Here is a 56968-nt window from a genome sequence, read left to right as displayed (position 1 = left end):
CTGCAACGGATAGCGTCCATAGTCCCGCTCCTAAACCAGCACTCCCACCCAATAAGATCAACGTTGTTCTCCAATTGCGCTTAAACTGCTGATGCTGATTTTGTTGTGCTACTTTTTGAATTTTTTGTAATTTTGTTAACCGCATGGTTCAAACGACCTTTCTACAGGCTTAGCTAAGTTCATCGAAAAACCAAAGGTATACCAATACATAAAATTCAGCCAAAGATAGCTCAGCCCTTAATTTACCAATAGGTATACCATCGTCGAACAGACATCACAATTATCAGGCTTGTACACACCTAGTTTCATTAATTTACATTCGCAGCCCTAGTTAGTAAAGCTTCCTTAACAAAACTCATTGCATCAAAAAAGTAGCTTTCCGATGTTTCCAGAAAAGCTACTTTGATAACTACTAAGTCTTATTTTTTCAACGCTTCATCCAGTGCGTTGACCCCTTTAATCGGACCAACCACCGTTAAGACGTCGTCCGTGGCCATCATATCCGTCGGCTGCGGTGCCACGTTAATACTTTTACCATGTTTAATGGCAATGACCGTTAAACCAAACCGTTCGCGTAAGTTTAAATCAATCAAATTTTGATCAACAAAATTCGGATCCGTAATTTCAATGGCCGCAAGTGTGTATTCATCGCTGAGGTCGATAAAATTCAGGATATGATTGGACAACAGTTTCCGTACGATGCCGTGCCCCATATCACGCTCGGGGAAAACGACCTGATCCGCGCCGACCCGTTGTAATACCCGGCCCTGATCACTCGTTTCAGCCTTTGCAATCACCTTTTTAGCGCCCAGCTCTTTACTCAGCATTGTCGTTAAGATGCTGGCTTCCATATTGTTCCCAATCCCAATAATCACGTAATCAAAGGAATCCACGTTTAAATCACGTAAAACTTCTTCATCGCGGGTGTCAGCAATCATCGTTTGCGTCGCGATATCCATCAATTCGTTAACCGGTCCTTCATTAATATCGACCGCTAAAACGTCTTGATGTTCCTCAACTAGGGTGCGAACAACGCTCTCCCCGAATCGGCCCAGTCCAAAGACCGCAAAACTTTTTTTCATTATGGGACACTTCCTAACCTATCAAAATATTTTCTGCCGGATAACGAATCATGTTCACCTTGGCCTGGCGTTTAGACAATGCGTACAATGACGTAAAGATGCCAACCCTTCCAATAAACATCAACAACATGATCACGAGTTTACCAATGACCGTTAAGTGTGGCGTTAGTCCTAAACTTAGCCCCACCGTCCCAAACGCCGATAAAACTTCGAATAACACGTATTCCAAGCCAAACCCGTTGGGAATTTTTTCAGTCTGCGTCAAAATTAACGTTGCGACCGTAATCACAATACTGGCCAAAAAGATCAGCAACAAAGCCCGGCTGATGTTTTCCTGATTGAAGCGCCGGTGACTAAATTCAACGTCTTGCCGACCCCGGATCTGCGCAATACTTTGAAACATCAAGATTCCAAAGGTCGTTGTTTTGATCCCACCAGCGGTTGATCCAGGCGTCCCACCAATGAACATTAAAATCATGAGTACGAACAAGCTCCCGGCTTGTAATTGCGCCGTTGGCATCGTAACCAGTCCCGCCGTCCGCGGCGTCACGCTTAAAAATAACGTGTTAATCGTCCGCGTAAACCACGGTGTGCCCGCTGGTAATAACTTTAAATCACGTTCGGTCACAAATAACAGTAAAAAACCAATGACGAACAGGCTTAACGTTGTCAGTAAGGTCAGTTTCGAGTTTAACGTCAACCGTTTACGCTCATGGTAAAGCAGTAAGTCCCGCCAAACTAAGAAGCCGAGTCCCCCAGCGACAATTAAAATCATCGTCACGATCAAAACGTAATTATCACCACGGAACCCAATTAGACTATCGCCAAATACGTCAAAGCCGGCGTTACAAAATGACATGACCGCGTGGTATAAAGAAACGTATAGCCCGCGTCCCCAACCGTAACGGGGAATAAAGTCGACCGCTAGTAAGCCCATGCCACCCACTTGGAACAGTAGCGATAAGCCAACCACGTAGCGCATCACGCTCTTAGTGTCACTTAAATTTTCCAAATTCAACGACGCCTTGACCATCAGTTGAGTCGAAAGCCCAATTTGTCGGCGCATAATGTTAAACAGTAAGACAGCAAACGTCATGTAACCCAAGGCACCGACTTCGGATAAGCCTAAGATCACCAATTGGCCAAACGTTGTCCAGTGATCAGCGGTGCTGACGACGGTCAGTCCGGTGATACAAGTCGCCGAGGTCGCCGTAAACAACAAGTTGATGAAACTAGTCGTGTGTCCGCTTTGCGTTGCCCACGGTAAGCTCAGTAAAATACTCCCAATCGTGATCAAGACAATAAAGCCCGCGACCATTTTTTTAGATAATGTGTCAAAAAGTTTAATTCGTGTTAGTCGTTTCATTTCTATCCATCCTAATTGCTATGCTTCCCTTAGCTTAAGCAACCCGGCGCTGAAAAGCAAGGTTGAAATCTAGTTACCATTGTGGCCAGTAAAAAAAGAGCCGTTATCAGCGATTTCACGCTAATAGCGACTCTTTTCGGTTAACTTTCAATCTTTAGCAAATTGACGTTATTTCAATAAATCTTTCATTTCAACTTTTTCATTTTGCGGCATAATCTGAATAAACACATGAACCTGTTTATCCATTAGGCGTTGGAATGAAGCCTTTTCATCGTCACTAACTGAAATAGTATGATACAGACGTTCACGACCTTTTTTAGCTCCCATACCACCGAGATCAATTTGAGAAATATCGATGCCGTGGTCAACTAAATATTCCAAGGTTTGCGGTACCTTTACCAATACGATAGTTGGCGCTTCCAGAGGACTGGATAAGAAAGTGACTGCATCCTCTTTATTGAACACACCAATCGCCATTGTTTCTGGAATGGCATTCTCAAGGACGTTAATCATAAAATCATCTTTAGCAACACCATCATCAACTACCAAGACCTGTTCAGCATTTGTGACTTTACTCCAAGCTGTCATGACTTGACCATGAATTAAACGATCATCAATCCTTGTTAAGACTAAGTTTTGCATGTTTATGTCCTCCCTGATTAGACAGATTAATTAATTCAATGCCTTTGTTTTCATTCATCAATGCAGTATTTGTGAGTTCATCAACGGTTGAGCTTTCAGTTCTAGTCGTCACAACACTAATTAACATTGGTAAGTTCATCCCAGTAATTAAATCAAAATCAAATTTACTCTTCAAGAATCCAGCAGAGTTATACGGAGTACCACCCTTTATGTCACAGAAAACAAGACTCTTCTTCTTAAAAGTCTTCAGTTTGGCCTCAATCTGATCTCGATAATCATCTGGTGACTGACCCTCTTTTAATGATAACGCTTCTACATGTTCCTGTGGACCCGCAATCATTTGCAAACTGGCTAGTAACCCTTCACAGAACGGGCCGTGACTAATTAGTAAAATATCAACCATTAACTAATCCCCCTATTTTACAATACCTAAAACGTTTAAGTAGGATAATGCAATCCCAACTACAAAGATACCAATAATAATCCAAGTAGGATTTACTTTTTTAGCAACTAACCACCAAATTAAAACGGTAATCCCTAGTGGAATCAATCCAGGTGCCAACGTATTCAAGATTGCTTGTAACTTCATCGTACTCTTGCCGACTTCCCAAACCAACGGCGTCTTCACCGTTACTCGAGTCGCAGCCATAGCACCAACAACCATCAATCCAACAATACTAAAGGCATTAGTGACTTTGTCAATCACACCATTTTTCAAAATCTGGATAACAGAACTTTTACCTTGACGATACCCGAACATAAATAAGAAATAACCTAGTGAGTAGATAATTAGTTCAAAGACAACAGTAAACAAGATAGGGCCAAGATAATTTCCAGCCAATGCCATGGATGCCCCCACACTAGCTAAAATTGGGAAAAGGATACCTTGTTGAACCGTATCACCGATACCAGCTGCAGGACCCATTAAACCAGTCCGAACACCATTGATATCATCTTCAGAAACTGCTTGGCCATTGGCACGAGCCTCTTCCATTGATAAAGCAACACCATGGATGATTGGTCCAACCATGTGTGGTTCAGTGTTAAAGAACACCATATATTTCTTTAATTCTTCTGCTTGGCGTTTAGGGTCATCATACAATTTTCTAATTGGATGAATCATCATGTTCGTTAAGCCTAGAGCCTGTAATCGTTCATAATTATAAGCCGCTTCATCTGATTGTTCCCAAAGCCAAGTCTTAACTAAATCACGATGGGTTAATTTCCGCTTGTAATCATCCGCACTGATTGTTTCTGGTTCTGCACTGGCAGTAGCAACATCAGTCGCAACTGCTTCAGTTTGACCAGTCCGATTGTTTAAACTCAAACGACGAACCTGCTTCTTAGCAGTTTGATGCGCATTTTTCTTGCCACTAGTCTGACTAACAAAGATTAAGAATGCAATCGCTGCAGAGAAGATTGCAATCGCCATAATGTCTAACTTCAGATAAACTGCTAAGAAAAATCCAATAATGAAAAATGCATTTAAGCTACGTTTGCCAAGATAGTTTAACAGCATCGCAATCCCAAGTGCTGGCATTAAGCCACCAACAACTTCAAGTGCAGTCGTTAAATCTTTTGGAATCGCGTTAATAAGTGCAGTTGCCCAAGTTTTACCAAATAAGACTAAACAGAATGCTGGAATCCCATAAACGACAAATGATACGATAAACGATGGGACGTAATTCAACCAACGAATTGCACCAACGTTACCTTTATCCAACTCTTGATCGGCACGGTGTACCCAGAAAGAGTTAATTGTTTGGTAAATTTGTACCATCAACAAACCTAACAGACTAAATGGAATAGCAAAAGTAACGGCTAGTTTAGGATTAGCACCTGAAAGAATTGTTAAAGCAGTCCCATAGATACCTGCAACCATAGTGTTACTTGGCATTACCCCACCGGCATTGATCCAGCCAAGATAAACCAACTGGATATTAGCACCAGCTAACATCCCTAACATCGGATGTCCCATAAAGACCCCGACGATAATCCCGGTTGTTAAGGGATACGTCATACAACGTGTAATCGGTGCAAAGAACCACCATTGAGAAATTATTGCTAAAAATGCAACTAAAAGCGCTGATAATAACATGTTTTGCCCTCCTTAGCTCAATGTTAATTATTTAGTAACTAAAGAATTGAAAATCCTAAAGCTTCAACATCAGAATGAAATCCTTGAACTGTTTCTAGTGACAATTCTTTGGTGTCTTTACCTACCATTGATAATTTATTAAGAACTGCATTCGTAACCGTAATAATATCAACACCAATTGATTCGGCTTGGAAAATATTTAACACTTCACGGCAACTAGCCCATAATAACCAAGCTTGGTCATACTGGTTAGTTAGTTCTACGGCGGCCTTCATCAACGGCATTGGATCAACGCCAGTATCAGCAACTCGACCAGCAAATACAGAAACAATATTATGTGATCCCGCCTTTAGCACTGGTAAAACTTCCTTAACTTGATCTAGCGTTAAAATAGCGGTTACATTAACTTGAATACCTTGGGCTGATAACTTTTTAATTAACGGTACTGAAGATTCACCTTTAGTGTTGGTAATTGGAATTTTCACAAAAACATTCTTGCCCAAAGATGAAATCTTGATTGCTTCTTTTTCCATCGTATCAAAATCATCACCGAAAACTTCAAATGACACTGGCATACCACCAACAGCTTTTAACGCATCTTGTGCAAAATTAACATAGTCCTTTACACCGGCCTTTTTCATCAGAGATGGGTTCGTTGTAAATCCTGAAACTGGCCATTTATCTTTAGCTTCAACCATTCCATCAACCGAAGCACCATCAGCATAAATATCGATATTAAACTTTGACATATTGAAAACCTCCAAATTTTAATTTTGCGGTAACGTTAACGCAAATTGCCTATTTTTTGATAATGTCGCAAGGACATTATCAAGATAAGAATTGCTGTTTACTTTGTAAATAATTGAGCTAACTTGCGAAAACGTTTCCACAACTTTATAATCCTATTAAACAACGTATAATCAATACTGTCAAGATTATTTTTAGCAAGGGCGGAAAACACGTATGAATAAAAAAAATAATGTTTCAATCAAAGATGTCGCAAAGGCAAGCGGCGTCTCAATCACCACTGTATCTAGAATCATAAATAACACTGGACGCTTTTCAAAAGTTACTCAAAAGAAAGTTATCCAAACAATCGACGACTTAGGCTATGAGCAAAACAAATTGGCAGTTAGCTTAAGATCTAATAAGTCTAATACTGTTGGTATTATGCTCCCAGACATTACCAACGAATTCTACTCTGCCATTGTTAAAAAATGCGAACAATTACTCTTTTCAAATGGTTACTCCAGTATTATCTGCAACACCGAACGGAGTAGTGAACGTGAAGCAGCTTACTCACAAGTTTTAATGGAACATCGTGTTGACGGCTTAATTATCATTTCAAGTGCAATTGATGATTCAAAGGTTATTAAAACAACAACAATTCCGACAGTTTATATAGACCGTGACCCCCACTCTCACAATGAATTAATTGTTTCCTCGGACCATTATAATGGTGGCGAAATTGCAACCAAGTTTATTTTGAATCATCAATTAAATCCTTTCTTAATTATGACTAAAACAAAAACTTCCTCTACCATGGAACGGGTACGTGCTTTTAAAGATGTCCTAAAAGAGCATCAAATTACAGACATCGAGTCAAGAGTTTTCTCACTAGATTTAACGTCAGATAAGTTTTTGGAAACGGTTCCATCTTTAGATAACTATCTTCAAAAAATTGTTTCACTCAAAAAGCCTGCTGGAATTTTCGGCATAAATGATAATGTTGCTTACATGATTATCAGAGCTGCCCAGCGATTAAATATTAACGTTCCAAAAACCATTAGTGTCATTGGTTTTGATGGGAACTCCTTCTCTGAGATATCAGCACCGAAAATTACGACTATCGTCCAAAACACGACTAAGCTAGCACAAGAATCTTGTCGGCTACTACTACAACAGATGACCACTCAGGATAAAGATGTTTCCCCTGCTATCATCAAAGTACCAGTACAATTGGTGATTAAGGAAAGCACAGTCCACTAACAAAAATCGACCACTCGCCTTGATGCAAAATGTATGTGGCATCAAACATTAGTATCTTCAAATTTATTGAGCATTATCAAGTAGTCGGTCAGGCTGCGTGGTAATGTTTTTTATTCATCAAAAAAGGAAAATAAAACGTACTGCGGATGGTTACGGGAACTGTTAACGTTCTTATACATAAATCCGGATTGAACTTTCAATTCAAAATAAAAAAGGAAACCAATTCGAAAATGAATTGATTTCCTCATAGAGTCCCTCATCAACAATCGTTGCCAGAGAACCACTTTTGTTTAGCTTATTCTTTAGATGTACTGCAAGACACGCTCGTCATTGTAAGCCGCATCGATCATCCCAGAACCAAGGCATTCCTCGCCACGGTAAAAGACAACCGCTTGGCCAGGTGTAATTGCCCGGACCGGATCATCAAAGGTCACCGTAACGGCCGTATGATCGTCGTTAAAGTGAACCGTTACCCCGGAGTCCTTCTGACGGTAACGGAACTTAGCCGTTACGTGGAAGTCATTTCCAAGGTCCTCGTTCGTGACAAAGTGTAAGTCAGAAGCGTCCAAATGTGTCGCGTACAAGTACGGATTATGATAGCCCTTGCCAACGTACAAAATGTTCTTCTTCAAATCCTTACCAATAACGAACCACGGCTCGTTATCTTCACCGTCACCACCAATACCAAGGCCACGACGCTGACCGATGGTATAGTACATCAAGCCGGCATGCTCACCCTTGACTTCACCATCAAAAGTCATCATCTTACCAGGCGTTGCTGGTAAGTAGTGGCCCAAGAATTCCTTGAAGTTCTTCTCGCCAATGAAGCAGATCCCAACGGAATCCTTCTTCTTGGCCGTTGCTAAGCCAGCATTCAATGCTAACTTCCGAACGTCAGGCTTAACCATCTCACCAAGTGGGAACATGACCTTTTGTAACGTTGCGGAATCCAACTGGCTCAAGAAATAAGTCTGGTCCTTGTTGCTGTCCACACCGCGAAGAAGGTGCATCGTGCCGTCCTCATCGTGTGAGAGACGTGCGTAATGCCCAGTTGCAATGTAGTCTGCCCCGAGGTCCATAGCGTAATCCAAAAATGCCTTAAACTTAATTTCCTTGTTACAGATAACATCAGGATTAGGCGTGCGGCCCTTCTTGTATTCATCTAAGAAATACGTGAAGACCCGATCCCAATACTCCTTCTCAAAGTTAATTGAGTAGTACGGAATCCCAATCTTATCTGCCACTTTAGCCACGTCTTTATAATCCTCGGTTGCGGTACAGACACCATTTTCATCCGTATCGTCCCAGTTCTTCATAAAGACACCCACCACGTCGTAACCTTGCTGCTTAAGAAGCAACGCCACAACGGATGAATCAACACCACCACTCATGCCGACAACGACACGCGTGTTACTGTGATCAGTCATACTTTTCACCATCATTTCCAAAAGATTCTGGAGAATCCACGATTTGAAGGTCGTACAAGTCCAGTATTTACCATTATAACAAAGAAAACGCCGGCTGCAAGCCAGGCGTTTCATCAATTACTTTTCAACTAAGACATCACGGTCAATAAAGCTCTGTAAAATAAACCGTAATTGCTCAACGGCTTCCGGATGCGCGTCATTTTTAAAAATATTGGCGCGTTGCATCCCGTTCCCCGTTACCGTCGACATCTTAAAGCCAGTTAAGTCCGCGTTAACGGCCAGCTTAACTTTAAAAGCAGCCTGATACGGCGTGTTGGGGTCTAAAGAACGTTCAAAACTAAACGCGCCTGAACGCCCCTTAACAAACCCCAAATCCATTAATGTATATTTTTTGATATTGGTGCTCAATGCGTAGGTCTGCGTATCGCCATCAAGTTTGACTGTTGCGGTGTATGCCATACCCCCGCACCTCCCTTTAATTATTTTTTCAACAACCGGTTAACGGTCTTCGTTAAAACCGTGACAAATTGGTCGAGGTCTTCCTTCGTCGTGTACCGACCAAAGCTCAGACGAATTGATTCGCTGATCCGTGGTGAGTCCTCACCAAACATCGCAATTAAGACGTGTGAAGGTTCCAAACTCCCCGCGGTACATGCTGAGCCACCGGAAACTGCAACGCCACCCAAATCTAAGTTGGTTTGGAGCGTATACGTTGAAATTCCCTTGATCCATAAATTCAAAACGTGTTGGAGGTTATTTTCACTGAGTGAGCCGTTCACCTCAAAATCAACACCGTTTTGATGCAATTGGTCAACAATGTATTGCTTAAATTCGTGGTATTTCGCCTGACGATGGGCTTTTTCGGCCGACGTCAATTCAGATACCGCCTTAGCAAAACCAGCGATGGCTGGGACATTTTCGGTACCAGCCCGGCGCTTATCTTCTTGCTCGCCACCCTTAACAAAACTAGGAAAATTAATCCCATTGCGTTTGTAAAGGAAACCGAGGAACTTCGGCCCGTTGATTTTATGCGCTGAAGTTGACAACATGTCGATATGGTCCCGTTGTACGTCGATGTCCAACAAACCGTATGCTTGTACGGCATCCGTGTGGAACCAAGCCTGGTGATCCTTTAACAGCTCACCAATTTCATGAATTGGCATGTGCGCGCCAACTTCGTTATTCCCCATCATAATGGAGACTAGGATGGTATCTGGCCGTAGCGCGGCCTTTAAATCTGCCATACTGATATCGCCATTTTGATCAACTGGTAAGTAGGTGACTTCAAAACCCTGCTTTTCCAAAAAGGCGGCCGATTTTAAAATGGCCTGGTGCTCAACAGCCGTGGTGATAATGTGCTTACCGAGACTTTGACGCGCTAGCGCAGTCTGCATCACGGCCGTATTATCACCTTCAGTGCCCCCACTGGTAAAAATAATATCATCATCTGGGGCGTTAATACTTTGGGCGATGATGTGCCGACTATCGTCCAGAACTTCACGCGCCGCACGCCCAAACGCATGGGTGCTGGACGCGTTCCCAAAGTTATTGGTCATTTGATCGGTCATTGTCTGAATGACGGACGCTGCCATGGGCGTTGTCGCGGCATTATCTAGGTACACTTGCTTCATTACAATACTTCCTTCTAAAAAAACTTATTTCAAGTTCAAACGATAGCGCGTTTAGACTTTATTTACCTTGTGCTTTAAACAATGCGAGTAACATTGCGGCTGATTGTTTACCCGCTTCGAGGATAAACTCATCAAACGTGACACCAGCATCTTCGTCACCCACGTCAGACATGGCGCGAATGACAACGTACGGTGTATTGAATTGGTGGGCTGCTTGGCCAATGGCTGCCCCTTCCATTTCACTCGATAATGCGTCTGGGAAGTGTGCCAAGATCTTATCCGTAGCTGCTTTACCAGCAACGAATTGGTCCCCAGACACGATTAAACCAGTCTTCGCATTTAAGCCGGTCGCCTTAGCAGCGGCCATGATTGCTTTAACCCAGTGTTCATCGGTTTCATAATACAATGGTTGTTGTGGTAACTGACCATACTCATAATCAAACGCCGTTGCATTAACGTCATGGTACGCCGTCTTAGTGGCAACGACCACGTCACCAACGGACAAGCCGGCACCGATTCCGCCAGCAGAACCTGAGTTGATTACAACATCAACGTCAAAGTTCGTAATCATGAGTGCGGTCGTCATCCCCGCTTGAACTTTACCAATTCCGGATTGAACTAACACGACTTCTTGATCATCGATCGTTCCGTCGTAAAAGGTGATGTCTTTAATAGCAACGACCTTTTCACCTTGTAACGCCTCTCGTAACGTTTTTAGTTCTTCTTCCATCGCACAAATAATACCAAATTTCATGTCTACATCCTACTTTCCTATGGGGTTAAAAACAATATTAAAAAGACCGCGATAATTCCGATCACTAGGCCCAAAATGACCCAGTTTAGCTTGCGTGCAAGCCGTTTAGTCTTAGCTTCTTCAAGCGCCCGGTTATTTTCAGCGGCGTACGCTTGCCGTGAAGCCGACGTGCTTCCCGATTGGTCGGCATAATCCGAATCATCATCGTCCGGCTTGGTTTCAGTTTTGCGCCGCCGGTATTGCCGCCGGGTCATTCGATCATCATCTGCCACTAGCCTTCAACTCCTAACTCAGGATGGCTCTGCCAATACCAGATTGCCATAACCGTTTTCGCATCTTGAATCGTACCATCCGCAACTTGTTGCAACGCCGTTGGTAGGTCCAGGTACACCAATTGAATCTGTTCATCGGCATCCTGTGGCAAAGCCGTTTTAACCGCCGCTAAGCCCGTTGCCACGTAGAGTTTCATGAATTCATCCGTAAAACCAGGGGACGTGTAAAATTGCGCCACCGTTTGAATTGAAGTCGCTTTAAGGCGCGTCTCTTCATTTAATTCACGAACTGCGGCTGCGTCCATTGACTCACCAGCTTCAACTTTTCCCGCCGGAATCTCAAGCGTCACGCCGTTGGTCGCCGTTCGCCACTGCTTTTCAAGAATCATCTGGTGTGCACCGGTGACCATCAAAACGGCAATGGCTGGTTGATGGCGCACAATTTCGCGTGTCGCCGTCGTCTGATCTGGCAACGTGACTTCTTGCTTTTCGACCTGCACTAAGCCACCCTGAAAAACCGTCTGGCGGCTTTGGACTCGTTCTTCAAAATTCATGCCCAGAACCCTCTTCCTGTGGATTGCTTTCTCAATAAGGATACCGATTTTTAGCAACGAATGCAATTTTCAGTCCGATTCTAAACATAAATTACAGTAATTTTAACGAACCCGACCGTCAAAAAGGGATGGTGCCTAGAGCCCCATCCCTCACTAACGATTACGTCCGCCGCAGCAATTACTTAGCTGTGCTTAATGACGCAACAAAGTCTTCATAAGCAGTTTGTTCGCCGGTTTCAGTCGCACTGGCTTCACTGTAGTCCGCAGCTAACGCTGATTCTACAGGTAGCGTCACGATTCGGACGAAGGTCGCATTGCCGATCAATTCCATCCAGTATTCTTCGTCAGCACCTTGGTGAACAACGGTTTTAACCATGCCACCAGGATTGGTTACCTTAATTTCTTGGTTAAAATCGGTGCTTTCTTGATGCAATAAGACGTACATCAATGAAGAAGCGGACATGGCCGTTCCACAAGCATTCGTGAACCCGACGCCCCGTTCGAACGTCCGAACAAAGATCGCATTTTTACCTAAAACTTCGACAAAACTAACGTTGACACCATCTGGGAAAATGGCGTTTTTGCCGTCATTCATCCATTTACCGATGCGTCCCAATTCAGGACCAACTAACGTGTCATGATCCACGAAAGCAATCAAATGTGGATTAGGCACAGCGACAGCGGAGAACTTCAAATCAGCAGACAACGCTGGAATTTTTTCGTTAATGATGGTTGCTGCTTCATTATTAGCGTGCATCCCAATTGTCTTGGCATCGAATGACACTGGCGAAATTTCAGCACTAAAAGCTGGGACGTTCTCAGCCAAATCAGCAACTGCTTGAACCTTTAAATCAGCGTACATCGTCTGCACTTTGAACGCTTCTTGACTGTTTTGGGTGCCTAAGTAACGCGCAACGGTTCGGATACCGTTACCACACATACTAGCTTCGGTCCCGTCGGCGTTGATGACACGCATCCGACCAAGTACTTGGGAATGTTCGGATTTATCAACGACTAAAACCCCATCGGCACCGTCATAAAGGCCAGCGCCATCCCGCTTACAAATGTTAATTGCAAGCTGTTTTAAATCCGCATCAGATAACGGTTCTGGAAATTGTGTTTGATCCAGTAAGTAGAAATCATTACCGGAACCGTGAACCTTGATCATTTTCACTGCCATCAGCATCCTATCTTTATATAAATTCACTAATTTACTACTTCATTATCATACTTATTTTTTCATGAAAATTCAATTACCAAGGACTAAAACAACGTTATAACATAGAAATAGTTTGTCATGAGCCCTTATTGACCGCTTTCAACCTTAAATTTTAAACTAAAAATCGAAAAGTCCAATCACTGACCTGGCACTATTAATTCCTTTTCGGCGCTTCGCCGACAGCGTCAGTGGTTTAAATAGCACCCTCATCAGTGCTAGCGGTCATCCATGATGGCTGTGGCGTTAATCGGCGGTCTCCAGTCAACGCTAACTGAATATCCGACGACCATCATAACAATCGTAGATCCATTTTTAGCGGAGTCGGACAGTGTTGGCGTGCTGTGTCGGCAAGATTAGCGGGCGTTTTTGCGCTAATCTTGCGGGGCACTTCAAAGACGTGGGTTATCGGCTTTGAAGCGAGGTCACAGACCGCAGTGTGGCTGTGACCGTCCCCCATAGCGCCCAAGGCTGTCCGCCGGAGCGACACATTCAATAATTTCAGATTTTTGAATTAAAAAAAGCCCCGCCATCAAACAACGTTTGACGCGGGACTTCATCATTCGAGTACAATCATCAATATTGCACCGTTAGTAATCAAAAATCAGCGATTAAGCTTCTAAGCCAGTTTCAACTGATTCAGGGTAATTTTCACGTACGATTTGAGCACAACGCGCACAGAGTTGTGGGTAGGCATTGTCACTGCCAACGTCGGTCTTGATCATCCGGCAACGGGAACAAACTTCGCCGTCCGCATGACTAACCTTGATAGCAACGTGATCGCCAAAGGTTTCGGCATCGCTTGGTGCATCACTCAAAGCGTGAACGTCCAAAGCAGAAACCATTAACATTTGCCGTACGTTGGTATTCAAGCTGTCCAAGAAGGTTTGCGTTGCATCATCGACATATAGGTCAAGGTGCGCTTCCAAGGACTTCCCAATCAACTTCGCATCCCGGGCTTCTTCTAAGGCCTTCAAGACATTGCTCCGTACGTCCATGAATTGCGTCCATTCTGCCATTAAATCATCGGCATTGGCGTAATTTTGAACGGTTGGCATGTCAGTCAATTGTGCAAATTCTTCTGGTTCCTTCAAGAATGGCCAGATTTCTTCGGTCGTATGTGGCAACATTGGCGTGAACAATTTCGTTAACGCAACCAAAGTGTCATAGAAGACCGTTTGCATTGAACGCCGTGAATGGCTGTCTTCAGCATCAATATACATGATATCCTTCGCAACATCCAAGTAGAAGTTCGATAAATCAACCGTTAAGAAGTTGATGAGTTCCTTGTAGATGTCGAGGAAGTCGTAGTGGTCGTAATGGGCCTTCGTCTTTGCAACGAATTGGTCCAAACGAACGGCCATATATTGGTCAACTGAAGCTAAGTCATCATAAGCGACCCGGTCAGTTTCTGGGTCAAAGTCGGCAACGTTTCCTAACATGAAGCGAACCGTATTCCGGAACTTCTTGTAAGAATCAGCAACCTGTTTGAAGCTTTCCATCGAGACCCGCACATCGGAGCTGGTATCAACGGAAGCAACCCATAGACGAACGATTTCAGCACCCATTTGTTTGATAACATCGATTGGCGCAATCGTGTTACCTAACGACTTGCTCATCTTACGGCCCTGGTTATCCAAAGTAAAGCCTTGTGATAAGACTTGCTTGTATGGTGCGTGTCCAGAAACAACAACACTGGTAATCAAACTAGAGTTGAACCAGCCACGGTATTGGTCTGAACCTTCCAAGTATAAGTCTGCTGGGTAGTCAAGGTATGGCCGTTCAGCCAAGACCCCTTGGTGTGATGAACCGGAATCGAACCACACGTCCATGATGTCATCTTCCTTGGTAAATTCACCATGAGGAGAATGTTCATTAGTATAGCCTTCTGGTAATAAGTCCTTGGCATCACGTTCAAACCAAACGTTCGAACCGTGTTGCTTAATCAAATCAGCAACGTGGTTGATCGTTTCTTGTTCCATAATGGCAGTCCCATCTTCAGCGTAGAAGATTGGTAGCGGCACGCCCCAGACCCGTTGCCGTGAAATGACCCAGTCACCACGGTCGCGAATCATGTTGTAGAGCCGTTTCTTACCCCATTCTGGGAAGAATTCGACGTCATCCATCGATTTCAAGATCTTATCACGCACATCCCCAACGGAAGCAAACCATTGTGGCGTTGCCCGGAAGATGATTGGCTTCTTAGTCCGCCAATCAAATGGGTAGCTGTGTTCGTAAGGCATGTAGTTTAAGAGTAACCCGGCGTCCTTTAACTTATCCAACGCAATTTGGTTGGCGTCATCGTAGAAGACACCAGCAAAGTCAGCACCGGCTTCAGCCGTTAAGTAACCCTTATTATCAACTGGCGCAAAGACTGGTAAGTCGTACTTCATACCGATCCGGTAGTCATCTTCCCCATAACCAGGCGCAGTATGCACTAACCCAGTCCCAGAGTCGAGGGTAACGAAATCGCCTAACATCGTGACTAATTTCCGGCTGGCATCAAATGGATGTTCACAGATGACCCGGTCTAAATCGGCCCCTTTAACGGTCTTCAAGACTTTAACGTCTTTCCAACCGAAGCGTTCAGCATTTTCATCAACTAATTCAGCCGCTAAAACAAACTTGCGACTCTCACCAGCAGGTTGAACAACCGCGTAGTCGAATTTAGCATCAATCGTAATCCCTTCAGAAGCAGGAATCGTCCATGGCGTCGTGGTCCAGACAACCATGTAAGTATCGTCGTCTAAGACACCCTTGCCGTCAGTAACCTTTTCAGCGAAAAACGCGGATGGTGACGTAACGTCGTGGTATTCAACTTCGGCTTCAGCCAAAGCAGATTCGGATGACCATGACCAGTACACTGGCTTCTTACCACGATAAATCAGGTTTTGTTTAGCAAATGCACCAAAGACACGAATCTGAGCGGCTTCAAATTCTGGCTTCAAAGTCAGATATGGGTTGTCCCATTCACCAGCAACACCTAAACGCTTAAATTCTTCACGTTGGCGATCCACTTGCTTCAAGGCGTATTCGCGACAAAGTTCGCGGAATTCGTTGGTGGTCATCTTTTTACGGTCGTAACCGGCCTGTTTTAATTTCTGTTCAATTGGCAAACCATGCGTATCCCAACCAGGAACGTATGGTGCGCGGAAACCGTTCATTGATTTATAACGAACGATAAAGTCCTTAGTGATTTTGTTCAGGGCATGGCCCATGTGAATATCACCGTTAGCGTAAGGAGGGCCATCGTGTAAAATAAAGCTCGGCTTACCTTCATTCAATTTTTGACGTTGTTCGTAAACTTTGTTTTCAGCCCAAACGTCTTGGCGTTCGACTTCTTTAACTGGTAAATTACCACGCATTTTAAACTTGGTTTTACCGAGGTTTAACGTATCTTTAACGCGCATTTGATCACTCCTTAAATATTTTTTACCAAATCAATTTTAAAATTAACGGCACAAAAAAAACTCCGCCCTGCAAGGGACGAAGTCATCGTGGTACCACCCAATTTTAGAATTGTTTAGATTCTCTCTTAGCATGGATTAACGGTCATGAACCGGCCACGCTTACTTGGTTCAGCGTGACATTCAGAGATGATCTGCAACCTAGTGAGGGACGATTGCCTTTCCATTATCGGCAACTCTCTGTGCGTTTCACTAAGTTGTTTGCTGTTCTCTTCAAAAATTTAACTCGATATGACTTAACTAGGCTTGGCCGTCGTTATCGTCATCTGGGAAAATAACCACCGTTTGTTGTTGAGCTTGGTCGCCCCCGTCAGCAACTGGCGTTTCACCACTAGTTGCTTCCGTAATTTCAACGGTTGCTTCTGAGTTTACACTCGCATTACTCTGATTGTCAAGACTATCTTCTTTTAAAACGTGTTGAATTTCAGCGTAATCAGCGGTATTCGTTTCGCTAAGTAATTGATCCCAATCCTTGCTCTTAACCACTTCTAACTGCGATTCTAGCATAACTTGGAGGCGTTGACGGAAGACCCGGGTCTGTTTCTTCAGATCGTCAGTTTCAACGGAAAGGCGCTTAGCCTTCTGTGAAGCTTCATCGATCATCTGGTTAGACTTGTCCGTGGCTTCACTAACAATATCTGAAGCTTGCTTCTGTGCTTCACGGGTAATGATGTCAGCTTCCTTCTTCGAATTCGTCTTAACTTTGTCGGCAGCTTCCTGCGCAACTAAGATCGACTGGTTCAAAGAATCCTTCAATTCATTGAAATATTTAAGTTTACCTTCACTAGCGTCTAAACGTTCCTGGAGGTCCTTATTTTGTTTTAAGGTAATTTGATAATCCTTGATAATCCGTTCAAGAAAATCGTTTACCTCGTCAATATTGTAACCACGAAGCTTCGTGGAAAACTCTTTGTTATGAATGTCATCAGGACTTAACACCATGCTAAATTTCCTCCAATATCTATTTGCTATGAATAATATTTAACGTTATCCGTAACCGATCCTTTTTTGTTTCGCCGCCAATTTCTGCCAACTGGACCCGCCCGTAGTGGGTCACACTCAGCATATCTAGCAACGCTAACTCGTAGTCGGCTTTTGGTAAATCCGCCCAGTTCAAGCGAACCTGCTTCCCTTCAATCAGCTCCTTGGCATGGTGTCGTGAAAGGTTAAAGGCCGCCTTGACCACACTATCCGCCCGCAATGAACTGACTGTCGTTGTGACACTCTCCCAGTCATTTTCAGGAACTAAGGCATTCGCTACCGGTATCGCGGTTAAGTGAACCTTCGTTTTGCCAAAATGGTCAATTTGATCATCAAAATACTGTGCCATTTCATTTTCGCAGAAGAACTGCCAGTCGTCACCATCCGAAACAATGTCGCCAAACACGTCGCGTTCGACCCCCGAATTTGCCAGGGTTCCTAAAATTTGACCGTGCTTTAACGTCGCAAACTTGAGCGGATAGACGATGTTATACAGGGTAATTTGAAAGTCGGCTTCCTCAGGCTGGTAGTAGCTTGGATAAAATAAAATCCGTTGCAACTCCGCACCCGGATAGCCGCCAAAGGCCCGCATTCGAACGTCGTCTAACTGGTTGACCATTGTCTGAGCAATGTACACTTGGCGCGGGTTTAAAAACGCAGTTAAAATTGGTCGGTACTGGTCGGCTGCTTGGCGCAACCACCCAGTGACCTGTTCAATAAATGGGGCTTCACTATCGCGAAAATGTTGTTTTAAATTTTCATTCACGATACTATCCTCGTTACTTTAATTAATAGATTCCGAACATTTGTAACAGGTAAAGCAAGCCGTTTTCAGCAAACTGTAAAACGACCAGGGCAATGATTGGGGAAAAGTCGATTCCCGCAATGGCAGGAATAAACCGCCGGAAAATGCTCAGAAATGGATCACAAATCCGTCCTAAAAATTGTCCAATTTTTGTGTTATAAGCGCCAGGAAACCATGACATTAAAATAAAAACGGCGATGGCTACCTGGTAGAGCTGAAATAACCTGCTAATGATGTTTAGTACCAGTACGCTCACTCCTTACAAACTGTTGGGATTAAACTGACTCGTTGTACTGCCAGAAACTTCATAATTTTCTGGGATACAAAGAAAAATTTCATCCCCGATGCGTTCAATTTCACCGTTAATGGCGTAAACCGTTCCGGTCAAAAAATCAACAATGCGGCGGGCCATTTGATCATCAACGTGATCAAAATTTACGATCACCGCTTGATTTTTAAGTAGCTGACTCGCAATTTCTTTAACGTCTGAATAAATTTTCGGTTCAAATAACGCAATCTTACTATTCACCGACTTACCACCTTGCATGGGTACGACTTTTGGCGCGGTCCGGGTATTGGCTGCTTGATTGGTTGACGCTTGCGGCGCAGCCTGACTAGGCTGTACCGGCTGGTCATCTAATTGATCATCACCGACGCCAAAAAAGTTACTAAAACTAAATCGTCCGGCCATCTATGATCGCTCCCTTCAGTGTTTTACTTGCGCCGCCGTTTGAAGAATGGCGGTGTATCTAATGAATCCCCATTATCATCGTTGTTGTTATTATCATCAGTCTGACCATTGTCGTTAAATACGTCAAAGTCAGCCTTCTCAACGTTTTTAAATTCAGAACCATTATTATTGTTATTCACTGGTCGTGAACTGCTTGGTTCGCGCCGAATGTCCCAGTTGCCAAACGGATCGTTGCTATTAGCTGGTGCTTGGCTTTGTGCCATGTTGACAGCTTCACTGGCTGGTTTTTGTTCACTAGTGCTAGAGAACATCCCGCCCCGTTGTTGACTCGTTTCAGTCCGGCTAGAAGTTGAACCCAATTGCATTTCTTTTTGCTTTTGGTCAATCCCAGTTGCAATCACTGTAACCCGAACTTCATCGCCTAAGCTTTCATCGATTGAAGTCCCGAAGATGATGTTAACATCAGTCGTTGCAGCTTGTGACACAATGTCTGAAGCAGCTTGTGCTTCGTAAAGTGACATGTCTGGGCCACCAGTGATGTTGAGCAAGACTTGTTCGGCTCCATCGATGGAAACTTCCAACAATGGTGAAGAAATGGCTTGCTTGGTTGCGTCGGCCGTCCGGTTTTCGCCGCTGGCAGAACCAATTCCCATTAAAGCAGAACCTTGGTTTTGCATCACGGTCTTCACGTCAGCAAAGTCCAAGTTAACGTAACCTGGTGACGTAATCAAATCAGAAATCCCTTGAACCCCTTGACGTAAAACGTTATCGGCTTCTTGGAAGGCTTCCATCATTGGTGTCTTCTTATCAACGATTTCCAATAAACGGTTGTTTGCAATGACGATCAACGTATCAACGTTGTCCTTCATTTGTGCAATCCCTTCAGCCGCATTTCGTGCACGTCGAGGTCCTTCAAAAGTAAATGGTCGGGTGACGACCCCCACCGTCAAAGCACCTGAATCCTTTGCGATTTTAGCAACCACGGGAGCAGCCCCGTTACCGGTACCGCCACCCATACCAGCGGTGACAAAGACCATGTCAGCGCCTTGTAAGGCTTCCGTTAAGGCTTCTTCGCTTTCTTGCGCGGCTTTTGAACCAACGTCCGGATTAGAACCGGCACCCAACCCACGGGTCAGTTTCGGTCCTAATTGAATTTTGGTCTCCGCATTAGAAGTTTGTAATGCTTGTACATCGGTATTGGCGACGATAAATTCGACACCCTTGACGTCTTCAGCAATCATCCGATTAACAGCGTTGCCACCACCGCCACCGACACCGATGACTTTAATATTTGCCCCTGAATTCTGGGTTGAATCTAAAGAAAATTCCATTATTTTTCCTCCGTCATTCCTATCCTAATTAATCAAAGAAGTGGTTGAAAAAGCCCTTAATGTGGTCAAGGGCACCCTTCCGATCTGGATTGTCCTGTTTTTGTTCAGGTTGTTGTTTGGTTGTTTGGGTCATTGTTTCAGTACTCGTCCGGGGTGCACTGGCAATTGGATCAACGACTTCTGAGAAGTCATGTGCAACGCTTGCCCGTGTATCACCCGTTAACGCACTCTTTACGAGTAACGCGACTTCGCTTAAGGCCGCTTGGTATTTGATGACTGCTAACGCCTCATCAAACGACGGATGTCTTAAGCCCATCTGGTTCGGTGTAAAGACCCGAACCCGGGTACCGAAGAGTTGACTAGCCAATTCTGTAATACCAGGAATTGCTGCAACGCCACCAGTTAAAACAATGCCGCCCGGCAATTCCAACGCTCGGATTTCATCCAAGTGCTGCTTAACCTTGCCAAAGACTTGGTCAAGTCGGGCTTCAATGATTTCTGCTAAGTATTGCTCGCTAATCTGAGTTGGGGTACTTTGACCGACAACGTCGACCGGGAACTCTTCATCATCAGCGGCCTGCTGAGCATCGGCATAGCCGTAATCCCGTTTTAGCTTCTCTGCATTTTCAATCGAAGTATTCAAAACGACCGAAATATCTTTAGTGATATACTGGCCGCCTTCTTGATCAACATAAGTATACTTTAACTGATGATCATGAATGACCGCCGCCGTAGTCTGGCCACCACCCATGTCAATAATAATCGACCCGAAGTCTTGTTCACCATCGTTTAACACGAGTGAGCTTAACGCCAGTGGTGCAATCACGATTTGTTCGATCTGCAAACCAGCTTTTTCAATCGCTTTGCGCGTATTGTGAATAATGGTCTTAGGTCCGGTAAAGAGCGTCCCATGCATCTCTAAACGGACACCGACCATCCCCCGGGGATCCTTAATTCCGTCAAAGCCATCCACGACAAACTCATCTGGAATCACGTCCAAAATTTCGCGCTCCGGTGGCAGGCTCTGTACTAGCGCCGCTGCGGCTACGTTTTGGACATCCTCATTATTGATTTCTTTTGATTCATCAGCCACGGCAATCATGCCGCGACAACGTTCAATTTTTACCAGGTTAGCGGGAACGCCCGCAATCACCTTTTTTATTTCGATACTTGCTTTTTCTTCAGCTTGGCGTACTGCCGATTGAATCGCACTGGCGGCCTTGTCAATATCAACAATGACACCGCGACTTAAACCATTAGAACGTTCGCTACCCACACCAATAACGTTCATTTGTCCCTTTACACGTTCAGCAACAATGACTTTTATTGAGGTGGTTCCTATATCAAGTCCGACATAAATTCCTGAATTATCCATAATAGAGGAACCTCCTAGTACTTTTTACATAAATATAAATTTTTATAGATTTTAGTTACATACCTAGTTAACCCCTAGTTTACCATATCCTAAGCGCTTTTAAAAAGAGCACATTCACCATTCTTGAAGAATATTCTACTTCTTGAATGAATACGAATACGCGCCGACTTCTAAGTTCACAATTCCCTTAGTTTTCATCTTTGCGACGATGCCCGGATAATACGTCATCTTGCTTGCAAACGTTGAGATTGTTGCATAAACTTCGTTACCGTCATTCATGTATAAATGGATGCGCTGCGGATTGGACGTTGTCGGTGCAAACTTAATTTCTGAGATTGCATGTTTAACTGCCGAAGGTAACTTCGCGTATTGAGCAATCATCTTCTCAAGCCGAGCCCCACTTTTAAAGTTCGCGTAAATGGGCGAACCACCGCCAGGTTGCGAATAACTCGTCTTTAAGATCAACCCATTTTCCAAGACCCGTTGATAATGATTCCCGTCCACCAAGTAACCGGCAACCCGAATTTCGTTAACTTTGACGTTAATCTGGTTTAAGCCAACCAACTTAGTCGTGACTTTGCCAATCTGCGGATTTTGCTGTTTCGCTTGGCGACTTGTCCGCTGGTCGTGACCAATCACAGCCCAAATTGAAACCCCTGGCTGAATTTTCGTCGCCCGCGTTACCTGGTTCGTCGTCAAACCATCCGTTCCTGAAACCTTGACTTGTTGGACGTGACTAAGTGGTGAAATAAAGTACCCTGCAATCACGATGCCCATTAAAAACAAACTAATTAACAGCGCCGCGCGTTTAACCACTAAGCGACGGCGTTGTGTTTTTAATTTTGGTAACTTATCACCGATTCGCAGTTGTTTACCCCACCTGCTAAAATGGCTTTTCTTTGCCTGGGCCTCATTTTGTTCAGCGTGTCGCTGATAGCGTTCCCAAGGGGTTAGTTGTTCCGGCCTTTTGTCCTTAGGTGCTCGCTTAAAAATGGCCATCACACCCACCCTTTCATCTTCATAAGGTTACGTTTTTTACTTGACCACGGATTCGAGGACTTTTAATAACTGATCAGCTGCATCGGGCATCCCGAGCTTCTTCGCATTATTAGCCATATCTTCACGATGGTCGGCGCTAAGCATCAGGCCATCGACCGCTTTGAGCAAACTCGTCGCCGTTAAGTCGGCTTCTTTAACTAGTTCAGCCGCCCCAGCGTTAACTAGGCTCTGTGCGTTCTTCGTTTGATGATCATTCGTCACGTAAGGACTAGGCACTAGGATTGACGGAATCCCCAAGGCCGTAATTTCAGCAATACTAGTGGCACCCGCCCGGCCTAAGATCACGGCGATTTCTGGCAGGATTGCTGGCATGTTTTTGATGTACGGTTCAATCTTAACATTGGGTGCTAACGTTGTCTTTGAGAGACTATCCATGATTTTGTCATAGTGCACCTGACCCGTCACAAAGAGGGTCTGATAGTCCCGCTTATTGAGCTCTGGTACCGCGGAAGCAGTGGCCGCGTTAATCCGGGCTGCCCCCCGACTTCCCCCAAAGATCAAGACCGTGGGAACGTCATCTTTAAGCCCGTATGCTTGCAAGGCCGCAGTCTTTTGGATATTAGCAACTTGCTGCGCACGGGGGTTCCCGGTCATGACGACCTTCTTTTCTGGGAACTGTGACCGCGCACTCTCAAACGAAATGGCGATCTTATTAACAAAGTGGCTCAAAAACTTGTTGGTCACACCCACAACGGAGTTCTGTTCATGAATCACCGTGGGAATGTGCATCTGACTGGCCGCAAATACGACCGCACCACTCACGTAGCCACCGGTCCCAACCACGACGTCCGGCTTGAATTCCTTGATGTACTTACGAGCCGTGACCACACTCTTTAAGAACAGGTAAACCGTCTTGAAGTTTTGTGGGGATAACGACCGCTTGAAGCCTTGAATCTTAATCGTCTTAAACGCGATTCCGCGTTCTGGGACGATTCGACTTTCAAGACCCCGGTGTGTCCCAACGTAGAGGACTTCGGCGTGCTTATCGTGTGCCTTTAGCGCTTCGATCAAGGCTAATGCCGGGTAAATGTGGCCCCCGGTACCGCCGCCAGAAATCATTAGTCGCATTAGTTTTCTTCCGCCTTTCCAGTTAACTTCTCAATTGCTTTAATAAACCGGTCGCCCCGCACTTCAAAGTTCGGGTACTGATCCCAGCTTGCACAAGCGGGTGACAACATAATAATGTCGCCTGAGTTACTCCGCTTCCAAGCTACTGGAACCGCCGTTTCACAGTTTTCAGTAAATTCAATGTCATCGATACCGGCAAGTTTTCCGGCATCCGCCATCTTTTGAGCCGTTTCACCAAACACGATGAGGGTCTTAACATGATCCTTCAATGCGGGGGCAAGCTTTTCAAACGTATTGCCCCGGTCCAGACCACCAGCCAACAAGACAACGGGCTGGTCAAAGCCCTTCAACGCCATTTCCGTTGAAACAATGTTTGTCGCCTTAGAGTCATTGTAGAACTGACGGCCTTCATAGGTTTCAACGTACTGGGTCCGGTGCCGAACCCCGGAGAACGTCTTCAAGACTTGGACAATGCCACTCGTTGCGACCCCTTGTAACTTAGCAACCGTAATGGCTGCTAAGGCGTTTTCAACGTTATGGTCTCCCGGGATCTTAATGGCCTTTGCATCCATAATGTATTCGTCCTTAAAGTACAATTTGCCGTCTTCTTCATAGGCGCCAGCTTTACTATTGCCCTGACGTGAAAATGGCACAACTTGTGCTTTAGACTGCTTACTGAGGTCACGCCATTCCTGGCTATCCCAGTTGATGACTAAATAATCATCTGCCGTTTGATTCATCGTAATGCGCATCTTCGCCTTAACGTAATTGTCACGGTTACCATGCCAGTCTAAATGAGTTGAATAAATATTCGTAATGACGGCAATGTGGGGATGCAACGTGGCAATCCCACAAAGCATAAAGCTTGAAAGCTCCGTCACCATCGTATCGGTAGCTTGCGCTTTTTGGGCAATGGTTGAGGCTGGAACCCCAATATTACCCGCTACGTAGGCTTTGCCGGCATTGTTTCGTTGGTTCAACATCATGGTAATTAACGTCGTTGTCGTGGTCTTACCGTTTGTCCCGGTGACCCCGATCAGTTCGCCTTCCAAGATTTGGGCTGCTAATTCAACTTCAGTGATGACGGGAATGTGCTTTTCAAGCGCCCCGCTCACAATCGGATTTGAATACGGAATGCCTGGATTTTTGACGACCACCTTAAAATCTTCATCCAATAAAGATAACGGGTGTCCCCCCGTGATAACCTTGATGCCTTCGCTTAATAGCTCCTGTGCATCTGGGTTGTCATCAAAATCCTTCTTGTCATTGACCGTGACAAATGCCCCTAGCTTGTGCAATAAGCGGGCAGCGTTGACCCCACTCTTTGCAAGTCCTAAAACCAAAACTTTTTGGTTGCGATACTGTTCAACCGACTTCATATACCAAGATCTCCCTAATTTATTGATAGACACAATATATTTATTTTAATATTCAGTGGACTAAATGCCAATAGGCGTATCACCGGTTTGTAAATCCGCCATTGATACGCCCAAAATTAGTCATTAAATAATTGTTGCCACACTGATAATGGCAGCCACTAAACCAATCGACCAGAATACGATGTCGATCTTCCACTCACTCCAACCCTTCATTTCAAAGTGATGGTGAATTGGACTCATTAAGAAGATCCGTTTCCCCGTTAACTTGAACGAGGCCACTTGTAACATAACCGAAGCCGTTTCAATAACGAAAATGATCCCGATAATAAGTAGTGACAATTCGTGATGGACCAAGATGGAAACCGCAGCTAACGCCCCACCTAAGGCCAATGAACCCATATCACCCATGAAGATTTTTGCGGGTTTGTGGTTGTAGACAAAGAAACCTAGTAAGGAACCGACCACTGCAATACAGAATAACGCGACGTTATATTGTTGTTGGGCCCACGCGATAATCGCGTACGCACCAAAAGCAATCGTTGCTTGACCAGCGACTAGGCCATCTAACCCATCCGTCAAGTTGACGGCGTTGGAAAACCCAACAAGCCAAATAATGACGAAGATCATGTACCAAATACCTAGCGACCAATCACCGACGCCGGGAATTCGTAGCCCCATTGTCAAATGCTCATTCTGGTAAACTAACGTGAAGACGACCGCACCAATAATTTGACCAAGCAATTTTTGCCATGCTTTTAGCCCTTCATTTTGCTTCCGCCATAGCTTAATACTGTCATCCCAGAATCCCAGCGCCCCGTAGAGTACTAAGATGAACATTAAAATCCAGGTCGTTGGTTGTAACAAACCTTGCCAAAAACCAACCCACAAGGTCGTGACCAAGATGGCGATAATAAATAACAAGCCGCCCATCGTTGGGGTCCCAGATTTCTTTTCGTGCCATTTAGGGCCCTCTTCGCGAATCATTTGGCCCTCTTTACGTGCGCGGAAATAACGAATTAAAGACGGCATTAACGCAAACACGATGATAAACCCACTAATTAGGGCCGCTACCCATGATAATAAACTCACAACAATTCTCCATTCTAAAACTTAATTAATTACTTTAACGTCACGCTCAAACTTTCCTTAGCGTCGATCGGATTACCAGCCGAAATACTCTGGGCCTTCACATAGCCCGTACCGCTAGTCGTCAACTTCAACCCCGTTAGACTGGCAAAATCAGCGACTTCACTGGTCGACCAACTCGTCAAGTCGGGCATATACATCTGCCCGTTAGTCACGAGGACGACCCGCTGACCGCTAGAAAGGACGGTACCGGACGAAATTGACTGTTTCACAATCCGCTTACCCTTACCAACAACGACCGGTTTAATGCCGCTTTGCTTTGCATCTTTGGCAGCGGTCGTCGTGCTTTTACCAGTCAAATCGGCCATCTTGATTGTCGCCGTCTTCGACTCACTAGCTTTTTGTTCCTCAAGTGCCCGTTGCATAACGGTCTTGAAGATACCTGCCATTTCATCAGTTGCCGTCGTACTACCAAGGGTCGGCTGCTTCATGGTGATGTACATAATGTATTTTGGATTTTTAGCCGGCGCCATCCCAACAACGGAATACAGGTAAGAATCATCACCCGTTGCGTAGGTACTCCCGTTGCTGACTTGGGCCGTCCCAGTCTTCGCAGCGATCCGATATCCCTTGATTTTATAAGCGCCCCCAAGCCCGTAAGACTTGTAGACAACGTCTTGCATGTGTCCCAGTACTTGAGAAGCCGTTTTGGCAGAAATCGGTTGCCCAACGACTTTAGGTTTCGCTTTAAAAACCGTCTTGTTGGTATTCGGATTCGTCACTTTGGAAACAAAGTATGGCTGTAGCATTTTACCACCATTTGCAACGGCCGTAAATCCGCGCAGCATTTGCATCGCTGTGACTTGAACCCCTTGCCCAAACGACGTATCGGCTTGTTCAATCGGATAAGTAAACTGAATCGAACCGGTTTGCTCATTCGCCAAACCGCTATTCGTGCTCGAACGCAGACCGAAGCGCTTAATGTACTTTAGCCAAGTTTTGGCACCCATCGTTTGTTCGAGGTGCGCCATCGCAACGTTACTAGATAGCGCAAACCCCTTGGCATACGTGATGTTACCCCAACCACTCGTATTCCAATCGGGCACAATCTTATTATCGATTCGATAAGTCCCGGTGGGAACCGTCACGTTGGGGTTGTAATTACCACTGTCAATGGCCGCCGCCATCGTAAAGACTTTCATCGTCGAACCGGGTTCGTAGGTATCCTCAACCAGCAAGTTACGCCACATCTTACTCAGCCCACTCTTGGTTTGCGAGTTAAACGTTGGGCGTTGCGTCGTGGCCAAAATTGCCCCCGTTTTGGCATTCATCAGGGTTGCCGTCATCGACTTCGGATTAACTTGATCCGCGACCGCTGACATTTTTGTTTCCAAAATAGTCTGTAGCTTGCTGTCGATCGTCGTATAAACGTTCTCGCCGTCTTTGACCTTTTTACCGGTATCGACGTTGCCTTGATACCCACTCTTCGTGACGGTCTTACGGCCATCAGTCCCAGATAACTGTTTATTGAAAGCTAGTTCAATTCCCATTGATCCGGTTAGCCGCGTTGATTCCGAACCTTTGACCGACTTCGCATTGGTAAGGCCCACGAGCTGGGATGCAAAGGTCCCGTTCGGGTACAGACGTGCTTCCGACTCAATAAAATGCAATCCCGAAACTTTTTGCGCTTCGATTTTTTCCTTCGTCGTCAACGAAATGTTTTTCCCGGCCGTTCCAAATTCAATTTGGAACTTGCCAGTGCCATCTTGAAGCGTTGCTAACGCCTTTTTATAGCTAATCGGCAAATATTTCGACAATACCTTTGCCACTTGATTATCATTCTTGACGTACAGTGCCTTACCATTCGCATCCTTCTGGTTTTTCGCCATAATGGCATAAATGGTGTAAGTACTCGTATCTTCAGCAATTGGATCGCCGTTTGCCGTATAAATCGTTCCCCGTTTCGCCGTTATGGTCTGATCCGTCGTATACAACTTTTTAGTTGCTTCCACAAGATTCGTCCCGTTGGCGTGGTGGGAAATCGCGATATACGAAAAACGAATGATCAAAACACCAAATACGAGGATCGCTCCAAAAAATAGCCATTGGCCAAAGATTCTACGATTTTGTTTCGGTGACCGTTTCGAAGTCATTCGTTGTTTCTTATTATTCATTTGTAAACATTCCTTATGTTACCGTTGTTTAGCGATAAGCCGTACTTCTTTGCGACTTGGTTTAACCGGCTACGACTTGAAAGTTCACTAATTTCTTGGGCGTGAGACGTATTACTTGCCTCCACCTTGGAAACTTTCGCTTGCACCGCCTGTAAGCTACTTTGAGAATTACCAATGGCAATGTTGGTTGAAACTAAAATAATTGCCAAACTGAAAACCACCAAACCAAGTGTCACACTCAAGCATTTTTCAAACGCAGAAAATGGTACCCGCTGCGTTTTGATTGCCGGATTGGGGGTTACGACGGTTTTATGTACCGGGGTTGAGGTAGCGCCGGGATTCTGCTTTGGCAGTTCCCGTGCCAATCCATTCTGGGCCATTTTAAATCACTCCTTAACATTCATCTATTTCATTAATTAATCCTTAACACGTAACCGTTCGATGGCCCGCAGTTTAGCACTACGCGCCCGCCGATTAGCCGCCACTTCTTCATCACTTGGCACAATTGGCTTCCGGTTAACAAGCCGGTAATCAGGCTGCATGCCCTCAGGAATCACTGGTAAACCAGGTGGTAACTCGGGTAACTCACTGTGTTCCTTAAAAATCGTCTTCACGAGTCGATCTTCAAGGGATTGGAACGTGATCACACTGACCCGACCATGGACACCGATCAAATCAACCGCTTGTTCCAACGACGTTTCTAAAACACCCAGTTCATTGTTCACCGCAATCCGAATCGCTTGAAAGACACGTTTGGCTGGATGACCACCCGTCCGCCGTGCGCGGGCCGGAATGGCTGACTTGATAAGGTCGACCAGTTCACCAGTTGTTTCAATTGGTTGGCTTTCGCGTTGACGCTCAATTGCGCGGGCAACCTGCTTAGAAAACTTCTCTTCACCATACCGGTAAAAAATCCGAACTAAGTCAGCATATGGCCAAGTGTTAACAACTGTTTGCGCCGTTAACTCCTGACTCTGATCCATGCGCATATCAAGTGGCGCATCGTGTTGATACGAGAAGCCACGGGCGGCGTCGTCAAACTGTGGTGATGATACCCCCAAGTCATAAACGACCCCGTCAACTTGGTCAATGCCGCGGTCCGCTAATTCGTGCTTCAGATTAGCAAAATTACTTTTAACAAATGTCAGTTGGCCACTTTCTAAATAACTGGCCAAATTGGATTGATTATAGTCAATCGCCGTCTGGTCCTGATCAAAACTAAATAAGTGTCCGTTTGGTCCCAACTGTTTTAGGATTTCGCGGGAATGTCCCCCGCCACCTAACGTACAATCCACATAAATGCCTGCGGGATCAATATTTAACGCCGCAACCGCTTCATGTAGTAAGACGGTGGTATGTTCAAATTCTGCCACTGTTGCGCCCCCTTCCCATTAAATCCTTATGAATTAAAAATCAATCAAATTTTCAGCGAGATCATCAAAGTTCTCGGCGGTCTCCGTCTCAAAGGTTTGCCACTTAGTCGCACTCCAAATTTCAAAACGGTCCGATACCCCAACAATCACACATTGTTTTTCTAACTTAGCGTAGTTACGCAGGGATGCGGGAATCATAACCCGCCCCTGCTTATCAAGTTCACATTCAGCCGCCGCTGCGTAAAAGAACCGGACAAACGCCCGTGCGTCCTTTTTAGTAAGCGGCAAGTCATCTAGTTGCGCTTGCAGTGTGGCCCACCGCGCGGCTGGATAGCCAAAGATACAGCCGTCCATCCCCCGCGTGATCACAAAACTGTCGCCAAGTAACTCACGAAACTTGGCTGGGATGATCAACCGACCTTTCGTGTCCAAGGCGTGTTCAAATTCACCGAAAAACATCTTGGGCGCCACGGTCAGTCAACCCCTTTCATTAAACATAATTCAAGTCTACCACACCCCCCCACTTCCTACCACATCGTTTTATTACTTTTCCAAATTGTTAACAAAATGTCAAAAAATCCCCGCCTAACGTTGATTCGTTAGGTGGGGATTAGTGGGGGACTTTTTATCTCTTAGTCCGTTATTTAAATAATAAGTTAATTACTAAAGCAACTAAATAAACGACAATCGCTAATAGGTCGATTAGCCGCCAATAAAGTCTAAAAAAGCGCCGATAGATAATTTCACCCTGCTGAATCACTTCTAAGACGGTCAGCCCAATTCCTAAAACCATCATTGAGATCACTTCATACGGCACGATGGAGCTTTCCGTGGCCTGAAGCGTCAAAAAATGGGTGAATAAAATTAAAAACGGCGGCCAGAAATCAATTAACGTTAAACCATTGGGCCAAATTTTCCGGGTCAGCCGTCGCAATCCTAAAATGATGATTGAAACGAGCGCCAAAAAGATAATTTGCCCAAACCAAGTGGTCAATAACTCATTCATCGTAAATTCCTACTATGACAAATCCAAACAAGCGGCCTTACTTAAAACGGATTTGCACGTTTCCTTTCTTTAATTCTTCTAAGGGTTAAAAGGTCAATTTAACTAAAGGTTAAAATCTAAAGGTTAAAATCTAAAGATTGAAAGTGCTAAAACTAGTTCAATCGTTGCTATAGCACTACCTATCATTAGAAGGTTAGTATTTTCGGCGCTTCGCTGGCAGAATCAGTGAGCCATGGGGTCGGCTACAGACAAAGAACGGTCTTCCGCCTCGCTTGAAAGCCTCAAAGGACGAGTCTTTCAAGTCGCCCCGCACTGTAACCTGGCAAAAAACGCCAGCTAACAGTGCCGACACGGCCCGCTGGTTCTGCCGGCTACGCTAAGATTGTTTTAAAACAAACCGGTTAAGTTTGTCAGCAACCTTAACATAGCTGGAAGATGTCTATGATAAATGTAGCGTTAGTCGGATGCTCGAAGGTTGCCACTGATGGCATCGGTCGTGCTGGTGGTGTTGGTGCGGCGTTTTTTTGCTGGGCTTACACCACGGACGGTCCGGGACAATTGCGTTTTTTGCAAGTGTTCCGGGCGAGGGGCAAGACCGCTCCTCAGGCTTGACCCGGTCCCACGACCGCATGTCATCAGTGGCAACCGGAATAATTTACAAGTGGTTTGTTTTTATTGTCCTAGATACTGATACAGCAATGATTAACCCTTAAGTTTAGATTTCAACCTTTAACCACAATTCAATCTAACATAGCACACCAAGGCTACCCGACGGAGCGCTTAATTCAAAAATAACTATCACTGCTACTTTGACAATTAGTATCGGTCTAATTATAGAGATTATAGGCCTGCTTTTCAATCACTGTCGCCAGCCCTATAATGGGAAGTAAAGTTATCGGAGGTGGCACACGTGCTGCAATACTTTACTACCGGGCCTAACGGGTTGTTAACAACGGCTAATGACCCTAACCAGCCTTACTGGATCAACGTCGAACGCCCGACTATTAATGAAATCAATCAATTAACAAACACCTTTCATTTTCCTAAAGACTACTTAACAGCCGTCCTAGACGATGCGGAAGTCTCTCGGACGGAACAGTTGGACCAGGCGACCGCCACCCAACCCGTTTTAATCGTGATGCAGTACCCCAAGCTAACGACCATTGACCTCGGCTATTTAGAATACCAAGTCTATCCGTTTGCCTTGATTTTGACGGATCAAGTCGTCTTAACCATCAGTAATTACCCTGCCAGTTTCATTCAGGATTTCATTATGGACCCGACTTCATCCAAACTCAGTTTAGAGAATCACGAAGACTTCGTACTAGCCATCATGTGGTATATCGAGCACGCTTACGTCAGCGCTTTAAATTTGATTAATCAGCGAACTAACTTACTGGAACGCCATTTAAACCAAGCGACCCATAACGAAGAACTGTTTCGAATTATGGCTTACCAAAAGTCACTGATTCGCTTTGACGCGGCCCTCACACAAAACGGCCCCGTTTTAGCCGCGGTCGAAGCGTCCGCTACCCACTTTAACGCACCCCACCACGCGGCGTTTACAACCGACATCATGGTGGAAACAAAACAGGCGGTCGACATGACCCACACGAACAATCAGATCCTCCAACAGTACAGTCAGATGGTCAGTGCTGTCATTTCCAACAATTTAAACGACGTGATGAAGTTTTTAACTTCACTGACCATGATTCTAACCATCCCAACGATTATTGGCGGTATCTACGGGATGAACGTCAAACTACCGGGTGCCAGTGTCGTGCACGCGTTTACTTGGATCATGCTGGGCACCATTATTCTGTGTATTTTAGGAATCGAATATTTACGTAACCACGACTATTTTTAATAGTTATTTGAAAAATAGTCGATTACACGTTAAACTATGAAAGAATTACTTAAAAAGTGTGGTGCAAACGAAAACTATGAAGAAAAAGACAACCTTCCAAAAAATCACGATGGTCATTGTGTGGTTAATGATTATTTCTACCGTTGGGTCACTAGTTTTGAGCGCGTTATCTGGACTAGGACTTTTAAGTTTCAGCTAATCATACGACGAAATCAAAAAAAGCACGGTGCAGTTAATCCCAAAACGGGAGTTAATTGCACCGTGCATTTTTTATATTATTGCGGTTCGTTCGAATCATTCTCCGCATCATCAGCTGATTTTTGACGGTAGACTTTCCGTGGTTTACTGCCCTCGGATGGGCCCACAACGCCCCGCTCTTCCATTTCATCAACGATTCTAGCCGCCCGATTATACCCAATTCGGAACCGACGCTGCAACATCGACACACTGGCCGACTGCTGGTCAGTCACTAATTCAACGGCTTCCGCATAGTACTCATCTTCACCATCACGCGGATCATCGCCCGTTTCCGGTTCATCGTCTTTAACGAGCATGCTATCATCATACTCCGCTGACTGTTGATTCTTGATAAAGTTAACCACTTCTTCAACGTCATGGTCAGAAATATAAGCGCCTTGCACCCGCAACGGTTTATTCATCCCCATTGGCTGGTACAACATATCCCCGCGACCAAGTAGCTTTTCAGCCCCGTTACTATCAATGATTGTCCGCGAATCGGTCCCACTGGAAACGGCAAACGCCATTCGTGAAGGCACGTTGGCTTTGATCAAACCGGTAATAACGTCAACCGATGGCCGTTGCGTGGCTAAGATCATATGAATCCCGGCCGCCCGGGCCATTTGTCCCAGTCGGATGATGGCGTCTTCAACTTCACTGGACGTCACCATCATCAAGTCGGCTAATTCATCAACGACGACCACAATGTATGGCAATACCGGCCGATTTTGACCGTCCGCCGCATTTTGCTGGCGAATGTACTGGTTGTAACCTTGCATGTTACGTTGTTTGGAATCGGCGAATAACTCGTAGCGCCGTTCCATTTCGGCCACGACCTTATGCAAAGCCCGCGCCGCCTTTTTCGGTTCCGTCACAACTGGTGTCAGTAAATGAGGAATCCCGTTGTAGACACCAAGTTCCACTTTCTTTGGGTCAATCAGCATGAATTTAACCTGATTAGGTTTAGTATTCATCAATAACCCAGTGATCATCACGTTAATGGCCACTGACTTCCCACTCCCGGTAGACCCGGCAATCAGTAAATGGGGCATCTTAGATAGATCCGCCACCACTAAGTTCCCGGAAACGTCTCGTCCTAACGGCACGGCCAACGGTTTGGTTGGGTGCGCCGGTTGCGCTTCGACAATGTCTCTAAATGAAACGGTCGACACTTGCTTATTAGGCACTTCAATCCCAATCAAGGACTTCCCCGGAATTGGGGCTTCAATCCGTAGATCCTTAGCCGCTAACGCTAACGCCAAGTCGTCTGCTAAGTTGACCACCTTGCTGACTTTAACCCCCACTGCTGGGTGCAATTCATACTTTGTCACGGATGGTCCCAGGCTAACGTTCTTCACTTCGACCTGAACCCCAAAACTAGCCAAGGTCGTGGTCAGCTTTTCCGAATTGCTTTCGATCGTTGCATACTCCGCACTTTGATCCGTTTTAGGAATCTTAGTTAGTAAGTCTGAAGATGGCAAATCATAATTGGATTCGTCAGCGACTTCCGTTCCCATCAAACTCGCTTCATCAGCCGCTGAAGTCGGCGCGTTACTCGTCGGGGCTACCTCACGTTCACTGGCAACTGTAATTGCTGGTGCACTGCTCGTTGGGGCTGCTGATTCGACTGGTTTCGCCGCCTGACTCGCTTGCGGCGCAGCACTAGCCGGAGCCGGCGTTTTTTTAGGTTGATCTTCCTGATTAGCCCTAACTTGTTGATGCACCCGCCAGCGGGCAATCTGGACACGAATCTTTCGCGAAAGCCATTCAGCCCCCACCCGAATTTTTTGCCCAACGTTAATCAAAAATGTCCGCAACAATTGCATCGTTTCATGGAAAGGTAAGTTAAAAGCAATAAAGATTCCCGCAATAATTAAAATTAATGCGATTAACACCGTTCCAAAATTGGCTAATAGTGGATAAGTGACGCTGTAACCAGCTGCCCCGACTAAGCCACCACCAAGGTCACTGGACATCCCGCCCTTGGCAAAATCACTTTTCAGTAAACTTTTGGTTACGCCCCAAAAGGCAGTATGACGATTTAATCGGTTAAACGTCGGAATTTCTAGCAGTAACAGGTAACTAAAGAACACCAAGTTACCACCCGTCCACCACCGCCAAGTCAGCCGTGGCCAACGCCCAAAGATCATGAGGTAACCGGAAATTAGTAGCGTTAAAGCGGCTAAAAGCTGGTAGGCGTTTCCGGCAACCGCACGAAAACATTCCGCGAAGAAGTTCCCGACTAACCCGACTTGGAGAAAGGCTAATACTGTGACTAGGACCCCAATTAGACCAATCACGTTCCCAGTCATTTGTCGTTTGACCGCCGTGGTCGACTTTTTACGACTAGTTGGACGCCGTTTTTTTGTTGTTGACTGCTTGCGCGCCACGTTCGTTCATCCTTTCTTTTCATTACGTTTGTAACATTGCTTCTATTATACCAAACTTACGTTCGGAATGGCCGGTTCCGTCAAAAAACGCGCCCTAACTTCCGTAGTTAGCGCACGCGTTCAAACTTCAATTACTTTAGTTTGTCATTTTGATAGTGGTGCGACCGTTCCAAGCCCGGAAAGCTTTGTTGCCGTAGGGCTTCGTAAATTACAATTGCCGCTGAATTAGATAAATTCAACGCCCGAATATGTGAATCGTCTTGCGGAATCCGAATCGCTTTTTCCGGATATTTCCGCATGAATGGTTCTGGCAAACCGGTCGTTTCCTTCCCAAACAGGAAGTAGTGATCCTTGCTTGTGTCACTGTAATCGACGTCGCTATAATCATGGCTCGCAAACTTAGAAACTAGGTACAACTGATCTAAGTCCGGAATACTAGCTAAAAATTCTTGTAAGTCCGCGTGGTAAGTAATATCGACGCTATCCCAATAGTCCAGCCCGGCGCGCTTTAGATGCTTATCATCAATTTTAAAGCCCAGCGGTTCGATCAAATGTAAGGCCGTATCGGTCCCCGCACAAGTCCGCGCAATGTTACCAGTGTTAGCTGGCATGAGTGGTTCAAATAGTGCAATGTGATTTGTCAAAACGATCTTCCTTTTTATATAGTAATCTTACTTGTTATCATACCATGTTGCGCCCATTACCGCCTACCCTTTCAAATAAGTCTTATTGTTCGCGTTCCATTTACACTTTCCCTATACTGATCCATGAACAAAAAATAAGGAGCTGACTATTAATGAAAATTATGATTATTGGCGCAACCGGGATGGCTGGTTCTGCCGTTACGAGCGCCGCACTAGAACGAGACCACACCGTGATTGCCATCGGCCGTTCCGATGAAAAATTGGCAACTTTACCAACTAACCCAAACCTGACGACCCGGGCCATGGATGCCTTTCAATTGACAGTTTCCGATTTGCAAGCTGTCGACGTGGTTGTCGATGCCATGGCAAGCCGACCAGACCAGGCTTATTTACACGTTGACCTCGCCACCAAATTGGTCGCCCTAACGCGGAATCAAAGAAGCCCGCGCCTCGTCTTCATTCTCGGTGCTGGTAGTTTAACTACTGGCGACGACGCCCACTTATTCGTTAAAGACATCGAGAGTGATCCTGCCAACGCCCCGTTCGTGGCAATCCCTCAAAACCAGCTTGCCGAATTGACCTTTCTAAAAACGGTTACTAACGTGGACTGGGTCGGCATCTCACCCGCAGCTGATTTCCACGCGGGACCAGCCGTTCCAGCTATTTTAGGCACTAACCAACTATTGGTTAACGCGGCCGGCGTTTCCGCTACGAATAGCGGCACAATGGCAACAACCGTTTTAGATGAAATTGAACAACCAAAGCATCACCAGAGCCGCTTTACCGTTGCTAACAAGTAGGACTCATCGTTTTTTAAACCAGCCAATCACCTAATGGCTGGTTTTTTTGTGCCAATCTCCCTCACAACTTCACGCAACTCTCATTCATTTTTTACTAAAATATGCTAAGCTGATTGATTATAAAAGCGACACTAAACAAATGAAGGTAGGGATTAGATGCAAACCCGTCTATCAGGACGTAACTTAGGCTTTATCGGGACAATGTTATTTGGACTGTTCTTCGGTGCCGGTAACTTAATTTTCCCCATTTACTTAGGTCAGCAAGCTGGCCACCACGTTGGTAGTGCCATCATTGGCCTGCTTATCACCGGGATTGGTCTCCCACTCCTTGGCGTCATTGGCATGGGTTTAACGCGGAGTAGCGGTGTCTTCGACCTTGCTGCTAAGGTCAACCGGCCCTATGCTTACGGTTTTACCATCCTGCTGTACTTCACGCTGGGGCCCCTATTTGCGATGCCCCGCTTAGCTACCACGGCGTTTCAAATCGGGCTCGTCCCCTTCGTCGCACCGGGGCACCAAGCTAGCGTCCTGCTCGGATTTTCAGCGCTATTCTTCTTAGTCACCTGGTTATTAGCACTGAACCCAGGACGCATCATGACCTACGTTGGCAAATGGCTAACGCCGCTATTCTTGATTCTACTGGGCGCTTTAATGTTAGTCGCTCTAATCAAGCCACTGGGGAATTTTGACGTGGCGGCGCGTGGCGCCTACACAGCACAGCCGCTATTAGCCGGCTTTACCGAAGGCTACAATACCATGGACGCCTTAGCTTCCTTGGCCTTTGGAATCGTGGTGATTGATGCGATTAAAGACCTCGGCGTGACCGATCCCAGCCAGATTGCAACCGATACGATCAAAGCCGGCATCATCAGTATGACTTTGATGGGATTGATTTACGCGTTGCTGGCAATTATTGGGACGATGAGCTTAGGCCAGTTTGCACCGGCCGCTAACGGGGGAATTACGTTAGCCCAAATCGCCGCCCACTACTTCGGGCCACTCGGTAACGGACTACTAGCCTTGATTGTGATCATTGCCTGTTTAAAAACATCCATTGGTCTAACTAGCGCGTTTGGCGACACGCTCCACGGCATGTTTCCCAAACTGTCGTATCGTTGGTTGATTACGCTGGCCTGCGTGCTGCCCGCAATTCTCGCCAACGTCGGCTTAACGCAGTTGATCAAATACTCAACACCATTATTGATGTTTTTATACCCGCTAGCCATTGTCCTCATTTTGCTGGCAGTCGCCTCACCTTGGCTAGGCACGTCGCGCTGGCTGTTCGGCATGACCACCGCCTGGACATTGATTCCAGCCATCCTAGCCGGCGTCAACGCGTTACCTGCTAATCTGACTGCCCACGGTTGGGCGCAATTATTGATTCGCCTGAACAACTGGCTCCCACTTGCCGACTTAGGACTCGGCTGGGCCGTTCCCGCCTTGCTGGGACTCATTATCGGACTTATCGGTAGTCGTCGCCAACGGACTAACTGATCTCACACCTGCACGTCAAAAAGCCGTTCCAAAGTTTTGAACACAAAACTTTGGAACGGCTTTTTAGACAACAAAAAAACGTAGTATTTCGGTGTGGGCACGGCGAAACGCTACGTTAATGAAGTACAACTCGGCAGTCACCAACGAAATGAATCGATGTTAACTACCAAACGATTTCTCAAAGGTTATCTTAACACCCACAAAATAATGATGCAAGCTTCACCAATTAGTGTTTGCGTGTCATCAATAAGCTGACGTCCACGGTAATCGTTTTTAGCCCCTGCTCCCTTGCGGCTGCTAAACTAGCTTCGTCCGCGCCCCAATGTAACGGGGTCATGACAAGTAAGTCTTCAAAAGCGACCTGGCTTAAATCAAACTGGTAACGAATACGTTTCGTTTCAACATCCGGATAATGTTGCTTAAACAAGTCTAGCACCCGCTGGTTATCGTACTGGTATTGCCGATCAGTCGTCTTAAACAACAGGTGCCGTAATTCTACTAAGTACTCAGGATTAGGCACGATCTTCAGTAGTTGACCACCGGGGCTGAGCACCCGTTCAAATTCCGCATACGCCGACGGGGAAAAGACATCCATGATTGCCGTAAAGGCACCATCGGTAAACGGCAACTGCGCTAAGTCGGCCACACAGTAGTACGCTGGCGTTTCCAGCTGAGTGGCTAAGTTAACACCGTCCTTACTAATATCAAAACCGATCCCAACGTCTTTTTGGTTGGCGTGGCGAACCAGTAAATCTGCTAAGGGCGTTCCTTCACCACTCCCAATATCTAAAATCCGTTGCGGTGTTGCGGGCAACGCTTCGTTGATGGCAGCCACGATTGGGCCAAAGAACCCAGCCTGTAAGACCCGTCGCCGAGCCGCTAACATGTCCGCGTTATATTCACTTTGAACTTGATGCGTTAAAAAGTACAAGGTCCCCTTTTTAGAAAAATCGACCTGATGCCCATTAGGACACCACAATGTGTGATCCTTAATTTCCGTATAGGCCTGATCACAGACTAAGCAGCGAAAGCGGTCCAAGTTAGCTTGCACAAACTGCATCCCGCGTTCTATTTTCTTCACGTTATCCACCCTACCTCGGTTAATTTTCTTAATGATACCATACCCCTTCAAGCAAGATAGTAGCAATTACGATTTACCCATGGTATTCTAGTTGACGTTCTAAAAAAACGACTTAAGTTGTCCAAATGAATTTGTGACCGGATTGCACACACCAATCATAAAGGAGCATGATTCAAATGGCTAAAAAATCAAAAATTGCCAAAGAGAAAAAGATTGAAGCAACCGTTGCCCGTTACGCGACTAAGCGTGCCGAATTGAAGGCTGCGGGAGACTATGCGGGCTTGGCAGAATTGCCACGCAACGCTTCCCCCGTTCGGATTCATCGACGCGACACGTTAGACGGACGACCACACGCTTACTTGCGCAAGTTCGGGATGTCCCGGCTTAACTTCCGGCGTCTCGCACACGCGGGTCAAATCCCTGGTGTCAAAAAAGCCAGTTGGTAATTTTTACCCTGAACTAGTTTGAACATCAACTAAAATAAACGGCAGTGACAAGACCCCCATTGGGGATTTGGTTACTGCCGTTTTTTTGACGGCCGATTTTCCCGCGATGCCTATCAGTGTTGACTCGCTAAGAAAACCAACACCCCCATTTTCACGACCTCATCACGTGTCGTTGATGCTATAATAACGATAATATGAGGTTTGATTGACGGAGTCCTAAGACATGACTTAAATGACCTGACAATTAGACCACCAATGAAAGTCGAAGGTGTTGTAAGATGGATAATGCTGCTGCAATGGAATTAATGATTAAGTTAGCGGATGTGCATCCCGCGGTTTATCGGAAGTTAGTTGTGCCGTTGTCGATTCGCTATGATCAATTACATGTCTTGATTCAACTCGCATTTGGCTGGGATAATTCCCACTTGTACAGCTTCCAACCCCAGGGGCAACCCCGTCAATACGTCCCGACGTTAACGGGAATGGGCTTTGATGATGATGAGCTTCTAACTACTCAATCCTACGTCTACCCGGATTTATTACAGGCCGATGTCGTTTATACGTATGATTTTGGCGCCACGTGGGACCATTTGATTTCGTTGAACAAAATCATCACGTTCGCGGATTTACCAGGGATTGCGGTGCCTAGTTGCATCACTTATCGGGGCAATAACGTTCCTGAAGACGCCACTTATGATGAAGTGGCCGGTAAAATATTACCAGAACCTGAAAAGTTCGACAAAGCGGCCCTGAACAAGCGGTTATGGCTGTGGTCCCGTGCCGGCGAACAGATGGTGCATACCGAGAACCTTGGCCTAGCACCAATTAGTGAATTAAACGAAGATTTTTAACGTTGATAAGGGTACGACAAAGGGCGGTCAGTGTGCGAGCATTAACGTGAAATTGGCGATTATTCCTGGGCTTGGAATGGTCGCCGATTTCACGTTAAGCGGAACAAACTGCCCTTTGTCACACGTTTCGACCATAAAAATAGGAAAGGCCATTCAGAAAATTTCTGGATGGCTTTTTGAATTTTACCCAGACCCTTTTATCATCCATTATTCCGGCATAAATACCCCACCCGTTGCATAACAAAAGCCGACTGATTAAAAAATCCAATCAGTCGGCCTCTAAAATAATTTATTTCAAATTCACTCTTTGGGTTTGTCCGTCGCGTATAACGGCGAATTTTGCCGGTACCAGCCAAATAAATGGGTCCATAGTACCTTGATGATGGCATATCCCGGAATCCCAAAGATAACCCCCATCAAGCCAAAGATTTTCCCGGCGGCTAGTAAGACAATCAGGATCGTGACGGGATGAATGGCGAGGCTGCTTCCCAAAACTAACGGGGAAATAATCCGCCCTTCAATCGTCTGTTCAATGACAAACACGATCAAAACTTGTACTAGCATCCACGGCGACGTCACTAAGGCGATGACCACGGATGGGACCATGGCCAGAAAAGACCCTAAGTATGGAATCAAGTTCAAAATACCCGCAGCGATTCCGAGCGTCAGTGCAAACTTTAGACCAATAATGCTGTACCCGATTGCGAACATGATGGCCACGAAGAACGCGACCGTCAATTGCCCTCTAATATAGTTACTAACTTGGCTATTGATTTCATTCAACATGGTTAAGAAACTGCTTCTGGCTTTCGTTGGCACAAATTTCGCTAAATACGCTGGTAACTGGTGCCCATCCCGCAAGAGGTAAAACAAGATAAACGGTGCCGTAATCAACCCGATAATCACGGTGACCACCGTACTAAAGACACTCGTTAAAGACGAGACGGTGCCCGTCAGATATTTTGAAAAGCGGCCGCTAAGTAATTTGCTAGCATCCGTATTAAATTGATCGATTTGATCGCGCAATCCACTCAGTTGCGGATCATTGATCCACTTGTTCGTCTCTTTAACGGCGTTTTGCCAATAAGTCGGCCAATCATTAATAATCGTCAGCGTCTGCGTCCGAATCGTCGGAATAATGGCGATGAGCCCTAATACGATCACCACGATAATAATGACAAACAACCCGATAATCGTCCAAACCCGGCGAACGTGATACTTTTGTTCTAACCGGTCAACTAACGGATTCATCAAATAGTACAAGACCCCCGCTAAAATCACAGGAAATCCAACGATACTAAAGAGTTGCCGGATTGGGGTCCACACCCAGTCAACTTGTTGACCTAAAAACAAGATGGCTAAGATCAATAATATTATTAACAAGCCACGGATCACCCGTTGGCTACCACGACGGGACTTGGTCACGTTTGGTTTCAATCAATCACACCCCTAAGGCAAATATGTTATCACACTACCAACGTGAATCTCTGGCAACGTGGTGGGCGTCAAGTAGATCCCATTTTCCATCGGTTTTTGAGGAACCGCACTAAAATACAAGGTGGCGTGCCCGATTGACGTCAAGTTAGCCGCCACTAAGCCCCCTGCAAAAGCAACCGTGTACGTTTGATCATCAATTTTGATTTGGCTGCCTTCTTCTAAAGATAACGCGTGCATTGGGGCATCAAACTTTTGAAGGACCGCGATTTGTTGAATTGATTCCGTTGCGGTCTCGTCAAAGAAAACTAAAATTGGTTCCTTCGGGTCGATGGCGTTTGCACCGATCGCCGAAATAGTTGCCGTTATTGCCATAATGTCGGACTCCCATTCTTTTCTGATTTGCTCTAATTGTAGCATAGCCCCAAAGTTTCATGCCAATTTGTCATCGCTTACACTTCGAAGAATTATGCTATACTGAATTTATTACTCAAGGAGGCTTTTTGACATGCAAGAACGCGTTTTATTTGGAACTTATACAAAAAAAACTAGTCAGGGAATCTATCAAGGGACCCTGGACACGACGGCGAAAACCCTCACGAATGACGGATTATTAGCAGCCACTCAAAATCCAACCTACTTGGCCCTTTCCGCCAAGGATCGGCTTTACAGTGTTGACAAAGAAGATAACGATGGTGGGATTGCAGCTTGGCAACTCACCGGCAAAACAGCGAATAAACTCAACGAAGTGATCGCCCCCGGTACCCCACCCGCATACGTGGCTGTCGACGAAGCACGGCAACTCGTTTACAGTGCTAATTACCATAAGGGAACGGCAGAAGTACTGAAGATTGCGGCTGACGGTGCGTTGGAACTCGTTGACCAAGTGCAACACAGCGGTAGCGGTCCCCGCCCAGAACAAACCGAATCACACATCCACTACACGGACTTAACGCCAGATAACCGGTTAGCCGTTGTTGATCTAGGGGCTGACAAAGTTTACGTCTACAACGTCAGCGATGCCGGCAAACTCAGCCAGCAATCTGTCTTGACCATGGAAGCCGGCTTCGGTCCTCGGCACCTCGTTTTCTCACCAGACGGGCAGTTTGCTTTTCTAGCTGGTGAACTTTCCAGCCAAATTGCGAGTCTCCGTTATAACGCAGCCGACGGGAGTTTCGAACAACTAGGTATCGTTAAGACCATTCCAGCGGACTACACGGATCATAACGGGGCCGCTGCCATTCGGTTGAGCCGTGACGGCAAGTTCCTGTACGTTTCTAATCGCGGTTATAACAGTATCGCCGTATTTGCCGTTGCAGCCGATGGTAGCCTGACCTTAATCCAACAAATCAGTACTGAAGGTGACTTCCCCCGCGATTTCGATTTAGATCCAACCGAAGAATTCGTCGTGGTAGTCAACCAAAACACCGACAACGCAACGTTGTACTCACGGGATGTTACTAGTGGTAAACTGAGTCTAGTACAAAAAGACATTCTCGTCCCTGAAGGCGTCTGTGTCCGATTCTAAAACGTAAAGGATGAATGGCATGTTATTAAAAGAAGTAGCCCTTGAAAACTTCACCAATATTCCGGCAGCAATCGCAGCCGGCGCTAACCGGATCGAATTAAATGATAATTTAGCCGTCGGTGGGACAACCGTTAGTCGCGGTGTCATGGCAGAAGCGGCCAAGTATACCCAGGAACACGGCGTAACCTTGGTAACCATGATTCGCCCCCGCGGTGGTGACTTTGTTTATAACGATACCGAATTAAAAATCATGGAAGCCGACCTATTGCAGGCACAATCCTTAGGGGTTGACGGCGTTGCACTAGGCGCCCTCACCAAAGATGGCCAGCTCGATACTGAAGCCATGGCACTGCTCGTTGGTGCCGCTGGCGGGATGAGTGTCACCTTCCACATGGCCTTTGATGCTTTAGCACCCGACCAACAAGCCCCCGCAATGGATTGGCTGGTTGACCACGACGTTGATCGTATTTTGACTCATGGTGGTCCCCTGACCAAACCAATCATGGACTGCTTACCACAATTAAAAGCAACGCTTGATTTAGCGGATCAACGCATTCAAATTTTGCCTGGTGGTGGCGTCACGGCGGATAACGTCGATCGCATCGTAACTGCGCTCAACGTGCCACAAGCACACGGTACCAAGATCATTAAGTATTAAACGCAACTAAAAAGCGGTCATTCAGAGTTTTTCGATAACTCTGAATGACCGCTTTTTTAGTCACATTCTATTAGGATTCAATATTAACTTTAAAAACCGCGAGATCAACGCCCAAGCTAATAAAAGTTAACCATTGAGCTAGCCCGGTTAAAGCCACGTTTATCATAGACAACTTCCTGTTATGTTGAGGTTGCTATCAAACTTGACCAATTTATTCAAAAAATCTTAGCGTAGCCGGCAGAACCCGTGGGCCGGCGAAGCGCCGTAAAATACTAATCTTCTACCGTGTAATCAACCGTGCTAAATCAGCCGGTAACGGCGCAAAGGTCGTCAAGGTCTGATCGATAAACGGGTCATCGAACTGGAGTTGCATACAGTGCAACGCTTGCCGGTCAATTGCAGGATCACTCGGACCACCGTATAGCTGATCCCCGATGAGCGGGTGGCCTGCCGCGGCAAAGTGCACCCGAATTTGATGCGTCCGGCCCGTATGTAACCTGACCCGGACCACGGTTTTATCGACCAGCCGTTTTACTACCCAGTACTCGGTCAATGATGGTTTGCCATCCGGCGTCACGGTCCGTTTAATAAATGAGTCCGCGGCACGCCCGATTGGTTGGTCAAGCCACCCGTGATCCGCTTCTAAGGTCCCGCTCACGACGGCTAAATACATTTTGCGCATCGCGTGCGCTTTTAATTGATGATCAATGATTGAATGTGCAAAGTGGTGCTTCGCAAACAACACAATGCCACTGGTGTCCCGGTCTAACCGGGTCGTGATGTGCACAACCTCGTTATCGTAACCCTGCTCACGGTAATAGCCCTTGACCCGGTTGGCTAAGGTATTATCGGGGAGCGCGTGGGCTGGCACCGATGCCACCCCCGCAGGCTTATTGATAATCAAGAAATCCCGGTCTTCATACAAGATATTGATGGGCAGATTGGACACACCTAAATGGTCGTTTCCAATTTCTGCCGGTGTTTCCATCGTGACTTGTTCCCCACCATGTAACATGTGGATGGCCAAAACGGGCAACCCATCGACCAGAATCGCACCCCCGTGAAACTTGACCTTTTTCAGCAAACTCCGGGTTACACCGTGCTCGCTTAATAAGGTCTTGACCTTCATCGGCGTGGTACTGGTATTCATCCAAGTGAACTTCATTCGTCCAACCCGATGAAGGACGTTCCAACCCGTTTCCAGAACCGATTATGCCGGTGCTGTGCAAAGGCAATCCGCCGATTAGCAATTGAATAACAAATCTTTTCAATTGGACGCGGTTGCGTATCCGTTTGGTCAGCCGTGAAAATAAAGTGCGATTGCGACTGCTGTTGTGGCTTGATCGTGATGGTTTCATACGGCGCAACGATAACCGGGGAGCCCAGTGTCCGGAACACCCGGTTATTAATCGACGCAATTTCCGCCATCTGTAACGCATCCAGGCGCGGATGGATCACAGCCCCACCAACTGACTTGTTGTAGGCCGTCGAGCCAGTCGGCGTTGAGATGCATAGCCCATCCCCACGGAAACGTTCAAACAACTCGTCTTGAATGTAAACGTCGGCCACCATGGTACTACCGAGTTTTTTTAAAGTCGATTCATTCAGGGCTAAATAAGTATCCGTCTCGTCAGTATCCGCGTAAGTGATCTTAACTGACAACAACGGGTACGTGACGCTTTGACCGTTATCCTGCTTGAGCCCTTCGACCAACTGACCGATTTCATAGTCACGCCAGTCCGTGTAGAAGCCTAAATGCCCCGTATGGACACCGACAAACCGGACCTGATCAACCATGTGACTGTAATGGTGAAAGGCGGACAACAGGGTACCATCCCCACCAACGGATAAGACGATGTCTGGATGCGCATCATCAATATCAAAACCCGCCGCGACTAATTCTTGATGTAATTCAGCGGCGACCTTTTTAGTTTTCGGGTTTGAATTGGCAAAAATCGTTACTTTCATTGATTGTTATCTTCCTTTGTTGACGTGGGGTTCTCGTTTTGAGCGCCCTTACCATACGAGAACAGGCTTTGGGCTTCTTGGATTTCTTCACGAATTTCAGACATTTCCTTATCCAAACTAAAAGCCGCTTCGGCAGCACGTTGCAACCGCTGACTCAAGTTTTCAGGGAAATCACCTTGATATTTATAATTTAATGAATGTTCAATGGTCGCCCAGAAATTCATGGCAAGTGTCCGCACTTGAATTTCGGCTAAGATTTTCTTTTCCCCACCGACCATTTGGACCGGATACTCGATCACAATGTGGTACGAACGGTAGCCAGATGGCTTCTCATTGCTAATATAATCCCGTTCTTCCAGAATCGTCATGTCAGTGCGCTTACGTAATAGGTCCACAACTTGATAAATATCCTCGACAAACTGGCACATGATTCTAAGTCCCGCAATGTCTTGCATATCTTGCTCTAAGCGATCTTCTTGGACCTTGCGCCGAACCATTTTTTCTTTAATGCTATCGACCGGTTTCACCCGTCCGGTCACAAATTCAATGGGTTCGTGCTGATTTAAATCGCGAAATTGTTTGCGCATTCCCCGCAACTTGACTTTAAGCTCGTCAACGGCTTGTTGATAAGGTAATAAAAAATGGTTCCAATCTTCCATCGGAGCACCTCCGTTTCAATCCATACCTTTAAAATTTTAACATAATTCATCAGAATAAAAAACGAACGTTACTCAGTTTAACAATTAACATTAACAACCGGCCCAAGCGCCGGTTTAGAAACAGATTACTTTACGAATACTGTAAATCGGTGCATGATGATGCTCGAAGGTTTAATCAAAGGAACGATTAATCCATGGTGAGAATTAACAAAGTTATGAAATTAAAAACTTGCAAATACCTAGGGTGTTTTGGTATTCTGCACTATGATGCGAATAGAGAAAGTGGAGGAATTATGACGTGTTAGAAGTGTATTTATTTGTGAATCCATTGGCAACCCAATGTGTTCAAGATGAACACAACGTATTACGGTTAGCCAACGATTCGGATAAACAAATTCAATTTCAATTCGTACCGTTGTTAAATATCAACGTTGTTCAACGGGCGTTGAAGTCACAAGGGATTAAGGCTTCAGACTGGCAGGCGCAAAACCGGCAGTCTCAGACCCTGTATCGAGTTATTTTAGACTATAAAGCAGCACTTTTCCAAGGCAAAAAACGTGGTCGTAATTTCTTAATTGCGTTACAATCTGCAATGTTAAAGACCAAGCAACACTACTCAGAAACGCTCGTTAAACAGGTGGCGCGTGATTGTAAAATTGATCTTGATATGTTTATGGAAGATCGTAATGGTCACCTTGCTAAACAAGCCTTTCAAGCTGATCAACGCTTAGCCTCAGAAATGAACATTACTGAAGCCTCTTCGGCCGTCGTTTTTGATTGTGACCAATATGACTATGGTGTTTTATTGGAACACTTCAACTACGACACCCTCTTTGACCTCGTCAATGGACACCTTGATCCATTCCACGATAATTTAACCCAACGTACAACCAACTGTGCTAGTGGTAATAACGCACAGCTACACGTTTTATAAATGAGTAATTGCAATTATTCTGTTAAAGAAAAGACCCCGACGAACTTAATCGTCAGGGCCTTTTCTTATGCCTGTTCAAATTTAGAGGTTATTTTGTCACTAACTGTTCAAACTCATCCAACCGTTCTTCAAACACCTTGAAAGCGTCATCCAAGTACGTTGGTTTCGTCATATCAACACCAGCAGTGTGCATCACATCGATTGGGAACGCTGATGACCCCGCTTTTAAGTAGCCTAGGTAATCCTTGACCGCATCCGGTTGATTGGTCGTCATTCGTTCAGCGAGCGTCGATGCCGCTGCAAATCCCGTCGCATACTGGTACACGTAGTAATTGTAATAGAAATGCGGGATCCGTGACCATTCGTCCGCAATCTGAGGATCACTGACAACCGCATCACCATAATAACGTTGATTGAGTTGCAAATAATACTTAGATAACCGGTCAGCAGTTAAGGCTTGCCCGGCAGCGTCTTGTTCGTGTAACCACTGTTCAAATTCCGCGAACTGGGTCTGACGGAAAACGGTCCCTTTAAACCCATCTAGGTAGTAATTCAAGACGTAAGCCCGCATTTGCGGATCCGTTTCGTGCGCCAAGAAATAGTTCGTTAAGAGGTTTTCATTGGTCGTCGAGGCAATTTCCGCGACAAAGATCGAATAGTCACCGTATTGGTAGGGCTGGTTATGCGTTGTCAGGTACGAATGCATGCTGTGTCCCATTTCGTGGACCAGCGTGTATAAGTTATCAATATTATCCTGCCAATTGAGTAAAATATATGGTGCCGTATCGTACATCCCGGACGAGTAAGCGCCACTGCGTTTACCCTGGTTTTCAACGACGTCGATCCAGCGTGAATTAAACGCCGTTTTAACGTGCTTTAAGTAATCCGGGCCCAGAACCTTTAAAGCTTGTAACGCCGTCCCCTGAGCACGCTCATAAGTGTAATTAACGGCGGGCTTCTTCGTCAGTGGCGTATACAGATCATACATATGCAGTTCATCAACACCTAGGATCTTCTTCCGCAGTGCAACGTAACGGTGAAGTAAATCCAAGTGGTTATCAACCGAACTAACTAATGAATCGTAGACCGACGTTGGAATTTGGTTGGCGGCTAACGCTGCGGTCCGTGCATCGGGATAATGGTGCGCCTGTGCAACAAAGTTATGCACTTTGACCTGACTAGCCAAGGTTGATGCTAAAGTTCGGCGAAACTGGCCATAAACTTTATACAAAGCTTCAAACGCTTGCCGACGAACAGCGGGTTGCACTGATTCCAGCAAGACACCGTAAAGCCCCTGTGAAAGTTTGACTGGGTTACCAGCTTCATCCTGAACCGTTGGAAAGTCAAAGTCGGCGTTGTTTAAAACCCCAAACGTCTTAGCGGACGCATCAAAAATATCACCTGCACCTGCTAATAAGGATTCTTCGGATTCGGATAAGACGTGCCCCTTTTGAAGACGCACTGTATCTAATAAATGCCGATAATCGCGGAGTGCGACGTTTTCATCTAAAAATTGGTCCAATTGTGCTGGGCTTAAGGTCAGTAGCGCTGGCTCAAACCAAGCGGTGGCAGCCGAAACTTTCGCAGTTAGGCTACCTGCCTGATCATCCAAAGCCGCGTTAGTACTATTACCCGTATCTTGGTCACTCTTAAGACTAGCGTAAACGGCAACTTTTTCTAAGCGGCGGTAAAGTCCTAGGACACCTTGAATACCGGCTAGAACAGTATCCGCACTATCGGTAAAGTGTGCTTTTAACGCCGTGACGGCTGGCAGAGCAGCCTTAACTTGCTCAACATCTTCACGGTATGCCGTTTGATCAGCGTAAATCTTAGTGAGGTCCCACGTCAATGGTTCGGGCACGGCTGCGCGTGTCGGGAGTTGTTTTGTTGCTACCATATAGTTCCCTCCAATTAAATTAATCTAAACCAAGGTTAACACACTATTCCCTCACGCTTCGCCGAATTGTCCGATTTTACCGGTTTTTCCACTGTAACTGTGATAAATTCAATCGCCATCCCGTGGCCGTCGCCACTAAAACTTGTTGTGCTGTCAATTCATTAATCACACCCGTAATTAAAGCCGTGTTTACCGTTCCCCGGTGCCGAATGCACGCGTTGCGGGCCAGCAATGGTTGTAGCGTTTGCCAGCAAAGGTCACGCAACTGAACATCATCCACCCACTCGGACTGGGCGCGCAAAGCGATAAATAAGTGTAAATACCAAACTAAGTACGGTACTGAAAGCAACGGTGGTTTAGCCACCATAGGGATCACCCAATCCGGGAGTTGTTGTAAAGTGCCACCGTGCTGATAACAAAAATTTTGCAGGTCTCGCTGATAGCCCTGTTGGCGTAGCCGCCCCAGTAATAAACTGCGCTGGTAGTGTTTAAAATGGGACGCGATGTTTGACGCGGATTGTAACGGTGGCCGCATCATTAGGACTTGATTCACAGTCAACCGAGCAGGATCAAGCCGTAGCACCTGGTGCATCAGTGGCTCACAGTCAAGGCTCATTAAGTGATAATTTAGGCTACCCGTGTTCGTTTGAACATCCCACAGTAAAATAAAGCAGCCCCAATTCGCGCTGTTTTGTAAAAATTTCAGGGCTTTGCCATGTGTCCGCACGCCCTTGTGGTACGGCTGGCCAAGCAACCACAATACCCGGTACCCGTGCTGACGGTAGCCCGCCGTTCGTTCCCATAACCGTTGATTGGAAAGGGGCGAACATTGAAATTCAATCGCAAGCGGGGCTTGGTGAGGCGCTTGGGCCAAGATGTCCGGGCGCTGATGTAAATGGGTTAACGGGGCCTCTAGTTGAACCTGATAGCCGCTTTTCTTAAACCAAGTCGCCAATTGTTGTTTGCCCAGGAGGTGTTCTGCCGTCTCGCCTTCTGAAAACGTCGTACACGTTTGACCGGGACAGTGGGCAAAGTGCGCGATGGTCACGGTCCCCCGTTTTAACGTCACCGGGGCCATACAACCCGGACAAAAATAATCAGTTTGCCGTTTGGCCTGCAACGCATTGATTAAATGCTCACTTTGATCCACCGCTATCAACATGTGATCTCCACTCCCCTCACTCTCTAATTACGATAAAGGTCATTGAAGACATCAAAAAGTCTGGGGCGATACTAAAAAAGTCATTCAGAAATTTCTGAATGACTTTTTCTATTGTTATGGCCGAAACGTGGGCCAAAAGGCAGTTTGCTGTGCTTAACCCGAAACCAGCGACCATTCCAGGCCCGGGAATAATCGCTTATTTCACGTTAATGCTCACAAACTAATCGCCTTTTGTCCCACTCTCAAAAAAACCGCAATCAACATGATTGCGGTTCATAGAACTTATTTAAAGTAATGACGCATTGTCTCTAACGCCGCGTTTGACATGACTTTTTCGCCATGTTCTAACAAGACATCGGCAGTCACCTTCGATAAGTTAGCATATTCAAGAGCGACGGATACGTCGTCTTTGATTGTGCCCGTCGAAGATTGATCCACGAAGAATACTAACTCCATATAATACTTGTCGCGATACTTAAACAAGTTCGAAGCTAGCCCCTCCGGACGAAACATTTGTGCTAAAGAGATGACATCTTCAAAACTGTCGAATTGTAAGACGTATTCCTTAGTTGGTGTATCTGGATCATCGATATATGGATCTAAATCATTGGTGTCCTTAGTCGGATTGCTTTGAACACCCTGTGTCTGATCGTTATTATCTGTATCAGTTTGCATCAGTTTGCGTTTCAAATAATCTGAAACATCATCCTGAGTGGTTTCTTCATCCGATTGGTTTGGTGACTGAGTCGCCTTTGCAATCGTATCCTGCAAGTTTTCACTATTTTTACTAATAAATAACTCTAACCCATTTCGATTCGGTAATACTTGGAAAGTTACGGCATCATTATCTTGAAATTGATGATCAACATCAACTTCCTCAAGAATGCTATAAAAGAAACTTTCAATTTGCTTATGATTCCCTAGTAAATCCAACACGCGAATACCGCGTTCATTGAGATCATCGTTGCCGATTAAGACGCGAATCGTGTCTTCATTGATTCGTTCCATCTCCATTGCAGATCCACCCCTTTCTAAGTGTCAAGGGCCATAATCACTATCACAATTCTAACTTATTTCAGCGCATTGTAAAGTAATCTATCTGAAAATAAAAAAATTGGCTAATTAGTGAACCTAATTAGCCAATTTCCACACTTAGCTGTTAGCCAATTGTTGCGCACGCAACAGTTCGAGTGTCCGAATCTTACGTGGTAAGAACCGGCGAATCTCATCTTCGTTATAGCCAACTTGGAGCCGCTTTTCGTCTATCATGATTGGTCGCCGCAATAAACTAGGATCACGACTGATCAAATCATACAATTGCGTCAATGATAAATCATCGATATCAACATCTAGCTGTTGAAAGGCCTTGGAACGGGTCGAAATAATCTCTTCCGTGCCAGTTTCGGTTAATTGTAGAATACTTTTGATTTCGTTAATGGAAAGTGGTTCGATGAACAAATTACGTTCGCGGAAATTAATGTCGTGGGTTTGTAACCAAACCTTGGCTTTGCGACATGAGGTACAACTTGGTGCGGTATATAAAATAACCATACGGGTTCCTCCTTGAGCATCGTCAGCACAACTATCTTTATAACAATATTTATTATACGCTGTTAAGATTTGGTTGTGAATAGATTTTATAAAATTGATTAATAAAATCCGTCGTAATAATTAAACACTATTCTATTATCTGTTCGATAACATTTAATTTAGTCCCGATTTTAACCAGACCTGTAATTAATTAGATTGTGAGCAATACTATTTTTGCTTATTATTACTATAAACATAATTGAAAATAACGAGACTAAAAAAGACCAGTTTTTCAAAACTGGCCTTATCGCATTAACCTAAATCTAATTGTAAGTATTTCTGAGCAACAATGACTTGAACGCCATCTCCAGCTGCCGCCTGGGCTTCATCTCGTAACTGGTCAAACGGAACATCTTGTGGCAAATGGGTCAGCAATAGTCGTTTAGCGTGAGCTGCTTTGGCAATCGCACCTGATTGGGTAGAAGTCATGTGCCACATTTTACCAGTCTTATCAGCGCCAAAATTGGTATCAGTCATCAGTAATTGGGCCCCCTGTGCAAAGTCAGCGAGCCGTGGGATATAAGCAGTATCAGCCGAAAAAGTTAGTTGCTCACCGGTCGCACGTTCGACGATCTTAACGGCGTAGGCTGGTACTGGGTGTTTAGTTGGCATAAAAGTCACGTCAAACGGCCCGATTGGATTGACAACGGCTGGGTCGTAAGCACGGCCAACCGTAGCCCCGGCCCAGGTCAATGCCCCAAAGTTCAGGGGGTCCGCTGTATGGCCATAAATTGGCAATTCTGGCGTTTTACGGTCGCCCTGACGTAGTTGCCAGTAATACTGTAAAACACCGACGTCTGCGGTGTGGTCGTGGTGATAATGAGAGAGTAGGACCGCATCTAGCTGCAATGGATCTAAAATCTCTTCCAAGGCATTTAACGCCCCCGAACCACAATCGAGCAAGAGATGGTAATCGCCCGCGGTGACCAGGTAGGAACTCGTCCCCACCCCATCATACGGATAACCGCCATAATAACCTAAGACTGTTAATTTCACTAAAACCATTCCCTTCATGTCATGATAAATTTTAAAACGAGTTATTACTTCTATTCTAACTTAGGACTCAAGAAAAATGAAACCGTTACCCGAACATATTTTCAATTGGTCTTAAAAACACGTATAATATAAGTGTAATAATTAAGGAGTGATATTTGATGAGTGGAAAAATTTCAGCAACATTTGGGACGCGCAAGATTTTGACCATGATCCAACAGCAACATGCCGATCGTGACTTACTCTTAATGCAAGCCAACGCCACTGAAGATCGCTATATGCTGCTTGACTTGAGTGGTGAACCTACCGTATTTTCAAGTCCGGTAACTTATGACGTATTACTTTCTAAAGGGTCCGCTGACTGGCATGGAATGACAAGCTTCATCTTTGTTGATTTACCAATTGAAGAACAGAAAGTATTTACTTCCAAGTTCAGCGGTTTCCGCCACGACTATGAACGTCCAGATGGGCTGAAACATTTCATGATTTTACGGGAGGCTAAAAATGACGCTGCGTTTGTCATCGTCACTAATTGGCACCGTGATTCTGAATACGCCGTCTGGTTGCGTAGTGAGTCATTCAAACCGTTTGCGAAGTACATCACTTCCGACTATGATTATCACGAAAGTCGCTACATCTTCGTACGGTCACTTAAATCATAATTAACCAACCAAAAAAGTTGTTAGTCTCAAAGCTAACAACTTTTTTATTAGCTAAATGTTTTTCCAAAAGATTGAAAGAAAAATGTAGATCCGAGCGTTATTTTAGTCCACACAAGCTGGTGAAAGTCAGCCTATCCCCTTTTGTTGTCGCTGGGTACCCATGCAGACATGGTGTAGACTGGGACAAACAATGTAACCTGTCCGTGGCCTAAGTAAGACCAATGTTACCAGCGAACCACCCCTGAGGTTCCAAACCGTAGTATTGCCAGAACCGTCCCATTTACTTGGATTGGTACTATCAATATCAGGATAAATAGTATTTGAGTCTTCCATTTGAAGAGTATCTTCGGTAGAATGGTTTTGGGACATCTTTTCTCACTTGCCTTTACTTTTACTTTGGTCGGTACGGTGGTGCATTGAGGAGATTTGTCCTTTTTATTTTGCACAAAAATTGGGTATTGATGAAAATCCATCAATACCCAATTTAGATTTCTCAACTGTTATCGCCAAAGTCCCTCTTAACCAAGCACGTTCCTGCCGGTCAAAATATTTGTGATTAGACAAAAAAAGACATTCCTTAGAATGTCTTTCAAATGACGGTCCGTACGAGACTCGAACTCGTGATCTCCTGCGTGACAGGCAGGCGTCCTAAACCAACTAGACCAACGGACCAATATTGCGGGAGCAGGGTTTGAACCTACGACCTTCGGGTTATGAGCCCGACGAGCTACCAGACTGCTCCATCCCGCGATAATATAATGACCCCTACGGGATTCGAACCCATGTTACTGCCGTGAAAGGGCAGTGTCTTAAACCACTTGACCAAGGGGTCATATTTATAAATAAAACAACGGAGAAGGAGGGATTCGAACCCTCGCACCGCTTGCGCGATCTACACCCTTAGCAGGGGCGCCTCTTCAGCCACTTGAGTACTTCTCCAAAATGGGCCTAAATGGACTTGAACCATCGACCTCACGCTTATCAGGCGTGCGCTCTAAACCAGCTGAGCTATAGGCCCAAAAAGCGGGTAACGAGAATCGGACTCGCGACAACAGCTTGGAAGGCTGTGGTTTTACCACTAAACTATACCCGCATATTTTTACAGATATGGCGCGGGACGGAATCGAACCGCCGACACATGGAGCTTCAATCCATTGCTCTACCGACTGAGCTACCGAGCCATTGTAGCCATTAAGTTTTATTTTGTTGAACGGTCCGTACGAGACTCGAACTCGTGATCTCCTGCGTGACAGGCAGGCGTCCTAAACCAACTAGACCAACGGACCAAATATTGCGGGAGCAGGGTTTGAACCTGCGACCTTCGGGTTATGAGCCCGACGAGCTACCAGACTGCTCCATCCCGCGATAATAAGGAGGATGAGAGATTCGAACTCTCGCGTGGTTTGACCCACCTGACGGTTTTCAAGACCGTTCCCTTCAGCCAGACTTGGGTAATCCTCCATATGTGATGTAACTAGGAACACGTCCACTATAATTAGTAGATGGACCTTGTAGGGCTCGAACCTACGACCCGACGGTTATGAGCCGTCTGCTCTAACCAACTGAGCTAAAGGTCCAAGCGCTTATTCCTATCGCGGCAGGGGGAATCGAACCCTCGACCTCCCGGGTATGAACCGGACGCTCTAGCCAGCTGAGCTACACCGCGATCTGTTAAATAATCAAAATGACTACTTAATCGGGAAAACAGGATTCGAACCTGCGACCCCCTGGTCCCAAACCAGGTGCTCTACCAAGCTGAGCTATTTCCCGTTATAATGCACCCAGTAGGAGTCGAACCTACAACCTTCTGATTCGTAGTCAGACACTCTATCCAATTGCGCTATGGGTGCTAAATAATAATAATGCCGAGGACCGGGATCGAACCGGTACGGTTATCACTAACCGCAGGATTTTAAGTCCTGTGCGTCTGCCAATTCCGCCACCCCGGCAACACTATTTTGATGCTTAGTACTTTTGGTACTAAGCGGAAGACGAGATTCGAACTCGCGACCCCCACCATGGCAAGGTGATGTTCTACCACTGAACTACTTCCGCATATTTATTCAGGTTAATGCCGACTAGAGGATTCGAACCTCCGACCCCCTGTTTACAAGACAGATGCTCTGCCAGCTGAGCTAAGTCGGCGTCACGATTAACACAACTATAACAGCATAACATGTCAAGTTACATAAATCAACAAAAACTTTGAAACTTTATTCAATTAAGAACCGTGAACAATGAGCCGTGACAGTCTCGAACTGTCGACCCTCTGATTAAAAGTCAGATGCTCTACCAACTGAGCTAACGGCTCAAATGGAGGATACAGGGCTCGAACCTGTGACCCTCTGCTTGTAAGGCAGACGCTCTCCCAACTGAGCTAATCCTCCAAAAAATGCATGGCAACGTCCTACCCTCGCAGGGAGCGATCCCCCAACTACTCTCGGCGCTAAGAAGCTTAACTTCTGTGTTCGACATGGGAACAGGTGTATCCTTCTCGCCATCATCGCCACACTATTTGAACTAAATATTAAATTGTATAATATCCATTTAACCTTCCGGTTAAATGAGCCGTGACAGTCTCGAACTGTCGACCCTCTGATTAAAAGTCAGATGCTCTACCAACTGAGCTAACGGCTCAAATGGAGGATACAGGGCTCGAACCTGTGACCCTCTGCTTGTAAGGCAGACGCTCTCCCAACTGAGCTAATCCTCCAAAAAATGCATGGCAACGTCCTACCCTCGCAGGGAGCGATCCCCCAACTACTCTCGGCGCTAAGAAGCTTAACTTCTGTGTTCGACATGGGAACAGGTGTATCCTTCTCGCCATCGTCGCCACACTACTGAGAA

Annotated in this window: 55 protein-coding genes, 21 tRNA genes, 2 rRNA genes and 1 other annotated feature (1 of these 79 cut by a window edge); of the genes, 12 read left to right on the top strand and 66 right to left on the bottom strand. The window is 45.6% G+C overall.

All coding sequences use genetic code 11. The features are described 5' to 3' along the window. From AAA939_RS10760 to AAA939_RS10730, 7 genes are all read right to left on the bottom strand, one after another. Positions 1–145 carry the beginning of a mucin-binding protein gene (locus tag AAA939_RS10760; protein WP_338210440.1) on the bottom strand. The gene continues 2972 nt to the left of window position 1, outside the view, so 145 of the gene's 3117 nt are visible here — the first part of the coding sequence; its start codon is at positions 143–145; its stop codon lies off the left edge, out of view. A 274-nt stretch (positions 146–419) separates the two neighbouring features. Next, positions 420–1082: a potassium channel family protein gene (locus tag AAA939_RS10755; RefSeq protein ID WP_057706666.1), complete on the bottom strand. Its 663-nt coding sequence runs from the start codon at positions 1080–1082 to the stop codon at positions 420–422. 13 nt (positions 1083–1095) lie between these two features. Beyond that, positions 1096–2448 carry a TrkH family potassium uptake protein gene (locus tag AAA939_RS10750; protein WP_338210443.1) on the bottom strand — a complete coding sequence of 451 codons (1353 nt, stop codon included), beginning with the start codon at positions 2446–2448 and terminating at the stop codon, positions 1096–1098. 168 nt (positions 2449–2616) lie between these two features. Then, on the bottom strand, positions 2617–3090 hold the full coding sequence (locus AAA939_RS10745; RefSeq protein WP_338210445.1) for a PTS sugar transporter subunit IIB: 474 nt from the start codon (positions 3088–3090) through the stop codon (positions 2617–2619). After that, entirely contained in the window at positions 3062–3493 is a 432-nt protein-coding gene (locus AAA939_RS10740) for a PTS sugar transporter subunit IIA (RefSeq protein WP_057706669.1), read from the bottom strand. The genes AAA939_RS10745 and AAA939_RS10740 overlap by 29 nt, the downstream gene beginning before the upstream one ends. Before the next feature lie 12 nt (positions 3494–3505). Beyond that, entirely contained in the window at positions 3506–5188 is a 1683-nt protein-coding gene (locus AAA939_RS10735) for a PTS system mannose/fructose/sorbose family transporter subunit IID (RefSeq protein WP_057706670.1), read from the bottom strand. Between the two features lie 38 nt (positions 5189–5226). After that, positions 5227–5937 (bottom strand): transaldolase, encoded by a 711-nt coding sequence (locus tag AAA939_RS10730; protein ID WP_338210447.1) that lies wholly within the window; start codon positions 5935–5937, stop codon positions 5227–5229. A 214-nt stretch (positions 5938–6151) separates the two neighbouring features. Between AAA939_RS10730 and AAA939_RS10725 the strand changes: the two genes are divergently transcribed. Beyond that, a complete protein-coding gene (locus AAA939_RS10725; protein WP_338230876.1) occupies positions 6152–7177 on the top strand; it encodes a LacI family DNA-binding transcriptional regulator in 1026 nt (341 codons plus the stop codon). A 302-nt stretch (positions 7178–7479) separates the two neighbouring features. Here AAA939_RS10725 and mnmA read toward each other — a convergent pair whose 3' ends face one another. The 23 genes from mnmA to AAA939_RS10610 all read right to left on the bottom strand — a co-directional run bounded on the left by mnmA (position 7480) and on the right by AAA939_RS10610 (position 30826). Continuing rightward, positions 7480–8718 (bottom strand): tRNA 2-thiouridine(34) synthase MnmA, encoded by a 1239-nt coding sequence (gene mnmA, locus AAA939_RS10720; RefSeq protein ID WP_338210517.1) that lies wholly within the window; start codon positions 8716–8718, stop codon positions 7480–7482. 3 nt (positions 8719–8721) lie between these two features. Then, a complete protein-coding gene (locus AAA939_RS10715) occupies positions 8722–9063 on the bottom strand; it encodes a DUF1831 domain-containing protein (RefSeq protein ID WP_338210451.1) in 342 nt (113 codons plus the stop codon). Between the two features lie 20 nt (positions 9064–9083). After that, positions 9084–10235 carry a cysteine desulfurase family protein gene (locus AAA939_RS10710; RefSeq protein ID WP_338210453.1) on the bottom strand — a complete coding sequence of 384 codons (1152 nt, stop codon included), beginning with the start codon at positions 10233–10235 and terminating at the stop codon, positions 9084–9086. A gap of 58 nt (positions 10236–10293) precedes the next feature. Further along, the gene (locus AAA939_RS10705) at positions 10294–10989 is read right to left on the bottom strand and encodes a 5'-methylthioadenosine/adenosylhomocysteine nucleosidase (RefSeq protein WP_338210455.1); all 696 of its coding nucleotides are present in this window, start codon (positions 10987–10989) and stop codon (positions 10294–10296) included. Between the two features lie 17 nt (positions 10990–11006). After that, positions 11007–11261 carry a hypothetical protein gene (locus tag AAA939_RS10700; protein WP_338230875.1) on the bottom strand — a complete coding sequence of 85 codons (255 nt, stop codon included), beginning with the start codon at positions 11259–11261 and terminating at the stop codon, positions 11007–11009. Next, positions 11261–11815: an NUDIX hydrolase gene (locus AAA939_RS10695; protein WP_338210459.1), complete on the bottom strand. Its 555-nt coding sequence runs from the start codon at positions 11813–11815 to the stop codon at positions 11261–11263. Before AAA939_RS10695 ends, AAA939_RS10700 begins: the two co-directional genes overlap by 1 nt. Before the next feature lie 178 nt (positions 11816–11993). After that, positions 11994–12995, bottom strand: a complete 1002-nt coding sequence (gene dapF / locus AAA939_RS10690) for a diaminopimelate epimerase (protein WP_338210460.1) — start codon at positions 12993–12995, stop codon at positions 11994–11996. 647 nt (positions 12996–13642) lie between these two features. Beyond that, the gene (gene ileS, locus AAA939_RS10685; RefSeq protein WP_338210462.1) at positions 13643–16441 is read right to left on the bottom strand and encodes an isoleucine--tRNA ligase; all 2799 of its coding nucleotides are present in this window, start codon (positions 16439–16441) and stop codon (positions 13643–13645) included. Positions 16442–16510: 69 nt separating this feature from the next. Next, positions 16511–16724, bottom strand: a binding site (T-box leader). Between the two features lie 14 nt (positions 16725–16738). After that, on the bottom strand, positions 16739–17440 hold the full coding sequence (locus AAA939_RS10680) for a DivIVA domain-containing protein (RefSeq protein WP_338210464.1): 702 nt from the start codon (positions 17438–17440) through the stop codon (positions 16739–16741). A 19-nt stretch (positions 17441–17459) separates the two neighbouring features. Then, a complete protein-coding gene (locus AAA939_RS10675; RefSeq protein ID WP_338210466.1) occupies positions 17460–18245 on the bottom strand; it encodes a YlmH family RNA-binding protein in 786 nt (261 codons plus the stop codon). A gap of 22 nt (positions 18246–18267) precedes the next feature. Further along, a complete protein-coding gene (locus tag AAA939_RS10670) occupies positions 18268–18531 on the bottom strand; it encodes a YggT family protein (RefSeq protein ID WP_083491606.1) in 264 nt (87 codons plus the stop codon). A gap of 12 nt (positions 18532–18543) precedes the next feature. Continuing rightward, complete coding sequence (locus AAA939_RS10665) at positions 18544–18975, bottom strand: cell division protein SepF (RefSeq protein ID WP_057706684.1); 432 nt, start codon at positions 18973–18975, stop codon at positions 18544–18546. Between the two features lie 23 nt (positions 18976–18998). After that, positions 18999–20306: a cell division protein FtsZ gene (gene ftsZ / locus AAA939_RS10660; RefSeq protein ID WP_338210469.1), complete on the bottom strand. Its 1308-nt coding sequence runs from the start codon at positions 20304–20306 to the stop codon at positions 18999–19001. 28 nt (positions 20307–20334) lie between these two features. Further along, positions 20335–21681: a cell division protein FtsA gene (gene ftsA, locus AAA939_RS10655; RefSeq protein ID WP_338210471.1), complete on the bottom strand. Its 1347-nt coding sequence runs from the start codon at positions 21679–21681 to the stop codon at positions 20335–20337. 135 nt (positions 21682–21816) lie between these two features. Then, on the bottom strand, positions 21817–22680 hold the full coding sequence (locus AAA939_RS10650) for a cell division protein FtsQ/DivIB (protein WP_338210472.1): 864 nt from the start codon (positions 22678–22680) through the stop codon (positions 21817–21819). 36 nt (positions 22681–22716) lie between these two features. Next, positions 22717–23808 carry an undecaprenyldiphospho-muramoylpentapeptide beta-N-acetylglucosaminyltransferase gene (gene murG / locus AAA939_RS10645; RefSeq protein ID WP_338210474.1) on the bottom strand — a complete coding sequence of 364 codons (1092 nt, stop codon included), beginning with the start codon at positions 23806–23808 and terminating at the stop codon, positions 22717–22719. Then, positions 23808–25187 (bottom strand): UDP-N-acetylmuramoyl-L-alanine--D-glutamate ligase, encoded by a 1380-nt coding sequence (murD, locus tag AAA939_RS10640; protein WP_338210478.1) that lies wholly within the window; start codon positions 25185–25187, stop codon positions 23808–23810. The genes murG and murD overlap by 1 nt, the downstream gene beginning before the upstream one ends. 123 nt (positions 25188–25310) lie before the next feature. Continuing rightward, positions 25311–26276 (bottom strand): phospho-N-acetylmuramoyl-pentapeptide-transferase, encoded by a 966-nt coding sequence (gene mraY / locus AAA939_RS10635; RefSeq protein WP_338210480.1) that lies wholly within the window; start codon positions 26274–26276, stop codon positions 25311–25313. Positions 26277–26305: 29 nt separating this feature from the next. After that, positions 26306–28447: a penicillin-binding transpeptidase domain-containing protein gene (locus AAA939_RS10630; RefSeq protein WP_338210481.1), complete on the bottom strand. Its 2142-nt coding sequence runs from the start codon at positions 28445–28447 to the stop codon at positions 26306–26308. Continuing rightward, entirely contained in the window at positions 28444–28827 is a 384-nt protein-coding gene (gene ftsL / locus AAA939_RS10625; RefSeq protein ID WP_338210483.1) for a cell division protein FtsL, read from the bottom strand. Before ftsL ends, AAA939_RS10630 begins: the two co-directional genes overlap by 4 nt. Before the next feature lie 36 nt (positions 28828–28863). Continuing rightward, positions 28864–29820: a 16S rRNA (cytosine(1402)-N(4))-methyltransferase RsmH gene (gene rsmH / locus AAA939_RS10620; protein WP_338210484.1), complete on the bottom strand. Its 957-nt coding sequence runs from the start codon at positions 29818–29820 to the stop codon at positions 28864–28866. Positions 29821–29853: 33 nt separating this feature from the next. Next, entirely contained in the window at positions 29854–30279 is a 426-nt protein-coding gene (mraZ, locus tag AAA939_RS10615; protein WP_057706718.1) for a division/cell wall cluster transcriptional repressor MraZ, read from the bottom strand. Between the two features lie 181 nt (positions 30280–30460). After that, on the bottom strand, positions 30461–30826 hold the full coding sequence (locus AAA939_RS10610; protein WP_338210486.1) for a DUF3397 domain-containing protein: 366 nt from the start codon (positions 30824–30826) through the stop codon (positions 30461–30463). Between the two features lie 441 nt (positions 30827–31267). Between AAA939_RS10610 and AAA939_RS10605 the strand changes: the two genes are divergently transcribed. The 3 genes from AAA939_RS10605 (at position 31268) to AAA939_RS10595 (ending at position 32892) form a co-directional block, all read left to right on the top strand. Continuing rightward, entirely contained in the window at positions 31268–31438 is a 171-nt protein-coding gene (locus AAA939_RS10605; protein ID WP_338210488.1) for a hypothetical protein, read from the top strand. Between the two features lie 298 nt (positions 31439–31736). Next, positions 31737–32693, top strand: coding sequence for a magnesium transporter CorA family protein (locus AAA939_RS10600; protein WP_338230874.1), 957 nt, complete (start codon positions 31737–31739; stop codon positions 32691–32693). A gap of 76 nt (positions 32694–32769) precedes the next feature. Beyond that, positions 32770–32892, top strand: coding sequence for a DUF4044 domain-containing protein (locus AAA939_RS10595; protein ID WP_083491607.1), 123 nt, complete (start codon positions 32770–32772; stop codon positions 32890–32892). 76 nt (positions 32893–32968) lie between these two features. Here the strand turns inward: AAA939_RS10595 and AAA939_RS10590 are convergent, their stop codons facing one another. Together AAA939_RS10590 and AAA939_RS10585 are read right to left on the bottom strand one after the other, a co-directional pair. Beyond that, complete coding sequence (locus AAA939_RS10590; RefSeq protein WP_338210492.1) at positions 32969–35320, bottom strand: DNA translocase FtsK; 2352 nt, start codon at positions 35318–35320, stop codon at positions 32969–32971. A gap of 131 nt (positions 35321–35451) precedes the next feature. Further along, positions 35452–35964 (bottom strand): tRNA (cytidine(34)-2'-O)-methyltransferase, encoded by a 513-nt coding sequence (locus AAA939_RS10585; protein WP_057706697.1) that lies wholly within the window; start codon positions 35962–35964, stop codon positions 35452–35454. Between the two features lie 152 nt (positions 35965–36116). Here AAA939_RS10585 and AAA939_RS10580 point away from each other — a divergent pair, with 152 nt between their 5' ends. Next, positions 36117–36764, top strand: a complete 648-nt coding sequence (locus AAA939_RS10580; protein ID WP_338210493.1) for an NAD(P)-dependent oxidoreductase — start codon at positions 36117–36119, stop codon at positions 36762–36764. 156 nt (positions 36765–36920) lie between these two features. Beyond that, complete coding sequence (brnQ, locus tag AAA939_RS10575) at positions 36921–38258, top strand: branched-chain amino acid transport system II carrier protein (protein ID WP_338210494.1); 1338 nt, start codon at positions 36921–36923, stop codon at positions 38256–38258. Between the two features lie 226 nt (positions 38259–38484). Here the strand turns inward: brnQ and AAA939_RS10570 are convergent, their stop codons facing one another. Further along, on the bottom strand, positions 38485–39339 hold the full coding sequence (locus tag AAA939_RS10570) for a methyltransferase domain-containing protein (protein ID WP_338210496.1): 855 nt from the start codon (positions 39337–39339) through the stop codon (positions 38485–38487). A gap of 176 nt (positions 39340–39515) precedes the next feature. Here AAA939_RS10570 and rpsN point away from each other — a divergent pair, with 176 nt between their 5' ends. Then, the gene (gene rpsN, locus AAA939_RS10565; protein ID WP_057706700.1) at positions 39516–39785 is read left to right on the top strand and encodes a 30S ribosomal protein S14; all 270 of its coding nucleotides are present in this window, start codon (positions 39516–39518) and stop codon (positions 39783–39785) included. 278 nt (positions 39786–40063) lie between these two features. Then, complete coding sequence (locus AAA939_RS10560; protein WP_338230873.1) at positions 40064–40636, top strand: plasmid pRiA4b ORF-3 family protein; 573 nt, start codon at positions 40064–40066, stop codon at positions 40634–40636. 300 nt (positions 40637–40936) lie between these two features. On the opposite strand, the gene AAA939_RS10555 is transcribed toward AAA939_RS10560, so the two are convergent. After that, complete coding sequence (locus tag AAA939_RS10555) at positions 40937–42073, bottom strand: AI-2E family transporter (protein WP_338210500.1); 1137 nt, start codon at positions 42071–42073, stop codon at positions 40937–40939. Between the two features lie 12 nt (positions 42074–42085). Further along, positions 42086–42445: a PTS glucitol/sorbitol transporter subunit IIA gene (locus AAA939_RS10550; protein WP_338210502.1), complete on the bottom strand. Its 360-nt coding sequence runs from the start codon at positions 42443–42445 to the stop codon at positions 42086–42088. A gap of 133 nt (positions 42446–42578) precedes the next feature. Between AAA939_RS10550 and AAA939_RS10545 the strand changes: the two genes are divergently transcribed. Both AAA939_RS10545 and AAA939_RS10540 read left to right on the top strand, forming a co-directional pair. Next, complete coding sequence (locus tag AAA939_RS10545) at positions 42579–43598, top strand: lactonase family protein (RefSeq protein ID WP_338210504.1); 1020 nt, start codon at positions 42579–42581, stop codon at positions 43596–43598. Positions 43599–43617: 19 nt separating this feature from the next. Continuing rightward, a complete protein-coding gene (locus tag AAA939_RS10540; protein ID WP_338210506.1) occupies positions 43618–44256 on the top strand; it encodes a copper homeostasis protein CutC in 639 nt (212 codons plus the stop codon). A 280-nt stretch (positions 44257–44536) separates the two neighbouring features. Here AAA939_RS10540 and AAA939_RS10535 read toward each other — a convergent pair whose 3' ends face one another. The 3 genes from AAA939_RS10535 to yjbM are packed head-to-tail and all read right to left on the bottom strand — an operon-like array spanning position 44537 to position 46883. Then, positions 44537–45421 carry an RluA family pseudouridine synthase gene (locus tag AAA939_RS10535; protein ID WP_338210508.1) on the bottom strand — a complete coding sequence of 295 codons (885 nt, stop codon included), beginning with the start codon at positions 45419–45421 and terminating at the stop codon, positions 44537–44539. Continuing rightward, on the bottom strand, positions 45418–46224 hold the full coding sequence (locus AAA939_RS10530; RefSeq protein ID WP_338210509.1) for an NAD kinase: 807 nt from the start codon (positions 46222–46224) through the stop codon (positions 45418–45420). Before AAA939_RS10530 ends, AAA939_RS10535 begins: the two co-directional genes overlap by 4 nt. Continuing rightward, positions 46221–46883, bottom strand: coding sequence for a GTP diphosphokinase (yjbM, locus tag AAA939_RS10525; RefSeq protein ID WP_338210510.1), 663 nt, complete (start codon positions 46881–46883; stop codon positions 46221–46223). Before yjbM ends, AAA939_RS10530 begins: the two co-directional genes overlap by 4 nt. Before the next feature lie 298 nt (positions 46884–47181). Between yjbM and AAA939_RS10520 the strand changes: the two genes are divergently transcribed. Continuing rightward, positions 47182–47817 carry a DsbA family protein gene (locus AAA939_RS10520; protein WP_338210511.1) on the top strand — a complete coding sequence of 212 codons (636 nt, stop codon included), beginning with the start codon at positions 47182–47184 and terminating at the stop codon, positions 47815–47817. A gap of 88 nt (positions 47818–47905) precedes the next feature. On the opposite strand, the gene pepF is transcribed toward AAA939_RS10520, so the two are convergent. The 5 genes from pepF to AAA939_RS10495 all read right to left on the bottom strand — a co-directional run bounded on the left by pepF (position 47906) and on the right by AAA939_RS10495 (position 53462). After that, positions 47906–49714: an oligoendopeptidase F gene (gene pepF, locus AAA939_RS10515; RefSeq protein WP_338210512.1), complete on the bottom strand. Its 1809-nt coding sequence runs from the start codon at positions 49712–49714 to the stop codon at positions 47906–47908. Positions 49715–49790: 76 nt separating this feature from the next. After that, positions 49791–50876 carry a competence protein CoiA gene (locus tag AAA939_RS10510; protein ID WP_338210513.1) on the bottom strand — a complete coding sequence of 362 codons (1086 nt, stop codon included), beginning with the start codon at positions 50874–50876 and terminating at the stop codon, positions 49791–49793. Positions 50877–51158: 282 nt separating this feature from the next. Further along, complete coding sequence (locus AAA939_RS10505; protein WP_338210514.1) at positions 51159–51890, bottom strand: adaptor protein MecA; 732 nt, start codon at positions 51888–51890, stop codon at positions 51159–51161. 138 nt (positions 51891–52028) lie between these two features. Then, positions 52029–52427, bottom strand: coding sequence for a transcriptional regulator SpxA (gene spxA / locus AAA939_RS10500; protein ID WP_057706713.1), 399 nt, complete (start codon positions 52425–52427; stop codon positions 52029–52031). A 291-nt stretch (positions 52428–52718) separates the two neighbouring features. Continuing rightward, positions 52719–53462, bottom strand: coding sequence for an MBL fold metallo-hydrolase (locus AAA939_RS10495; protein WP_338210515.1), 744 nt, complete (start codon positions 53460–53462; stop codon positions 52719–52721). A gap of 158 nt (positions 53463–53620) precedes the next feature. On the opposite strand from AAA939_RS10495, the gene AAA939_RS10490 reads away from it, so the two are divergent. Next, positions 53621–54121: a hypothetical protein gene (locus AAA939_RS10490; RefSeq protein ID WP_338230872.1), complete on the top strand. Its 501-nt coding sequence runs from the start codon at positions 53621–53623 to the stop codon at positions 54119–54121. A gap of 597 nt (positions 54122–54718) precedes the next feature. On the opposite strand, the gene AAA939_RS10485 is transcribed toward AAA939_RS10490, so the two are convergent. From AAA939_RS10485 to rrf (AAA939_RS10375), 23 genes are all read right to left on the bottom strand, one after another. Then, positions 54719–54793, bottom strand: a tRNA-Asp gene (locus AAA939_RS10485). Between the two features lie 4 nt (positions 54794–54797). After that, a tRNA-Met gene (locus tag AAA939_RS10480) sits at positions 54798–54871 on the bottom strand. Between the two features lie 9 nt (positions 54872–54880). Continuing rightward, positions 54881–54953 (bottom strand) — tRNA-Glu (locus AAA939_RS10475). A 19-nt stretch (positions 54954–54972) separates the two neighbouring features. Continuing rightward, a tRNA-Ser gene (locus AAA939_RS10470) sits at positions 54973–55060 on the bottom strand. Positions 55061–55064: 4 nt separating this feature from the next. Then, a tRNA-Ile gene (locus AAA939_RS10465) sits at positions 55065–55139 on the bottom strand. A gap of 4 nt (positions 55140–55143) precedes the next feature. Continuing rightward, positions 55144–55214 (bottom strand) — tRNA-Gly (locus tag AAA939_RS10460). Positions 55215–55229: 15 nt separating this feature from the next. Beyond that, positions 55230–55302 (bottom strand) — tRNA-Phe (locus AAA939_RS10455). A 30-nt stretch (positions 55303–55332) separates the two neighbouring features. Next, positions 55333–55407: transfer RNA gene (locus AAA939_RS10450), tRNA-Asp, on the bottom strand. Positions 55408–55412: 5 nt separating this feature from the next. After that, positions 55413–55486, bottom strand: a tRNA-Met gene (locus tag AAA939_RS10445). A 6-nt stretch (positions 55487–55492) separates the two neighbouring features. After that, positions 55493–55582, bottom strand: a tRNA-Ser gene (locus AAA939_RS10440). A 42-nt stretch (positions 55583–55624) separates the two neighbouring features. Beyond that, positions 55625–55698, bottom strand: a tRNA-Ile gene (locus AAA939_RS10435). Between the two features lie 15 nt (positions 55699–55713). Next, positions 55714–55787, bottom strand: a tRNA-Met gene (locus AAA939_RS10430). 30 nt (positions 55788–55817) lie between these two features. Continuing rightward, positions 55818–55891, bottom strand: a tRNA-Pro gene (locus AAA939_RS10425). A gap of 6 nt (positions 55892–55897) precedes the next feature. After that, positions 55898–55971: transfer RNA gene (locus AAA939_RS10420), tRNA-Arg, on the bottom strand. A gap of 13 nt (positions 55972–55984) precedes the next feature. Next, positions 55985–56070 (bottom strand) — tRNA-Leu (locus AAA939_RS10415). Positions 56071–56104: 34 nt separating this feature from the next. After that, positions 56105–56176 (bottom strand) — tRNA-Gly (locus AAA939_RS10410). A 17-nt stretch (positions 56177–56193) separates the two neighbouring features. Continuing rightward, positions 56194–56266 (bottom strand) — tRNA-Thr (locus AAA939_RS10405). A 93-nt stretch (positions 56267–56359) separates the two neighbouring features. Next, positions 56360–56432, bottom strand: a tRNA-Lys gene (locus AAA939_RS10400). Positions 56433–56435: 3 nt separating this feature from the next. Continuing rightward, positions 56436–56508 (bottom strand) — tRNA-Val (locus AAA939_RS10395). Between the two features lie 7 nt (positions 56509–56515). Next, a 5S ribosomal RNA gene (rrf, locus tag AAA939_RS10390) occupies positions 56516–56632 on the bottom strand. Between the two features lie 53 nt (positions 56633–56685). Continuing rightward, positions 56686–56758 (bottom strand) — tRNA-Lys (locus tag AAA939_RS10385). A 3-nt stretch (positions 56759–56761) separates the two neighbouring features. Then, positions 56762–56834, bottom strand: a tRNA-Val gene (locus AAA939_RS10380). A 7-nt stretch (positions 56835–56841) separates the two neighbouring features. After that, positions 56842–56958: ribosomal RNA gene (rrf, locus tag AAA939_RS10375) — 5S ribosomal RNA — on the bottom strand. Between the last annotated feature and the right edge of the window lie 10 nt (positions 56959–56968).

The sequence above is a fragment of the Lactiplantibacillus paraxiangfangensis genome (assembly GCF_036246185.1).
GTDB classification, from domain to species: Bacteria; Bacillota; Bacilli; order Lactobacillales; family Lactobacillaceae; genus Lactiplantibacillus; species Lactiplantibacillus paraxiangfangensis.
Note: the sequence above shows the minus strand (reverse complement) of the source record. Positions and strands in the feature narration are given on the sequence as shown.

Excerpts from the sequence above, each read along its gene's own strand:
- AAA939_RS10755 (WP_057706666.1), bottom strand. The coding sequence starts at position 1,082 with ATGAAAAAAAGTTTTGCGGTCTTTGGACTGGGCCGATTCGGGGAGAGC.
- AAA939_RS10750 (WP_338210443.1), bottom strand. The coding sequence starts at position 2,448 with ATGAAACGACTAACACGAATTAAACTTTTTGACACATTATCTAAAAAA.
- AAA939_RS10745 (WP_338210445.1), bottom strand. The coding sequence starts at position 3,090 with ATGCAAAACTTAGTCTTAACAAGGATTGATGATCGTTTAATTCATGGT.
- AAA939_RS10740 (WP_057706669.1), bottom strand. The coding sequence starts at position 3,493 with ATGGTTGATATTTTACTAATTAGTCACGGCCCGTTCTGTGAAGGGTTA.
- AAA939_RS10735 (WP_057706670.1), bottom strand. The coding sequence starts at position 5,188 with ATGTTATTATCAGCGCTTTTAGTTGCATTTTTAGCAATAATTTCTCAA.
- AAA939_RS10730 (WP_338210447.1), bottom strand. The coding sequence starts at position 5,937 with ATGTCAAAGTTTAATATCGATATTTATGCTGATGGTGCTTCGGTTGAT.
- AAA939_RS10725 (WP_338230876.1), top strand. The coding sequence starts at position 6,152 with ATGAATAAAAAAAATAATGTTTCAATCAAAGATGTCGCAAAGGCAAGC.
- mnmA (WP_338210517.1), bottom strand. The coding sequence starts at position 8,718 with ATGAAACGCCTGGCTTGCAGCCGGCGTTTTCTTTGTTATAATGGTAAA.
- AAA939_RS10715 (WP_338210451.1), bottom strand. The coding sequence starts at position 9,063 with ATGGCATACACCGCAACAGTCAAACTTGATGGCGATACGCAGACCTAC.
- AAA939_RS10710 (WP_338210453.1), bottom strand. The coding sequence starts at position 10,235 with ATGAAGCAAGTGTACCTAGATAATGCCGCGACAACGCCCATGGCAGCG.
- AAA939_RS10705 (WP_338210455.1), bottom strand. The coding sequence starts at position 10,989 with ATGAAATTTGGTATTATTTGTGCGATGGAAGAAGAACTAAAAACGTTA.
- AAA939_RS10695 (WP_338210459.1), bottom strand. The coding sequence starts at position 11,815 with ATGAATTTTGAAGAACGAGTCCAAAGCCGCCAGACGGTTTTTCAGGGT.
- dapF (WP_338210460.1), bottom strand. The coding sequence starts at position 12,995 with ATGGCAGTGAAAATGATCAAGGTTCACGGTTCCGGTAATGATTTCTAC.
- ileS (WP_338210462.1), bottom strand. The coding sequence starts at position 16,441 with ATGCGCGTTAAAGATACGTTAAACCTCGGTAAAACCAAGTTTAAAATG.
- AAA939_RS10680 (WP_338210464.1), bottom strand. The coding sequence starts at position 17,440 with ATGGTGTTAAGTCCTGATGACATTCATAACAAAGAGTTTTCCACGAAG.
- AAA939_RS10665 (WP_057706684.1), bottom strand. The coding sequence starts at position 18,975 with ATGGCCGGACGATTTAGTTTTAGTAACTTTTTTGGCGTCGGTGATGAT.
- ftsZ (WP_338210469.1), bottom strand. The coding sequence starts at position 20,306 with ATGGAATTTTCTTTAGATTCAACCCAGAATTCAGGGGCAAATATTAAA.
- ftsA (WP_338210471.1), bottom strand. The coding sequence starts at position 21,681 with ATGGATAATTCAGGAATTTATGTCGGACTTGATATAGGAACCACCTCA.
- AAA939_RS10650 (WP_338210472.1), bottom strand. The coding sequence starts at position 22,680 with ATGGCCATTTTTAAGCGAGCACCTAAGGACAAAAGGCCGGAACAACTA.
- murG (WP_338210474.1), bottom strand. The coding sequence starts at position 23,808 with ATGCGACTAATGATTTCTGGCGGCGGTACCGGGGGCCACATTTACCCG.
- murD (WP_338210478.1), bottom strand. The coding sequence starts at position 25,187 with ATGAAGTCGGTTGAACAGTATCGCAACCAAAAAGTTTTGGTTTTAGGA.
- AAA939_RS10630 (WP_338210481.1), bottom strand. The coding sequence starts at position 28,447 with ATGAATAATAAGAAACAACGAATGACTTCGAAACGGTCACCGAAACAA.
- ftsL (WP_338210483.1), bottom strand. The coding sequence starts at position 28,827 with ATGGCCCAGAATGGATTGGCACGGGAACTGCCAAAGCAGAATCCCGGC.
- mraZ (WP_057706718.1), bottom strand. The coding sequence starts at position 30,279 with ATGTTTTTCGGTGAATTTGAACACGCCTTGGACACGAAAGGTCGGTTG.
- AAA939_RS10610 (WP_338210486.1), bottom strand. The coding sequence starts at position 30,826 with ATGAATGAGTTATTGACCACTTGGTTTGGGCAAATTATCTTTTTGGCG.
- AAA939_RS10605 (WP_338210488.1), top strand. The coding sequence starts at position 31,268 with ATGATAAATGTAGCGTTAGTCGGATGCTCGAAGGTTGCCACTGATGGC.
- AAA939_RS10595 (WP_083491607.1), top strand. The coding sequence starts at position 32,770 with ATGAAGAAAAAGACAACCTTCCAAAAAATCACGATGGTCATTGTGTGG.
- AAA939_RS10580 (WP_338210493.1), top strand. The coding sequence starts at position 36,117 with ATGAAAATTATGATTATTGGCGCAACCGGGATGGCTGGTTCTGCCGTT.
- brnQ (WP_338210494.1), top strand. The coding sequence starts at position 36,921 with ATGCAAACCCGTCTATCAGGACGTAACTTAGGCTTTATCGGGACAATG.
- rpsN (WP_057706700.1), top strand. The coding sequence starts at position 39,516 with ATGGCTAAAAAATCAAAAATTGCCAAAGAGAAAAAGATTGAAGCAACC.
- AAA939_RS10560 (WP_338230873.1), top strand. The coding sequence starts at position 40,064 with ATGGATAATGCTGCTGCAATGGAATTAATGATTAAGTTAGCGGATGTG.
- AAA939_RS10550 (WP_338210502.1), bottom strand. The coding sequence starts at position 42,445 with ATGGCAATAACGGCAACTATTTCGGCGATCGGTGCAAACGCCATCGAC.
- AAA939_RS10545 (WP_338210504.1), top strand. The coding sequence starts at position 42,579 with ATGCAAGAACGCGTTTTATTTGGAACTTATACAAAAAAAACTAGTCAG.
- AAA939_RS10540 (WP_338210506.1), top strand. The coding sequence starts at position 43,618 with ATGTTATTAAAAGAAGTAGCCCTTGAAAACTTCACCAATATTCCGGCA.
- AAA939_RS10535 (WP_338210508.1), bottom strand. The coding sequence starts at position 45,421 with ATGAAGTTCACTTGGATGAATACCAGTACCACGCCGATGAAGGTCAAG.
- AAA939_RS10530 (WP_338210509.1), bottom strand. The coding sequence starts at position 46,224 with ATGAAAGTAACGATTTTTGCCAATTCAAACCCGAAAACTAAAAAGGTC.
- yjbM (WP_338210510.1), bottom strand. The coding sequence starts at position 46,883 with ATGGAAGATTGGAACCATTTTTTATTACCTTATCAACAAGCCGTTGAC.
- pepF (WP_338210512.1), bottom strand. The coding sequence starts at position 49,714 with ATGGTAGCAACAAAACAACTCCCGACACGCGCAGCCGTGCCCGAACCA.
- AAA939_RS10510 (WP_338210513.1), bottom strand. The coding sequence starts at position 50,876 with ATGTTGATAGCGGTGGATCAAAGTGAGCATTTAATCAATGCGTTGCAG.
- AAA939_RS10505 (WP_338210514.1), bottom strand. The coding sequence starts at position 51,890 with ATGGAGATGGAACGAATCAATGAAGACACGATTCGCGTCTTAATCGGC.
- spxA (WP_057706713.1), bottom strand. The coding sequence starts at position 52,427 with ATGGTTATTTTATATACCGCACCAAGTTGTACCTCATGTCGCAAAGCC.
- AAA939_RS10490 (WP_338230872.1), top strand. The coding sequence starts at position 53,621 with ATGAGTGGAAAAATTTCAGCAACATTTGGGACGCGCAAGATTTTGACC.